This window comes from Cellulophaga sp. RHA_52 (assembly GCF_007827205.1).
GTDB lineage: Bacteria > Bacteroidota > Bacteroidia > Flavobacteriales > Flavobacteriaceae > Cellulophaga > Cellulophaga lytica.
Window position 1 is genome coordinate 1,973,528 of record NZ_VIRZ01000001.1, and the last position, 53,973, is coordinate 2,027,500.

53 protein-coding genes and 1 rRNA gene (2 of these 54 only partly in view) are annotated in these 53,973 nt (G+C 32.1%); 32 read left to right on the top strand and 22 right to left on the bottom strand.

The features are described 5' to 3' along the window. The 3 genes from map to JM80_RS08695 form a co-directional block, all read left to right on the top strand. Nucleotides 1–670 carry the 3' portion of a type I methionyl aminopeptidase gene (map, locus tag JM80_RS08685; protein ID WP_034646318.1) on the top strand. Its footprint begins 95 nt before the window's first position, so 670 of the gene's 765 nt are visible here — the last part of the coding sequence; its start codon lies off the left edge, out of view; it ends in the stop codon at nt 668–670. A 178-nt stretch (nt 671–848) separates the two neighbouring features. Then, nucleotides 849–1,745, top strand: coding sequence for an energy transducer TonB (locus JM80_RS08690; RefSeq protein ID WP_255436734.1), 897 nt, complete (start codon nt 849–851; stop codon nt 1,743–1,745). Nucleotides 1,746–1,936: 191 nt separating this feature from the next. Continuing rightward, complete coding sequence (locus JM80_RS08695; RefSeq protein ID WP_144709748.1) at nt 1,937–2,395, top strand: hypothetical protein; 459 nt, start codon at nt 1,937–1,939, stop codon at nt 2,393–2,395. Between the two features lie 114 nt (nt 2,396–2,509). Here JM80_RS08695 and purU read toward each other — a convergent pair whose 3' ends face one another. Further along, a complete protein-coding gene (gene purU, locus JM80_RS08700; protein ID WP_144709750.1) occupies nt 2,510–3,355 on the bottom strand; it encodes a formyltetrahydrofolate deformylase in 846 nt (281 codons plus the stop codon). Between the two features lie 144 nt (nt 3,356–3,499). On the opposite strand from purU, the gene JM80_RS08705 reads away from it, so the two are divergent. Beyond that, a complete protein-coding gene (locus tag JM80_RS08705; protein WP_144709752.1) occupies nt 3,500–6,949 on the top strand; it encodes a methylmalonyl-CoA mutase family protein in 3,450 nt (1,149 codons plus the stop codon). 81 nt (nt 6,950–7,030) lie between these two features. On the opposite strand, the gene JM80_RS08710 is transcribed toward JM80_RS08705, so the two are convergent. Next, nucleotides 7,031–7,420, bottom strand: a complete 390-nt coding sequence (locus JM80_RS08710) for a hypothetical protein (RefSeq protein ID WP_034646324.1) — start codon at nt 7,418–7,420, stop codon at nt 7,031–7,033. Nucleotides 7,421–7,534: 114 nt separating this feature from the next. Here JM80_RS08710 and JM80_RS08715 point away from each other — a divergent pair, with 114 nt between their 5' ends. The 3 genes from JM80_RS08715 to JM80_RS08725 all read left to right on the top strand — a co-directional run bounded on the left by JM80_RS08715 (nt 7,535) and on the right by JM80_RS08725 (nt 10,418). Beyond that, complete coding sequence (locus JM80_RS08715) at nt 7,535–7,987, top strand: Lrp/AsnC family transcriptional regulator (protein ID WP_034646326.1); 453 nt, start codon at nt 7,535–7,537, stop codon at nt 7,985–7,987. A 71-nt stretch (nt 7,988–8,058) separates the two neighbouring features. Further along, complete coding sequence (locus JM80_RS08720) at nt 8,059–8,892, top strand: mechanosensitive ion channel family protein (protein WP_013619933.1); 834 nt, start codon at nt 8,059–8,061, stop codon at nt 8,890–8,892. Between the two features lie 116 nt (nt 8,893–9,008). Beyond that, nucleotides 9,009–10,418, top strand: a complete 1,410-nt coding sequence (locus tag JM80_RS08725) for a hypothetical protein (RefSeq protein ID WP_034646328.1) — start codon at nt 9,009–9,011, stop codon at nt 10,416–10,418. Here the strand turns inward: JM80_RS08725 and JM80_RS08730 are convergent. Together JM80_RS08730 and JM80_RS08735 are read right to left on the bottom strand one after the other, a co-directional pair. Further along, complete coding sequence (locus tag JM80_RS08730) at nt 10,408–11,169, bottom strand: DJ-1/PfpI family protein (RefSeq protein ID WP_013619931.1); 762 nt, start codon at nt 11,167–11,169, stop codon at nt 10,408–10,410. The genes JM80_RS08725 and JM80_RS08730 overlap by 11 nt on opposite strands. Beyond that, nucleotides 11,166–12,368, bottom strand: a complete 1,203-nt coding sequence (locus JM80_RS08735) for an MFS transporter (RefSeq protein ID WP_144709754.1) — start codon at nt 12,366–12,368, stop codon at nt 11,166–11,168. Before JM80_RS08735 ends, JM80_RS08730 begins: the two co-directional genes overlap by 4 nt. A 224-nt stretch (nt 12,369–12,592) precedes the next feature. Between JM80_RS08735 and JM80_RS08740 the strand changes: the two genes are divergently transcribed. Then, nucleotides 12,593–13,243, top strand: coding sequence for a DUF1684 domain-containing protein (locus JM80_RS08740; protein WP_013619929.1), 651 nt, complete (start codon nt 12,593–12,595; stop codon nt 13,241–13,243). Nucleotides 13,244–13,313: 70 nt separating this feature from the next. Here JM80_RS08740 and JM80_RS08745 read toward each other — a convergent pair whose 3' ends face one another. The 5 genes from JM80_RS08745 to JM80_RS08765 form a co-directional block, all read right to left on the bottom strand. Further along, entirely contained in the window at nt 13,314–14,330 is a 1,017-nt protein-coding gene (locus JM80_RS08745; protein WP_186439763.1) for an outer membrane beta-barrel protein, read from the bottom strand. Nucleotides 14,331–14,446: 116 nt separating this feature from the next. Beyond that, nucleotides 14,447–15,727: an ammonium transporter gene (locus JM80_RS08750; protein ID WP_013619927.1), complete on the bottom strand. Its 1,281-nt coding sequence runs from the start codon at nt 15,725–15,727 to the stop codon at nt 14,447–14,449. Nucleotides 15,728–15,759: 32 nt separating this feature from the next. Beyond that, complete coding sequence (locus JM80_RS08755; protein WP_013619926.1) at nt 15,760–16,098, bottom strand: P-II family nitrogen regulator; 339 nt, start codon at nt 16,096–16,098, stop codon at nt 15,760–15,762. A gap of 253 nt (nt 16,099–16,351) precedes the next feature. After that, complete coding sequence (crcB, locus tag JM80_RS08760) at nt 16,352–16,723, bottom strand: fluoride efflux transporter CrcB (RefSeq protein WP_144709756.1); 372 nt, start codon at nt 16,721–16,723, stop codon at nt 16,352–16,354. Nucleotides 16,724–16,742: 19 nt separating this feature from the next. Then, a complete protein-coding gene (locus tag JM80_RS08765) occupies nt 16,743–16,922 on the bottom strand; it encodes a hypothetical protein (protein ID WP_013619923.1) in 180 nt (59 codons plus the stop codon). A gap of 344 nt (nt 16,923–17,266) precedes the next feature. On the opposite strand from JM80_RS08765, the gene JM80_RS08775 reads away from it, so the two are divergent. Further along, complete coding sequence (locus tag JM80_RS08775; RefSeq protein ID WP_034646333.1) at nt 17,267–17,653, top strand: nucleoside triphosphate pyrophosphohydrolase family protein; 387 nt, start codon at nt 17,267–17,269, stop codon at nt 17,651–17,653. A gap of 52 nt (nt 17,654–17,705) precedes the next feature. On the opposite strand, the gene JM80_RS08780 is transcribed toward JM80_RS08775, so the two are convergent. Beyond that, the gene (locus JM80_RS08780; protein WP_013619920.1) at nt 17,706–18,776 is read right to left on the bottom strand and encodes a branched-chain amino acid aminotransferase; all 1,071 of its coding nucleotides are present in this window, start codon (nt 18,774–18,776) and stop codon (nt 17,706–17,708) included. A gap of 107 nt (nt 18,777–18,883) precedes the next feature. Here JM80_RS08780 and JM80_RS08785 point away from each other — a divergent pair, with 107 nt between their 5' ends. The 9 genes from JM80_RS08785 (at nt 18,884) to JM80_RS08825 (ending at nt 27,153) form a co-directional block, all read left to right on the top strand. Beyond that, nucleotides 18,884–19,387: a DUF4920 domain-containing protein gene (locus JM80_RS08785; RefSeq protein WP_013619919.1), complete on the top strand. Its 504-nt coding sequence runs from the start codon at nt 18,884–18,886 to the stop codon at nt 19,385–19,387. Between the two features lie 4 nt (nt 19,388–19,391). Then, nucleotides 19,392–20,054, top strand: coding sequence for a tRNA (5-methylaminomethyl-2-thiouridine)(34)-methyltransferase MnmD (mnmD, locus tag JM80_RS08790; protein ID WP_144709758.1), 663 nt, complete (start codon nt 19,392–19,394; stop codon nt 20,052–20,054). Nucleotides 20,055–20,152: 98 nt separating this feature from the next. Next, the gene (locus JM80_RS08795; protein ID WP_038504541.1) at nt 20,153–20,713 is read left to right on the top strand and encodes a nucleotide exchange factor GrpE; all 561 of its coding nucleotides are present in this window, start codon (nt 20,153–20,155) and stop codon (nt 20,711–20,713) included. A 9-nt stretch (nt 20,714–20,722) separates the two neighbouring features. Further along, nucleotides 20,723–21,844, top strand: coding sequence for a molecular chaperone DnaJ (dnaJ, locus tag JM80_RS08800; RefSeq protein ID WP_013619916.1), 1,122 nt, complete (start codon nt 20,723–20,725; stop codon nt 21,842–21,844). Nucleotides 21,845–21,965: 121 nt separating this feature from the next. Beyond that, the gene (locus tag JM80_RS08805; RefSeq protein ID WP_144709760.1) at nt 21,966–22,895 is read left to right on the top strand and encodes an ABC transporter ATP-binding protein; all 930 of its coding nucleotides are present in this window, start codon (nt 21,966–21,968) and stop codon (nt 22,893–22,895) included. Then, the gene (locus JM80_RS08810) at nt 22,895–24,232 is read left to right on the top strand and encodes an ABC transporter permease (RefSeq protein ID WP_144709762.1); all 1,338 of its coding nucleotides are present in this window, start codon (nt 22,895–22,897) and stop codon (nt 24,230–24,232) included. The genes JM80_RS08805 and JM80_RS08810 overlap by 1 nt, the downstream gene beginning before the upstream one ends. 1 nt (nt 24,233) lies before the next feature. Further along, nucleotides 24,234–25,079, top strand: coding sequence for a mechanosensitive ion channel family protein (locus JM80_RS08815; protein ID WP_013619913.1), 846 nt, complete (start codon nt 24,234–24,236; stop codon nt 25,077–25,079). A gap of 34 nt (nt 25,080–25,113) precedes the next feature. Then, a complete protein-coding gene (locus tag JM80_RS08820) occupies nt 25,114–25,980 on the top strand; it encodes a DUF6268 family outer membrane beta-barrel protein (protein WP_144709764.1) in 867 nt (288 codons plus the stop codon). Nucleotides 25,981–25,989: 9 nt separating this feature from the next. Continuing rightward, nucleotides 25,990–27,153 (top strand): sigma-54 dependent transcriptional regulator, encoded by a 1,164-nt coding sequence (locus JM80_RS08825; RefSeq protein WP_144709766.1) that lies wholly within the window; start codon nt 25,990–25,992, stop codon nt 27,151–27,153. Nucleotides 27,154–27,226: 73 nt separating this feature from the next. Here the strand turns inward: JM80_RS08825 and JM80_RS08830 are convergent, their stop codons facing one another. From JM80_RS08830 to JM80_RS08855, 6 genes are all read right to left on the bottom strand, one after another. After that, nucleotides 27,227–27,604 carry a PH domain-containing protein gene (locus JM80_RS08830; RefSeq protein ID WP_013619910.1) on the bottom strand — a complete coding sequence of 126 codons (378 nt, stop codon included), beginning with the start codon at nt 27,602–27,604 and terminating at the stop codon, nt 27,227–27,229. Between the two features lie 15 nt (nt 27,605–27,619). Then, nucleotides 27,620–27,973, bottom strand: coding sequence for a hypothetical protein (locus JM80_RS08835; protein ID WP_034646338.1), 354 nt, complete (start codon nt 27,971–27,973; stop codon nt 27,620–27,622). 46 nt (nt 27,974–28,019) lie between these two features. Next, nucleotides 28,020–28,799 carry a carboxypeptidase-like regulatory domain-containing protein gene (locus JM80_RS08840; RefSeq protein WP_013619908.1) on the bottom strand — a complete coding sequence of 260 codons (780 nt, stop codon included), beginning with the start codon at nt 28,797–28,799 and terminating at the stop codon, nt 28,020–28,022. A gap of 158 nt (nt 28,800–28,957) precedes the next feature. Then, a complete protein-coding gene (locus JM80_RS08845; protein ID WP_075694286.1) occupies nt 28,958–30,766 on the bottom strand; it encodes a DEAD/DEAH box helicase in 1,809 nt (602 codons plus the stop codon). Between the two features lie 155 nt (nt 30,767–30,921). Then, nucleotides 30,922–31,551, bottom strand: a complete 630-nt coding sequence (locus tag JM80_RS08850; protein WP_013619906.1) for a DUF4337 domain-containing protein — start codon at nt 31,549–31,551, stop codon at nt 30,922–30,924. Continuing rightward, nucleotides 31,544–32,128: a non-canonical purine NTP diphosphatase gene (locus JM80_RS08855; protein WP_144709768.1), complete on the bottom strand. Its 585-nt coding sequence runs from the start codon at nt 32,126–32,128 to the stop codon at nt 31,544–31,546. Before JM80_RS08855 ends, JM80_RS08850 begins: the two co-directional genes overlap by 8 nt. 94 nt (nt 32,129–32,222) lie before the next feature. Here JM80_RS08855 and JM80_RS08860 point away from each other — a divergent pair, with 94 nt between their 5' ends. Together JM80_RS08860 and serA are read left to right on the top strand one after the other, a co-directional pair. Then, a complete protein-coding gene (locus JM80_RS08860) occupies nt 32,223–32,675 on the top strand; it encodes an isoprenylcysteine carboxylmethyltransferase family protein (protein WP_013619904.1) in 453 nt (150 codons plus the stop codon). 147 nt (nt 32,676–32,822) lie between these two features. Continuing rightward, nucleotides 32,823–34,715, top strand: coding sequence for a phosphoglycerate dehydrogenase (serA, locus tag JM80_RS08865; protein ID WP_034646343.1), 1,893 nt, complete (start codon nt 32,823–32,825; stop codon nt 34,713–34,715). Between the two features lie 64 nt (nt 34,716–34,779). Here the strand turns inward: serA and JM80_RS08870 are convergent, their stop codons facing one another. From JM80_RS08870 to rlmH, 3 genes are all read right to left on the bottom strand, one after another. Next, nucleotides 34,780–35,256, bottom strand: a complete 477-nt coding sequence (locus JM80_RS08870; protein ID WP_144709770.1) for a hypothetical protein — start codon at nt 35,254–35,256, stop codon at nt 34,780–34,782. Between the two features lie 79 nt (nt 35,257–35,335). Then, nucleotides 35,336–36,886, bottom strand: coding sequence for a thioredoxin-like domain-containing protein (locus tag JM80_RS08875; protein ID WP_144709772.1), 1,551 nt, complete (start codon nt 36,884–36,886; stop codon nt 35,336–35,338). An 86-nt stretch (nt 36,887–36,972) separates the two neighbouring features. Next, nucleotides 36,973–37,446, bottom strand: a complete 474-nt coding sequence (gene rlmH, locus JM80_RS08880; RefSeq protein WP_089119350.1) for a 23S rRNA (pseudouridine(1915)-N(3))-methyltransferase RlmH — start codon at nt 37,444–37,446, stop codon at nt 36,973–36,975. A gap of 124 nt (nt 37,447–37,570) precedes the next feature. Here rlmH and nadC point away from each other — a divergent pair, with 124 nt between their 5' ends. The 4 genes from nadC to priA are packed head-to-tail and all read left to right on the top strand — an operon-like array spanning nt 37,571 to nt 42,306. After that, nucleotides 37,571–38,428, top strand: a complete 858-nt coding sequence (gene nadC / locus JM80_RS08885; RefSeq protein WP_144709774.1) for a carboxylating nicotinate-nucleotide diphosphorylase — start codon at nt 37,571–37,573, stop codon at nt 38,426–38,428. Then, the gene (locus tag JM80_RS08890) at nt 38,428–39,414 is read left to right on the top strand and encodes a YihY/virulence factor BrkB family protein (RefSeq protein ID WP_013619898.1); all 987 of its coding nucleotides are present in this window, start codon (nt 38,428–38,430) and stop codon (nt 39,412–39,414) included. Before nadC ends, JM80_RS08890 begins: the two co-directional genes overlap by 1 nt. Next, nucleotides 39,401–39,841, top strand: coding sequence for a DUF2147 domain-containing protein (locus JM80_RS08895; RefSeq protein ID WP_013619897.1), 441 nt, complete (start codon nt 39,401–39,403; stop codon nt 39,839–39,841). Before JM80_RS08890 ends, JM80_RS08895 begins: the two co-directional genes overlap by 14 nt. Nucleotides 39,842–39,849: 8 nt before the next feature. Beyond that, a complete protein-coding gene (gene priA / locus JM80_RS08900; protein ID WP_089119353.1) occupies nt 39,850–42,306 on the top strand; it encodes a primosomal protein N' in 2,457 nt (818 codons plus the stop codon). Between the two features lie 57 nt (nt 42,307–42,363). On the opposite strand, the gene JM80_RS08905 is transcribed toward priA, so the two are convergent. Next, nucleotides 42,364–43,056: a LytTR family DNA-binding domain-containing protein gene (locus JM80_RS08905; RefSeq protein WP_034646356.1), complete on the bottom strand. Its 693-nt coding sequence runs from the start codon at nt 43,054–43,056 to the stop codon at nt 42,364–42,366. Between the two features lie 251 nt (nt 43,057–43,307). On the opposite strand from JM80_RS08905, the gene rpsF reads away from it, so the two are divergent. From rpsF to hisS, 6 genes are all read left to right on the top strand, one after another. After that, nucleotides 43,308–43,646, top strand: coding sequence for a 30S ribosomal protein S6 (gene rpsF, locus JM80_RS08910; protein ID WP_013619894.1), 339 nt, complete (start codon nt 43,308–43,310; stop codon nt 43,644–43,646). 2 nt (nt 43,647–43,648) lie between these two features. After that, entirely contained in the window at nt 43,649–43,948 is a 300-nt protein-coding gene (rpsR, locus tag JM80_RS08915) for a 30S ribosomal protein S18 (protein ID WP_170854752.1), read from the top strand. Nucleotides 43,949–43,961: 13 nt separating this feature from the next. Then, nucleotides 43,962–44,414 carry a 50S ribosomal protein L9 gene (rplI, locus tag JM80_RS08920; protein WP_013619892.1) on the top strand — a complete coding sequence of 151 codons (453 nt, stop codon included), beginning with the start codon at nt 43,962–43,964 and terminating at the stop codon, nt 44,412–44,414. Nucleotides 44,415–44,514: 100 nt separating this feature from the next. Further along, nucleotides 44,515–47,670: a carboxypeptidase regulatory-like domain-containing protein gene (locus JM80_RS08925; protein WP_144709777.1), complete on the top strand. Its 3,156-nt coding sequence runs from the start codon at nt 44,515–44,517 to the stop codon at nt 47,668–47,670. A gap of 67 nt (nt 47,671–47,737) precedes the next feature. Continuing rightward, complete coding sequence (locus JM80_RS08930) at nt 47,738–48,208, top strand: DUF6495 family protein (protein WP_144709779.1); 471 nt, start codon at nt 47,738–47,740, stop codon at nt 48,206–48,208. Between the two features lie 87 nt (nt 48,209–48,295). Beyond that, a complete protein-coding gene (gene hisS, locus JM80_RS08935) occupies nt 48,296–49,672 on the top strand; it encodes a histidine--tRNA ligase (RefSeq protein ID WP_144709781.1) in 1,377 nt (458 codons plus the stop codon). 134 nt (nt 49,673–49,806) lie between these two features. Here hisS and JM80_RS08940 read toward each other — a convergent pair whose 3' ends face one another. Then, entirely contained in the window at nt 49,807–50,355 is a 549-nt protein-coding gene (locus tag JM80_RS08940; protein ID WP_144709783.1) for an NUDIX domain-containing protein, read from the bottom strand. A 55-nt stretch (nt 50,356–50,410) separates the two neighbouring features. Further along, nucleotides 50,411–51,499 carry a M42 family metallopeptidase gene (locus JM80_RS08945; protein ID WP_144709785.1) on the bottom strand — a complete coding sequence of 363 codons (1,089 nt, stop codon included), beginning with the start codon at nt 51,497–51,499 and terminating at the stop codon, nt 50,411–50,413. Between the two features lie 96 nt (nt 51,500–51,595). On the opposite strand from JM80_RS08945, the gene JM80_RS08950 reads away from it, so the two are divergent. Both JM80_RS08950 and JM80_RS08955 read left to right on the top strand, forming a co-directional pair. Beyond that, complete coding sequence (locus tag JM80_RS08950; RefSeq protein ID WP_144709787.1) at nt 51,596–52,279, top strand: DUF4294 domain-containing protein; 684 nt, start codon at nt 51,596–51,598, stop codon at nt 52,277–52,279. A gap of 712 nt (nt 52,280–52,991) precedes the next feature. Continuing rightward, nucleotides 52,992–53,973 (top strand): 16S ribosomal RNA (locus JM80_RS08955) (it continues 538 nt past the right edge of the window).

Here is a 53,973-nt window from a genome sequence, read left to right on the forward strand (position 1 = left end):
TGGTATGTCTACCAAAGAACTAGATGCATATGGAGGAGAAATATTAAAAAGTTTCGGCGCTAAGTCTGCTCCTTATGAAACCTATGGTTTTCCTGGTTATGCTTGTATAAGTGTTAATAAAGAAGCTGCTCACGGTATACCATCTAAAAATAAAATACTTAAAGATGGTGATTTAATAAATATTGATGTTTCTGCTGAGTTAAATGGATTTTGGTCAGACAATGGAGGTTCTTTTGTTCTTGGTGAGGATATTCATAATCATCAACCTCTTGTTGATGCTTCTAAAAACATCTTAAAAAAAGCTATTATCAACATAAAAGGTGGTGTAAAAATAGCAGACATTGGACACTTAATAGAGTCCGAGGCTAAGAAATCTGGTTTTAAAGTAATTAAAAATTTAGCAGGTCATGGAGTTGGTAGAAGTTTGCATGAAGAACCTGAAAATATTTTAAATTACAGAGTTAGAACAAATAGAGAACGATTTAAAAAAAATACTACAGTTGCAATAGAGACTTTTATTTCTACAAAATCTACCGTTGCTGTAGAGTTAAAAGATGGCTGGACTTTGGTTGGCAATAAAGGAGGATACGTAACACAGCATGAGCAAACAATACTAATTACAGATAACACTCCAATAATTTTAACAGAATCTAATGGTATGTGGAACTAAAACTGATTACAAGATTGTTAATATAAAAGCTTAACAAAAAAAGGATATTTTTATTTACCTCTCCTAAATATATTTTTAATATCGAATATAAATTAAAAGCCAACAAATATGTGTTGTTACATACATTAGTCTTTAAAATTTTTAATATTTGAATTGTTAACTATACAATAAAACCATTATGAAATTTGAATTAAAAACAACCTACCTTACTTTTTTTACCATTTTTAGCTTTGTATTTTTATTAAGTGCCCAAGACTACCAAGTAGATGGTCAGGAAATAACATCTTACAGACCTTTTGAAGTGGCTACTGATTATGCCAACTTTAGCAAATGTATAATGCCTGGTGCAGGAGCACAAAATGCTTGTTTTACAGACAATTTACAAGAGCTTTTTAATGAGAACTTAAAGATGCCTAAAGATTCTATTTCTCAAAACTTTAATGGAAAAGTATATTTTAACTTTTTTACAGATGATAAAGGAGAACTAGAGTCTACAGAGATTTTTAGTAGGCCGGAAACTAAATTTATTGAAGAAAAAATAGATTTGGTCTTAAAAAAGCTCCCTACACTAAAAGTGGTTCAATTAAAAGATACGGCTGTTAGCACAGGTTATGTGTTGTATGCCAAATTTAACCCAGGAAAAAGTGTTCGTTTAAAGGTTGTAGATATTAAGGTAAGTAAAGAGAACTTAAAAAAAGAAGAAAAAAAAGAAGCAGGTGAAGGCGATTTTAGCTTTCAAATAGTAGATGATGTACCCGTATTTCCTGGTTGCGAAGAAGTAGCCAAAAGTAGTAGAAGATCTTGTTTTCAAAAAAAAATAGGTAAACACATTGTTAAAAATTTTAGGTACCCAGAAGAAGCTCAAGAATTGGGAATAGAGGGTAGAGTAAACATTATGTTTGTTATTGATAAAGATGGATCTGTAAAAAATATTAAAACCAGAGGGCCACACCCTTTATTTGAATTGGAAGGGCGAAGAATTTTTGCAAAACTTCCTCAGATGACTCCTGGTAAAGTAAAAGGAAAACCTGTAAGAGTACCATTTAGTATACCTATGACATTTAGACTTAACTAATTACAAAAAACTTAATATTTTAGTACTACTTTATACTTAAAGATTGTTAATTGCCATTACGCATTAGCAATCTATGAATAGCTAATTCATTAAGGATAAATACTTAAGGTCTTTGTGTTGTAGAATATTTACTACATTTGGTAGGTTTTATTTATATAATAAAATGTATAAATACTACTAAATTATTTAAAGTGAATTTTATGAAGATGAATAAACAGCTTGGGAAAAGTATTCTTGTATCCTACCTGTTAGGAGCTCCTATTGGGATACTTACAATAATGGCAACTATTTTAATACCTGTTCTTTATATGGGTAAAGGTTTAAGTTCAATGTCTGTAGTTTTTGGTAGCGGTTTTGAAACAATTGGGCTTGTTGTAGCTTTTTTAATAGCACTTTGGATAGGAGCAAAACTAGCTTTTTTAAATATAAAAAATGGAAAATCATTAATTTCAACTTCAATTAAATATTCAACATTAGTGAATTTGATGATTTGGATTATTTTTTGTTTAATTGTTGGCAGGTCTACGGGTAATTATTATTTTTTATTTACGCTTCCTGCAATTACAGCTTTTTTTGTAAGTACAACAATTACAACATTTACAATTGGACTTCTTATTTCTTACCTCATAAAAAAAATAAATAACTTGTAAAAAAACACATTCTTTTTAATTTATTAAATAATGTCATTGGTGTAGCTAAATGGCTAAAAATGTTACAGCTATAAAAACTTTATAATAAGATTTTGTATTCTAGAACACATCAACCTATATAAAAACAATAGTCTTATTATTAAATACCATTGTTTTGCGTTCTATATGTAATTTTACACCTCTTGCAAGTACAATTTTTTCTAAGTCTCTACCTTTTGCAATTAAATCTTTAATGCTGTGTGTATGAGATACCGTGGTAACATCTTGTTCAATGATTGGTCCTTCGTCTAAATCTGCTGTTACATAGTGGCTAGTTGCACCAATAATTTTAACACCTCTTTTATAGGCTGCGTGGTACGGTTTTGCACCTGCAAATGCTGGTAAAAATGAGTGGTGTATGTTTATTATTTTATTAGGATATTGGTCTATTACAGTCTGGCTCACAATTTGCATATACCTCGCTAGAACAATAAAATCTACCTTGTATTCTGCCAATAATGCTAATTGTTTTTCTTCGGCTTCTATTTTAGTTGCTTTGGTTACTGGTATGTGGTAAAAAGGAATATTAAATTGCGCAGCAATACTTTGTGCTTTATCGTGGTTGCTAATAATTAAAGGAATGTCTACATCTAGTTCACCAGAGCTATATCTGCTTAATAAATCATACAAACAATGATCATACTTGCTAACAAAAATTGCCATTTTAGGTACGGTAACTTCTTTGTGTACCTCCCATTTCATTTGGTAAGTAGGCGCTAAAGTTTTAAAACCACTATTAAACTCATTAAGGGTAAGTGCATTACTAAATTCACTCTCTAACCGCATAAAAAAAGTAGCACTTTCTTTATCAACATATTGGTCTATATATACAATATTACCGCCTTTAGTATGTATAAAATTAGTTACTGTGCTTATAATACCAGCTTGGTCTGGGCAATTAATAAGTATGGTTAGCTTCATAAATAATAAAATTAAGCTAACTAATTTAGGGTATTATCAAATAAGCACCCTAGCTTTCTTATATTTTTATAATATTGAATGTTTTTGGTGTAGATTTTTGCAATTTTCGTAAATTGCAAGTCTAAAATTAGCTATTTAATACGAATGGAACAACAGAAACCATATACACCAAAACATAAAATAAGAATTGTTACAGCAGCAGCTTTGTTTGATGGGCATGATGCAGCAATTAATATTATGCGCCGTATTATACAATCTACAGGCGTAGAGGTAATTCACTTAGGTCATGACCGTAGTGTTGCAGAAGTAGTAGATTGTGCTATACAAGAAGATGTAAATGCAATTGCAATAACATCTTACCAAGGTGGTCATAATGAGTATTTTAAATATATGTATGATTTGCTTCAAGAACGTGGAGCTACACATATTAAAATATTTGGCGGCGGTGGCGGCGTAATTCTACCGGAAGAAATAAAAGAATTAATGGACCACGGTATTACTAAAATTTATGCGCCAGACGATGGCCGTAAATTAGGGTTACAGGGTATGATTAATGATTTGGTAGAAAAGAGCGATTTTCCTGTGCCAGCTTTAAAATTACCAGAAAGCACAACGGTTTCTGATTCTTTAAAAAATAAAGATATAAACACCATTGCACGTTTAATAAGCTTAGCAGAGAACAGACATGAAGAGTTTGTAGAATACTTTTCTAAGGTAGAAAAATCTGCAAAAAATGTGCCAGTACTTGGTATAACTGGTACTGGTGGGGCTGGTAAATCTAGTTTAGTAGATGAGTTGGTTAGGCGTTTTCTTTTAGATTTCCCTGACAAAAAAATAGGGCTAGTTTCTGTAGATCCGTCTAAAAGAAAAACTGGTGGTGCACTTTTAGGAGATCGTATTCGTATGAATGCTATTAATAATGAGCGTGTATATATGCGCTCTTTAGCAACAAGGCAGTCTAACCTTGCACTGTCTAAATATGTAGAGGAAGCTGTAGAGGTATTAAAAGCTGCTGAGTACGATTTAATTGTGTTAGAAACATCTGGTATTGGACAGTCTGATACAGAAATTATAGAACACAGTAACGTATCTCTTTATGTAATGACACCAGAATTTGGTGCCGCTACACAATTAGAAAAGATTGATATGTTAGACTTTGCAGATTTAGTAGCTATTAATAAGTTTGATAAACGTGGTGCTTTAGATGCAATTAGAGATGTAAAAAAACAATACATGCGTAACCATAATTTATGGGATACGCCACAAGAAGATATGCCAATTTTTGGTACAATGGCAAGTCAGTTTAATGACCCTGGAATGAACAGGTTATACACCAAAATAATGGAAACATTGGTTACAAAAGCTAATGCAGACCTAAATTCTACTTTTAAATTTGGTAACGAAATAGAAGAAAAGGTGTTTGTTATACCACCTGCTCGTACACGTTATTTATCAGAAATTGCAGAAAATAATAGAGGGTATGATGCTACTGTTGCTGTGCAAACTAAAGTTGCTCAGCGTTTGTATGGTGTTTACCAAACAATATTATCGGTTTCTAATACGCCAAAAACAGCGGCAGATCTGCTGCTTAAAAATGGCTTAGATACAGCTGCAATTTTAGAAGGGGTAAAAGAAGATGCAGATAAAGACTTTTTAAACTTGTTATTTAAGGAGTTTGATAGGGTTAAAATGGATTTAGATCCTTACAACTGGGAAGTTATTACTACTTGGGATGCCAAAGTAAATAAGTATAAACAGCCTGTTTATAGTTTTAAAGTAAGAGATAAAGAAATTAATATAAATACACATACAGAGTCGTTATCTCATTCACAAATACCAAAAGTAGCTTTGCCTAAGTACCAAGCTTGGGGAGATATTTTAGGTTGGTGTTTGCAAGAAAATGTACCAGGAGAGTTTCCTTATGCATCAGGTTTATATCCGTTTAAAAGAACAGGTGAAGATCCTACTCGTATGTTTGCTGGTGAAGGTGGTCCAGAGCGTACCAACAGACGTTTTCACTATGTTAGTTTAGGTATGCCAGCAAAAAGGCTTTCTACTGCTTTTGATTCTGTTACTTTGTATGGTAATGATCCAGATCATAGGCCAGATATTTACGGAAAAATTGGTAATGCAGGGGTTTCAATTTGTTGTTTAGATGATGCAAAAAAATTATATTCTGGTTTTGATCTAAGTCATCCAATGACATCGGTTTCTATGACTATTAATGGTCCGGCTCCTATGTTATTAGGTTTCTTTATGAATGCTGCCATAGATCAAAATTGTGAAAAGTACATTAAAGAAAATGGCTTAGAGGCACAGGTTGAAGCTAAGTTTAAAGAAGTGTATGATGATAAAGGTTTAGAAAGACCTAAATACAATGGAGATTTACCAGAGGGTAATGATGGGTTAGGGTTAATGTTACTTGGCTTAACAGGTGATATGGTTTTACCTGAAGATGTATACGCAAAAATAAAAGCAAATACATTGGCACAAGTACGTGGTACAGTACAAGCAGATATTTTAAAGGAAGATCAGGCACAAAATACGTGTATATTTTCAACAGAATTTGCATTACGCTTAATGGGTGATGTACAGGAATATTTTATAGAAAAACAGGTTAGGAATTTTTATTCGGTTTCTATTTCTGGCTATCATATTGCAGAAGCTGGAGCAAATCCAATAACACAACTGGCTTTTACACTGGCTAATGGTTTTACTTACGTAGAGTATTATTTAAGCAGAGGAATGGACATTAATAAGTTTGGTCCAAACTTATCGTTCTTCTTTTCTAATGGTATAGATCCAGAATATGCAGTAATTGGTAGAGTTGCACGTAAAATTTGGGCAAAAGCACTAAAGTTAAAGTATGGTGCAGATCCAAGAGCACAAATGCTAAAGTACCACATACAAACATCTGGACGTAGTTTACACGCACAAGAGATAGATTTTAATGATATTAGAACAACTTTACAAGCATTGTACGCTATAAATGACAACTGTAACTCTTTACATACCAATGCGTATGATGAGGCTATTACCACACCAACAGAAGAGTCTGTTAGACGCGCAATGGCAATACAGTTAATAATAAACAAAGAGCTAGGACTTGCTAAAAACGAGAATCCAATACAAGGGGCTTTTATTATAGAAGAGTTAACAGAACTTGTAGAGGAAGCTGTTTTAAAAGAGTTTGATAGGATTACTGAACGTGGTGGCGTTTTAGGTGCAATGGAAACTATGTACCAGCGCTCTAAAATACAAGAAGAAAGCTTGTATTATGAAACCCTAAAACATACAGGGGAGTTTCCTATTATAGGTGTAAATACGTTTTTAAGCTCTAAAGGATCACCTACAGTATTACCTGCAGAAGTAATACGAGCAACAGAGGAAGAAAAACTTGCGCAAATAGATACATTAAAAAGTGTGCAAGCCAGAACAGAGGATGCAGATAAATTGTTGGAAGATTTACAACAAGCAGCCGTTAAAAATGAAAACATTTTTGAGAAGTTAATGGAGGTTTCTAAAGTCTGTACATTAGGGCAAATAACGAGTGCACTATTTCAGGTAGGTGGTCAATACCGTAGAAATATGTAATATTATTAAAGTTCATAAATAAAAAATCACCTAACGTAATGTTAGGTGATTTTTTTATGTTTTAAATAAACAAGCTGTAAGCTAGCGTAAAGACTTGCGCCAGTTTTTATATGACTTTCTAAAGCTTGTAATTTCTGTACGTAAAAGATTTAAGTATTCTTTTTCCTTAACACCGTGGTGCTCTAAGCCATTGCAATAACTTAATATGTTTCTGGTAATAGTATTAATAAATTTAATGCTATGCAATTTAGTATGTTTACAGTCGCTACGTTCTGCTTGTTCTATTTGTATAGGTAACAAAATAGCATCTGTTAGTATAGAGTTGGCCATTATGTCTCTAAGGCTACTAGACTTGTATAACTGCAATAAATCCTTATTATAGCTAAAATAAGATGCTAGCTCTCTACTAGTATGGCAAAGCGATAATGCTTTTTTATAAACTGGTACTGTACTAAGATTTCTGTATGGCATTGTGTTTACTATTATACTATAAAATTACATCCTTATTGCTATTGGTTTAATTATGATTGTAAAGTGATTTTTTATTTTTACTTTTGATTCTAAAAATTTTAAACAATAAAGGCTTTGAATAACAAGATAGATGCTATTAGCTGGAAAATTTTAAACTATTTACAAAAAAACGCAAGAGAATCCTTTGCACATATTGGTAGGCAAGTGGGCTTATCTGCACCGGCAGTGGCAGAGCGCGTTAAAAAAATGGAAGATTTAGGTATTATTACAGGCTACAATGCAATGGTGTCACATACAGAAACGGGTTACCAATTAAAGGCAATTATTACATTACGTGCTTTTATGGGAAAATTAAAACCTTTTTTAGAGTTAGTTGGTACTTTTGATGAGGTTATAAATTGCTACAGAATTACTGGTAATGAAAATATTATAATGGAAGTAGTTCTTAGAAATCAGTTTCATTTAGAGCAATTTATAGATAGGTTAATACAATATGGTGAGGCACGTACGCATATAATTTTATCAGATGTAGTCTCTAATGCGCCCATTAAAAAAATAGAAGGCTAAAACATAGGTTTTAGGAGTAAATTTGTAATTTGCGCTTTTAAATAAAAATATCATTTTTTAGTATCGTTAAAATGCAAGCAGAAGATTTAGACACTATTGGAAAATACATACAAATAGCTACAGATAAGGCAGTATTTTTTCTGCCTCGTATTATTGGTGCTGGTTTAGTAATTTGGATAGGCTTTAAACTGGTAAAAAGGGTACTAAAAATGGTTGGTGTTGCCTTAGAAAAAACAGGCATATCTAAAACTCTACGCCCATTTGTTTCATCCTTAGTAGGAGTAGTTTTAAAGGGGGCAGCTTTATTTATAGCAGCATCTATTGTAGGTGCAGATTTAACAGGGTTAATGGCTATTTTAGCAGCTGTTGGCTTTGCTGTTGGTATGGCTTTGCAGGGTAGTTTAGGTAACTTTGCTTCAGGTATTTTAATTTTAACGTTAAAGCCATATAAAATTGATGACTGGATTCAGTTAGAAGATAAATTTGGTAGAGTTTCTGAAATAGGAATTTTTAGTACAGATATTATAACACCAGGTAACAAAGTATTAATAATACCAAACTCTAAAATTACAGACTCTGTTGTTACTAATTTTTCAGAAAAAGGAATGATTAGGTTAGAGTTATTGGTAACAATGCCATACTCAGAGAGTTTTCCTAAGGTAGAAAAAATTATTATAGATGCTTTGTTAGAGCTTCCAAATGTATTAAAAGATCCAATTCCTGATATTGGTATACAAACTTTTGATACGCATAGTATACAACTATTAGTTAGGCCTTTTGTTCAGCCAGATGATTATTGGCCAGTTACATTTCAGGCTAATAAAGCCATAAAAAATGCATTTAGCAAACACGGTATACAAGTAGCTTACTCAGAAGGGGTAGAAATGGGTGCTATTGGTGATTAACTCTTGATTCACTTTTTTTGGCTAGGTTTTTGATGCTTTAATAAGAGTTAAAAACAAATATTAATAGTAATTTAGTTTATAACTATACCTAACTAAAAAACCAAAAGACAACACTTGTGAAAAAATTAGTACTTCTACTGTTAGCATTTTTAAGTTTGCAGCTTTCTGCGCAAGAATTAAAATTAAAAAAAGGAGCTGTTGTAGACAATATAAAGGTAGGGGACTCTTTGCCGTATAGTTTCTCTCTTTTACTTCCATCAAACTTTACAGTTAATAAAAAATGGCCTGTTGTATTTATTGTAGACTATAACAATAGAGAAAAACAAGTAATACGCTTAATGGCTAGTATTGCAGAGGAAAAAGGCTATATTTTGGCGGCATCAAACAATTTAAACGATACCATTTCAATCTCTAAAAATATTTTAGCATTTACAAAAACATTTAATTCTGTGGTAGGAATGTTACCTATTGATGAAAATCAAATTTATACAACTGGCTTTAATAGAGCTGGTAGGTTAGCATCTACAATTCCTGCATTTATTTCTAATATAGATGGTGTGCTGTCTTACAGCTCTACTGTTGGTAATATTGAAATTATTAACGTTAAAAAGCCTTATCAGTACATTGGTATAGTTAGTGGTTATAATTTTAATTATACAGAAATGCTAGCTAATAAAGAGTTGTTAAATAAGTTGAAAATTCCAAACCAGTTATTAATAGAAGAATCTAGAAACAATTGGCCCTCTACAAATAACTTGGCTACAGCATTAGATTTATTTAAAATGTCTGCTATGGCTAAAGGTAATTTAGCTGTAGATAGTTTATTTATAAATAATAATTACAATACTACGCTTACTACAATTAATAAATTGGTTGCAGCAAATAAACTTAAAAAAGCAAAAAACTTAATAGACCAGACTATAATGGTTTATAAGCCTTTTAAAAAAATAGATTCTCTAAAGGATAAAAGCAATGCATTACGTAAAAACAAAATATACAAGTCGTTAAAAAGGGCAGAAAATAATGTGTGGTTTAAGGAGCAATCTTTAAAAAACGATTTTGCATATTATGTAGAAGAAGATGCTTACACACACAATTTTAATAACCTTGGTTGGTGGGCACACCAAACAAAAGAAATAGATAAGTTTAAAAATAGCACCAACCAAGAGCAACAAAAGATGGGATATAGGTTAGAAGGATACTTGGTTGCGCTAACAAATGACTATATTGATACTGTTTTAGCAGAAAAAAATACAGATTATGATGCTCTTAGCTTTTTGTATATGCTAAAAACAATAATTGCACCTAAAGACTATGATCCTTACCTAAAAATAATATCTTTAAGTGCAAAAAATAATGATTTTGGAACCTCTATTTTTTATTTAGAAGAGCTGCTTAAAAATGGATATACAGATGCAGATAAACTTTATAATTTAGAGTCTACTACATTATTAAAACTTACACCAGAATACAACGCTTTAATTGAAAAATATCTTAAGAAAGGACGTTATATCCTTAAGGAATAATAAGGTGTGGTACCTTAGTTACGTCCCAATCTATAACTAAGCCACCAGCTAAAGATTTAGCAACTTCTTTACCATATAAATATTCACACAAGTAGAGAGCCGCCTCAAAACTCTTAGCGCCTCCTGCAGAGGTAATGTATTTTTTGTCATGCACAAATAATACGTTATCTGCTACCTTTAAATTAGGAAATGTTTTTTTGTATAAATCTATATCACTAGGGAAAGTGGTAGATGTAACAGTGTTTAAAACTCCTGCTTTTGCAAGTACAAATGCACCATCACAGTGCGATGTAATAAATAACGCATCTTTATTTACTTTTTTCACAAAATTTAGCATTGTAGTATCTTTTAAATCGGAATCTAAATGATGCTCTGCACTAGGTACAACCAATATGTCTATTTTAGGAAGTTCATCTTCAATATAATTGTAGTCTGGTAAAATACGCACACCTTCAAACGTAGTTATAGGTTTTAGTGTATTAGCAACCGTAAATACATTCATCGCTTTAATATTTTTTCTAAACTTTGTATGCTGAAAAATATCAAAAGGAGCAGTAAATTCGGTATTAAAAGTACCATCCATAATTAAAAACGCTACGTTATATCTTGTAGAATCTAATTCAGGATAAAAACGTTCTTTAGTTTCTACATTATTAAGGACTTCAGTTTTTACAGTTTCTTTTTTCTTGTCTGTACAGGCTAAAGCTAAAGTTAGTAGTATGCCTAAAATTATATTATTTATTTTTTTCATTTGTTTGCAATTGTAATTCGTTTTAAAATAAAGAGTAGTGCTATACCTATTACGGCTATAACGGTAATGCTATTCCATGTAAATATATAACCATTATTTGCAATAGAGTGCATACCGTAATTGTGAGCAAAAATGTGTGATATTGAAAAAGCTATACTATACAGTGCCATATATTCTCCTTGTTTGCCACGTTTAGAACGCTCCATAGCAATTGCGTTAGAAAACGGAAAGGCAATCATTTCGCCAATAGTCATTAGTAACATTCCAACAACTAAAATTCCAACCCATGAAAAAATATTTAGCAATGCAAAGCTTAAACCAACTAATATTAGCCCAAAAATTACATAAGTAACTTTGGAGTGGTTAAGTTTTTCTAGGTATTTAATTAATGGCATTTCAAAAGCAAAAATTAAAAAACCATTCATAGCAAGTAAAAGTCCTATTTTAAATTCGCTAAGTTTATAGGCATCACTGTAATATACTGGTACGGTAGAAAAATACTGTACAAAGCAAAATCCAAAAAGTACCATAGCAGCAATAAATACCCAGTAGTAACCGTCTGTGTATGCAGATTTTGGACTTTCGTTTTTGGAACTATCCATAACTCGTGCTTTTTTAGGATTTAAAACAATAAGCAATAAAATACTGGCCAATACGCAGGTTATTCCGTCTACCCAAAAAAGACCAATATAGCCTAAAGATGTAATTATAATACCGCCCAAAGCCGGACCAGCAGAAAAACCAAGGTTAATGGCAAGTCTAATTAGTGTAACAGACCTAGTTTTATTTTCTGGTTTACTATAAGCAATTAAGGCAACAAAAGCACCGGGTCTAAAACAATCTGCAACAATCATAAGTATAAAAATGCCTGCGCAAATACTATAATAATCGTGTAAAAATTGAAGACCAATAAATAATATACCACTCGTAAATAAACTAAAGAGCATTACTTTGTAGTAGCCAAATTTATCAGTTAATGTACCTCCAAGCCAAGAGCCAATTAATGAGCCAGCTCCAAAGCAAGACATTACAACACCAACATTTTCAAAAGTTAGTCCAACATCGTTTTTTAAATAAAGCGATAAAAAAGGAATAACCATTGTGCCTGCTCTGTTTATAAGGGTAATGAGTGATAGCCACCATACTTCTTTAGATAGCCCCTTAAATGAGTCTATATAGTTTGTGTAAAGTTTTTTCATTTTGGTTGGTATATAAAAAAAGCCTGGCGAAAAAATCGCCAGGCTTAGTATTAGTATAATATATCTATTTCAATATTAAATACAGCAGCGCTGGCACCTTTTTAAGGTACAGATAACCACAGATTTATACATTGAAAGTCTTTGCATTTTTCTTTTATTGTAAAACAAAGCTAAGTAAAAAAGTAATAAGTTGTATTTTTACTGTATTAATTTAATGTAATATAATGAGGTATACAGTATTTTTATTTGTAATGATGTTGTTAAGTTGTAATGGGCAAAAGAAGTATCATACAAATGAGGTTGAAGAAAAAATAGCAGCAACAAAATCTGACAAGCTAAAAGGTATTCTAGAGTATCATAAAAAGTTAAATGATGAGTATAAAGATGCAAAAACCTCTCCGTTGCCTAATAAGTACAGAAAAGATTTTGAAGGACTAGATTTTTTTGAGCCAGATACAAATTATGTGGTAAAAGCAAGGTTAGAGTTGGCTTTAGGTGCAACTCCATTTTTAATGCCAACTACAACAAACCAAAATCAAGAATATAAATTATACGGTAGATTGTTTTTTAAATTAAATGGTAAAGATTTACAACTAGAAGTATATCAAAACCAACAATTAATAAAGCAAGAAAAATATAAAGATCATTTGTTTTTGCCTTTTTTAGATAATACAAATGGTAAAGAAACGTATGGAGGAGGAAGATATATAGAGTTATCTGAGCCAGATGAAGATTTTATTATGGTAGATTTTAATAGGGCATACAATCCTTATTGTGCTTATAGTAAAAAGTATTCTTGCCCAGTAGTACCACTTGTAAATACATTAGACACAGAGGTTAGAGCAGGGGTAAAAGCCTTTAACAAAGAGCACTAAAAAAGAAGAAAGCCTAGCGCACAAACTAGACTTTCTTCAACAACCAAACTATAAACTAAACTTAATTTTTTTAAAAAGAATAAACTGCTGCAATTAAAAAGGTAGATAAGCTTTTTGAAGGATCTCCGTCGTTATTAAAAAACGGTTCGTTATTACTCCAAGCATCTAATCTAACCTCTGGTTTAATTGTTAAATCTTCAACAGTGAAACTACCAGTTAAAGTAGTTGCAAATACGCTAGGCTCATCATCTAAACCATCAACAATTTGTGTAAAATACTCACCTCTTAATCCAAAAGAAGTAGTTTCTGATGCCTTAATTTGTGGGTATAATGCAACGCCAGCAAAACCATTACCATCATTATCAGCGTAAGCACCATTTATACCTAGATAAAAACTATCAGATAAATCAAAACCACCTGTATAGTCAATCTCAAAACCTAGGTTTGCTTTATCGTCATAATAAAGATTTAAATATTGACCAGCATAACCTAATTGTGCTCCAAGAGCATATTGGCTAGTTAAATTATTATCTACATCTGTAACATTCATTACAGCAAGCATTAAGCTAAAATCATCAGATAATGTAAAATCTGCTTTTAAACCAGTATGAGAAAAAGGCCCGCTAGAGAATAAGTGAGACGTGCTGTAGTTAAAATTACCTACAGGAGAAATAACCTCATATCCTAAATACGTATTAAAACGTCCCATTGTTAACTTTGTTCCTTCGCTTACATTCCAGTATGCATACAATTGATTAACATTTAAACCGGTAATAGCTTGTTCTCCTCTTGGTCCAAAAACAAGATCTGCTACTGCTCCAGTTTTTTCACCTTCATAACTAGCAATAATGTTTGCCATACCAAGTGCAAAACCAGTTTCATTAGCAAAAGAAGTTAGAGGGCTTATTAATCCGTTAGCTTCTGCATTATCATCTGCGCTTAAATTTGTTCTAAAGTAAGCATCAACAGACCCGCTAATTTCTAATTTTTTTTCTTCTTCTTCCTGAGCAAATATTAATGCAGAGGATAACATCATTATTGAAAATGATAATTTTTTTAAGTAATTTGTTGTCGTATTCAATTTCATATCAAATAAATTGTAAACCCTTTATTATAAGGGGTTTGTTAGTGATTTTATTTTTTGTTGTTGAAACATTTTGTGACGGAGCGTTCTGCAAAACGCTCCGTTTTTGTTTCTTGTGTTTATTTTTCTGTAGTTGTAAACTCTGGATAAACTTCTATATCATGTTCATGCACATCTAAACCTTCTAATTCTTCTTGTTTAGAAACTCTTAATCCAATAGTTTTCTTTAATATAAATAAGACGATAAATGTTGTAATAACAGCCCATAATATGTAAGCTAAAGAACCGTAAGTTTGTACTAGTAATAAGCTAGCGCCACCACCATTTATTAGTCCGCCATCTATAGCAAATACACCTACTAACACGGTACCTATAAATCCGCATACTCCATGCACAGATATAGCTCCTACTGGATCATCAATTTTTAATTTTTTATCTATGCCTTCTATAGAAAGTACTACGGCTATACCGCAAACTAAGCCTATTGCAAGTGCGCCCCAAGCGTTAACAGCTCCACAGCCAGCAGTAATACCAACTAAACCAGCTAGTGCGCCATTTAGTGTCATAGAAATATCTGGTTTACCGTATTTAATCCAAGTAAAAAATAAGGCTGCAACAGCACCAATAGCAGCCGCTAAGTTTGTGTTTATAATTACACTACCAGTAGCAACAGTATCAGATCCACCCCATGCAAGTTGAGATCCGCCATTAAAGCCAAACCAACCCAACCATAGGATAAATACACCTAATGCACCAAGAATCATATTATGTCCTGGAATTACGTTTACTTTACCATCTGTATATTTGCCAATACGTGGGCCAACCATAATTGCAGCAACTAAAGCTGCGCCACCACCAACTGCGTGTACTACAGAAGAACCAGCAAAGTCTACAAAACCAGCAACATTTAACCATGCATCATCATCAAATGGCCAGTACCAGCTACCAGAAATAGGGTATATAATTGTTGTTAATATGGCAGAATATATAAGGTAAGTAGAGAATTTAGTACGCCCTGCTATAGCTCCAGATACAATTGTAGCTGCAGTTGCGCAAAATACTGTTTGAAAAAATAAGTTGTACCAATCGTCTGCAGAAAAGAAGAAATACCCTTGTTCTGCTGGGCTTAATCTAAAAAATCCGCCTAAAACAGTATCGCTACCATACATAATTCCGTAACCTACAGCCCAGAACATTAAGGAACCTACGCAAAGGTCCATAATGTTTTTCATTATTATGTTACCAGAGTTTTTACTGCGTGTAAAGCCAACTTCTACTAATGTAAAACCAGCTTGCATAAAAAATACTAAAATGGCAGCTATTGTTATCCATAATGCACCCATATCACTGTTGATACTTTCAACAGCTTTACTTAGTGCTTCTTGTTGTTCGTTAATCATAATTCTAATTTTTTAATAGTGTCTTGGTTTGGTTAGTTTATTCCTGCGTGACCGTTTTCTTTGGTTCTAATGCGGTATGCATCTATAATTTCAGATACAAATATTTTTCCGTCACCTACATTGCCTGTGTAAGCAGATTCTAAAATTGTATTTACAGTTTTTTCTAAAAACTCATCTGAAACTATAATAGATAGGTATCTTCTTTGAATATCAGTTGTGCTGTAAGATATTCCTCTGTATACGTGTCCTTGTTTTTCATTTCCTACTCCAGTTACATCCCAGTAACTAAAAAAATTCACTTCAATTTGGTGTAATGCTTTTTTTACATCATCAAATTGAGATTTTCTAATAATTGCTTCAATTTTTTTCATATCGTTTAGTTAATTACAGGGTAAATGTATTTAATAATGAATTATACCCCATATTTTTTATGGGTGCTTATTTAATTTTTATGATATAAATAAAATAACCCCCATTTTAAATAGGGGTATTGTAATTATATTTTAATTTTTTGTTAAAATGATATTTGATAAATGAAAAAAAATAGGATATGACGGGGTATTACAGCAAAAAAGATTGCTATTTACGTGTATTGTTGAATAAAAAAAGATTTTTTATGAAATATTATATGGATTTAGAAATCCATAAACCGACTATTACGGCAAAAATACCAATAGAGATACTTAATAAGGTATAAAAAGTAAAATGCAAAAGATCGCCATTTTTTAATAGAGATTGGTTTTCTAATGCAAAAGTAGAAAATGTAGTAAAGCCTCCACAAAATCCAGTAGCTAATAATAATGCTTGGTTTTCTGTAAGGTAATTACCTTTTAAAGTTAGTCCTATTATAAAGCCAATAAGTAAACTGCCTAATATATTAACTAAAAAGGTTCCTAAAAAGTAGGGTTGAAATGAACTATTTAGTGTTTTGCTAATAAGAAAACGCAAAACACTACCTACACCTCCTCCTAAAAAAACAAGTAACAACTGTTTCATACCTTACAAAGGTAAAAAACTATATTGCTTTTTTGTATTTTGTAGAGATAATATTAAGTGGGTATACTTTAGCTGTTGTTTCTGCTGTAGGTTTGTTAACAGATTTTTTTGCTTTAGCATTGTTACGGTTAACGCTAAACACTAAAAGTAAGGCATTTACAGCCACTAAAATAAATAAAATGTTAAGAAAAATTGTCATTAAACAGAATTTGTTATCAATACAACGCAAAAATACGGTTTTTCTTACACTATAACGAAGAAAGCCTAGTTTTTGTTGTGTGTTGCTTGATTTTTGTGGTGAACGATAAAAATTCGTTAATTTTTTAGAAAATGCTTAATAATAAACAATGAAATTATGAAGATAATAAAGGTAATGGCTACCCATTTTACACCAGAATAATTTTTTAAATGTAATTTTTTGTCTCTTTTATATGTAATTACAATAATAATAGTAAAAACAATAACAAAAAGAGCGGCAAATATATATTGTCCGGTGGTAAACATATTTCTATTTTTGTGCAAAACTAACGTAAAATTATACAAATGAAAAATAAACTTAAAGCGGTAGAGTTATTTCATAAATCTTTTGGAGCTGGGGTTTCTGAAGAATTAAAAGCAGATTTAGGACAGCAAAAAAATTTATTGCGCTTTAACCTTATGGATGAAGAAAATAAGGAGTACTTAGAAGCGGCTAATAATAATGATATGGTTGAAGTAGCAGATGCTTTAGGTGATATGCTGTATATTTTATGTGGTACTATATTAGAACATGGTATGCAGTATAAAATTGAAGAGGTTTTTGATGAAATACAACGTAGTAATATGAGTAAGCTAGGTGCAGATGGTAAACCAGTTTACAGAGAAGACGGTAAAATATTAAAAGGGCCTAACTACTTTAGGCCAAGTATAGAAGCTATTCTTAAAAAATAAAAAAAGTGCCTAATAGGGCACTTTTTTATTATATTATATAGGTAACATAAGGTTATTCAACCTTAAAACGCCATCCAAATTTATCTTCAGCTTTATTGTATTGTATGCTAGTAATACGGTCTTTTAATAAAGTAGCGTAACTGTTTTCTAGGTTAGTAGGTAACATATAGTCATTATCTCTAAAACCAAAACCTGCAATAGGAGAAATTACAGCAGCAGTACCTGCACCAAACATTTCTTTTAAACTACCATCTTTAGCAGCGTCTACTAATTCTTGTACTTTTATTTTACGTACTTCGGTTTTAATACCTTCGTCTTCAGCAATTTTTAAAATACTTTTACGTGTAATACCATCTAGTATGCGGTCACTAGTTGGGCACGTTAAAAGAGTATCATTAATACGTACAAAAACATTCATAGCACCAGCTTCTTCAATGTACTCATGCGTATTGTCATCTGTCCAAATTACTTGTTGGTATCCTTTGTCCTGTGCAAGTTTAGTTGGGTAAAATTGTCCAGCATAGTTACCACCTGCTTTAGCAAAACCAACACCACCATTTGCAGATCTAGAGTAAGTTTCTTCAATAAGTACTTTTACTTCGCCAGAAAAATAAGATCCAGAAGGGGCGCCACAAATAACAAACTTGTATTCATCTGCAGGAGATGCGTGGAAGCCTAATCCGGTAGCAAAAATAAAAGGTCTAATGTATAAAGAGCTTCCTGGAGATTGAGGAATCCAATCACTATCTGTCTTTAATAAAGCCTTAAGGCCTTCCATAAAGTAGTTTTCAGGAATTTCTGGGATAGCTAATCTTTTAGCAGATAAGTTTAAACGTTTATGGTTGTCTAGAGGACGAAACATCCAAATGGTGTCTTGCTCATCCTTGTAAGCTTTCATTCCTTCGAAAATAGATTGCCCGTAGTGAAAAATTTTAGCAGAAGGGTCTAAAGAAATTGGCTGATAAGGCACAACTTTAGGAGCTTCCCAAGCGCCATTTTTGTAATCACAGACCAACATATGATCCATATAAATACTTCCAAACGAAAGATTATTAAAATCAACATCGTTAATTTTAGTGTTTTTTGTTTTTTCTACACTAATTTGGTTTGTAGTAACATCCATAGTATTCAGAATTTAAGTTCATAAAATTAATCAATTATCAGTACTAGTGCTTCTTTTTTAGATTAAAAATGTTCAAATTTGCAATCTATCACTAAATTTTATCAGATATGAAAAGTTTTAACATTTTGCTTGTAGTAATTTTATTGTTTATGTCTTGCAAAGAGGCAAAAAAAGAAACCGTAGTTCAGGAACCTGAGCAAAAAACAGAAGAATTAGCATCTTTTGGTGAAAAAATCACAAAAGATAATGCTAAAGTTACTAAAGAAATGGCATCTGTATACCATAATTTAGCAGTTGCAGATACGGTAACAACAAAATTTACAGGTAAGGTATTAGATGTTTGTCAGTCTAAAGGCTGTTGGATGAAGTTAGATTTAGGAGATGGTGAGCAAGCTATGGTAAAATTTAAAGACTATGGCTTTTTTATGCCAAAAGATATAACTGGTAAGGAAGTTGTAGTAAACGGAAAAGCTTTTATTGAGCAAATGTCTGTAGATGAACAACAACACTATGCAGAAGATGGTGGAGCAACTAAAGAAGAAATAGCACAAATTACAACTCCTAAAAAAACATATAGGTTTGAGGCAGACGGAGTGCTTTTAAAAGAGTAAATATTTGAAACGTAAAATAATAACAACAGGTGATGGTTCTAAAACCATACAAATAGAGGATTGGAACGAACAGTACCACTCTATACACGGGGCAGTACAAGAAGCTTATCACGTATTTATAAAACACGGCTTATCTTTATTTAAGGATGAGCCTGTTTCTATTTTAGAAATTGGTTTTGGAACTGGACTAAATGCTATAATTACGGCAATTGAGGCACCAAAAAGCAATTTAAATATAGATTATACAGGGGTAGAGGCATATCCTGTAGAAGCAGAAGAAGTTGCAGAGCTCAATTATATAGCGCAATTAAATGCTTCTAATTTTGAAGATGTATTTAATAAAATGCACAATGTAAGTTGGGAGGTTAAAACAGAGATATTACCAAATTTTAACCTGCTAAAAAGAGAGCAAAATTTTTTAGACATCATAGATGAAGAAGCATACAACCTTATATATTTTGATGCTTTTGGGGCAAGGGTACAGCCAGAACTTTGGACAGAAAACATTTTTGGTATTATGTATAACGCATTGCAAACTAATGGGGTGTTGGTAACTTATGCGGCTAAAGGTAGTGTTAGGCGTGCAATGTTGGCAGTTGGTTTTAAAGTAGAACGCTTGCCAGGACCTCCAGGAAAAAGAGAAATGCTTAGAGCAACCAAGCTATAATATTATTTTTAATAAAGTTTAGTGACATTTTGACATTTTTAAAGAAATGGCAGTACTTTTGCCATCTTAATTTTCAAGATATTAAACATTAGCATATAATGAGTAAAAAAGATAAAGCTGAAGAAGTAGCACAAGAAGAAAAAATAAATAAAGCTGCTGAAGAAGTTAAGGAAAATACAGAAACTACTGAAGAAGAAACGGTAGAGTTGTCTGTTGAAGAACAATTGCAACAAGACTTAGCTAAAGAAAAAGATAAGTTTTTACGTTTGTTTGCTGAGTTTGAAAACTATAAAAAAAGAACATCTAAAGAACGTATGGACTTGTTTAAAACAGCAGGTCAAGAAGTTATAGTGTCTATGCTTCCGGTTATGGATGATTTTGACAGAGCTATGAAAGAAATTTCTAAGTCTGAAGATAAAGAGCTAGTTACCGGTGTAGAGCTTATACAAAATAAATTTAAAGAGACTTTAAAAGGAAAAGGATTATTAGAAATAGAAGTTGTACAAGGTGACGCGTTTGATGCTGACGTACACGAAGCTATTACGCAAATACCTGCCCCTGATGAAAAGTTAAAAGGGAAAATTATAGACGTAATAGAAAAAGGATTTACGTTAGGAGATAAAATTATTCGTCACCCAAAAGTTGTTGTTGGGAACTAAAAATAAAAAATGAAAGAAGATTTTTACAGCATATTAGGCATTACTAAAAATGCAACTGCAGCAGAAATAAAAAAAGCATACCGTAAAAAGGCTATAGAATTTCATCCAGATAAAAACCCTGGTGATGCTAAAGCAGAGGAGATGTTTAAAAAAGCAGCAGAAGCATATGAAATTTTAAGTGATCCTGATAAAAAAGCAAGATATGATCAATACGGTCACGCAGCCTTTGAAGGTGGTGCTGGCGGTGGCGGTGGCGGCTTCGGCGGTATGAATATGGATGATATCTTTAGTCAGTTTGGAGATATCTTTGGCGGAGGCGGCTTTAGTGGTGGCTTTGGCGGTTTTGGCGGAGGCGGCCAACGTAGAGTTAAAGGTTCTAATTTAAGAATTAGAGTTAAGTTAACTTTAGAAGAAGTGGCTAATGGCGTAGAAAAAAAGGTTAAAGTTAAACGCAAGGTACAAGCAGATGGTGTTACGTATAACACGTGTACTACGTGTAACGGCTCTGGTCAGGTTACTAAAATTGCAAATACCATTTTAGGAAGAATGCAAACTTCAGCTACTTGTAGCACTTGTGGTGGTAGTGGTCAAATTATAGATAAAAAACCAGCTGGTGCAGATGCACAAGGTTTAATTGCAAAAGAAGAAACGGTATCTATTAAAATACCTGGTGGTGTAGAAGATGGTATGCAGTTAAAAGTACCTGGTAAAGGTAATAGTGCTCCTGGTAACGGTGTAAACGGAGACCTTATTGTACTTATAGAGACTGAAGAACACAGCACTTTAAAAAGAGAAGGAGATAACTTGCATTATGATTTATACATAAGTATTCCTGAAGCAGTTTTGGGTACTTCTAAAGAGATTGATGCTGTTGGTGGTAAAGTGCGTATAAAGCTAGAAGAAGGTATACAATCTGGTAAAATTTTACGTTTAAGAGGTAAGGGTATTACAAGTCTAAATGGCTATGGTAGCGGAGACCTTTTAGTACACGTAAATGTTTGGACACCAAAAGGGTTAAATAAAGAGCAAAGAGAGTTTTTTGAGCGTATGAGAGATAGTGAAAACTTTACTCCTCAGCCTGAAAAATCAGACAAATCTTTTTTTGAGAAAGTAAAAGATATGTTCTCTTAAGCATATTTAAAATACTGGGCAGTACTTGTTGCTGCTCATTTTTTTTCCCATCCTTATGTAAATAAGGGTGGGTTTTATTTTTATATGCTACCATTTATCTATCTTTGAAAAAATTGTGAAAATGAATACTATTTTGGCGGCAAAAGGTGTTTCTAAAAAATTTGGAGATCATATAGCCCTAAACAATGTTTCCTTAGAAATTCCTAAGAATTGTATATATGGTCTGCTAGGGCCAAATGGCGCAGGAAAAACTACGCTAATACGTATTATAAATCAGATTACCTTTCCAGATACGGGAGCTGTTTTTTTTGATGGTGAACCTTTAAAACCTGAACATATTGCTACTATTGGTTATTTGCCAGAAGAAAGAGGTTTGTATAAAAGTATGAAGGTTGGTGAGCAAGCTTTGTATTTGGCTCAGTTAAAAGGCTTATCTAAAGCAGAGGCAACAAAACGACTTAAATATTGGTTTGATAGGTTGGATATAGGAGATTGGTGGAATAAAAAAGTGCAAGAATTATCTAAAGGTATGGCGCAAAAAATACAGTTTGTAGTAACTGTACTTCATCAACCAAAATTATTAATTTTTGATGAACCTTTTAGTGGTTTTGATCCTATTAACGCTAACATTATTAAAGATGAAATTCTTTATTTAAAAGAACAAGGTGCTTCTATTATATTTTCTACTCACCGTATGGAGTCTGTAGAGGAATTGTGTGAGTATATAGCACTTATACATCAGTCAGAAAAAATATTAGACGGCAAATTATCAGACATTAAAAATGAATATAAAAACAATATTTTTAATGTAGGTCTGCAAGTGACTAATGAAAATGATGTTTTAAAAAAGTTAGAAGAAAAACATAAAATCTGGACACCATCTTACAACGTACAAGATGAACAGTTAAATTTTAAAATACAACTGCCTTCTAATGATACTGGTGCGTTATTAGGGTATTTATCAGAAAAAGGAAAAGTAAACCACTTTGTAGAAACTATACCGTCTGCAAACGATATTTTTATACAAACCGTAAAAAGCAAAACAAAGTAGTGGGTAAATTAGGCTTAATTATAAAAAGAGAGTATTTAGCTAAAGTAAAAAATAAGTCGTTTATAATAATGACTTTTTTAAGTCCTATTTTAATGTTAGGTATGGTTGCTTTGGTATTGTATTTGGCTATGCTAAATGACAGTGATAAAAGAGTAATTACAGTTTTAAACGAAAGTAGCTTTTTTACTGAAGATTTTAACAACACAGAAAGTACATCTGTTGTACGTTTAAAAAATCTAAGTTTAGAACAAGCAAAAGACTCTACAGAGCAACTTGGGTATTATGGTTTGGTGTTTATACCAAATGGCAATACGTTAGAAGAGGTTGCTAATGCAGCTTACTTTTTTTCTAAAGAGTCTCCTACAGATGGTTTTTTAGATGATTTAGAAGATATTTTTCAGTACCGACTTAAACAAAAAAGATTAGAGCAATTAGGGGTTTCGCAAGAGCAATATAGTGCTATTAGTAAAAACTTTTCTATACACACGGCTACTTTTCAAGGTAAAGAAAACTTAAAAGGGTTAAATGAGCTTAACGCTATAATTGGTGGTGGCTTTGGGTATTTAATAATGATGTTTATTATTATATACGGTAGTTTTGTAATGCGTAGTGTTATTGAAGAAAAGACAAGTAGAGTAATAGAGGTTATTATTTCATCGGTTAAACCTTTTCAGTTAATGATGGGTAAAATAATAGGAACCTCTTTAGCAGGTGTAACTCAGTTTATAATTTGGGTGGTGTCTGGTTCACTATTGTTTTTAATTGTTTTTTTAGTGTTTGATTTAGATGTTGGTGCTTTGCAAAACGGAGGTGCTAATTTGCCACAGGCTCAGGCTATGCAAATGGCAAACAGTAGTATGCCAAATGATATGCAAAAATATGCAGATATGTTTGTGCAAATACCTTGGGTTTCTTTATTTAGTTTTTTCTTGGTATATTTTGTTTTAGGATATTTAATATACAGTTCTATATATGCTGCAATTGGTGCTGCTGTAGATAATGAAACAGACACACAGCAGTTTATGTTACCAGTAATATCTCCGCTAATGCTAGCAATTTATGTTGGTTTTATATCGGTGTTTAGTAATCCTCACGGCCCAGTGGCAGTAGGTTTTTCTTTATTTCCGTTAACGTCGCCAATAGTAATGCTAATGCGTTTGTCTTCTGGTATAGGAGAAGGTGGTGTGCCAATATGGCAATTGGTAGTTTCTATAGCTTTGTTAATAGTAACATTTTTGTCTATAGTTTGGTTAGCTGCTAAAATTTATAGAATAGGGATATTAATGTATGGTAAAAAACCAAGCTACAAAGACTTGTACAAGTGGTTAAAATATTAGTATGAAAGATTTAAAAGATATATTTAAGTACATAATGGATTTTATGTCTTATAAATTGGTAGATAGTGATAAAGTAGACATCACTATTGGGACATTATTTATTATAATAATTGTACTTGTTGTTGTTACCTATCTTTTAAAATTAATACATAAAATTGTAATTGCTAAGCTCCCGCAAGATGATAAAAATAAGTTTTTAAGCATATTTAGTTTCTTAAAGTACTTTTTATACATATTAGCGGTAATTACAGTGTTGCATTCTTCTGGGGTAGATTTAACAGTGTTGTTAACAGCTTCTGCAGCTTTATTTGTTGGTTTAGGTTTTGCTTTACAATATCTTTTTCAGGATATAATTTCTGGAATATTAATTATTTTAGACCAAAGTTTACATATAGGAGATATTATAGAAGTAGAAGGTAAAGTGGGGAGAGTTTTTGAAACCAGATTAAGAACCACAAGAGCTTTAACCAGAGATGATAAGGTTATTGTAATACCAAACCATAAATTTTTAACAGATAGTATTTATAACTATACACAAAACCATAAAACTACAAGAGAAAATGTAAAAGTTGGTGTTGCTTATGGTAGTGATGTAGAGTTGGTTTCTAAATTATTATTAGAAATTATAGATACTAAAAAAGGGATTTTAAAAAATCCAAAACCATTTGTGTTGTTTGAGGACTTTGGAGATTCGGCACTTATGTTTTCTATAAATTATTATACAAATGATAGCTACGGAGACCCTAGAATTAAAAGTGATCTGCGTTTTTTAATAGATGCAGCTTTTAGAGAAAACAATATATCTATTCCTTTCCCTCAAAGAGATATTCATATTATTAGTAAATAATTTAGTTAAGAATTACGCATATATTTGTTTGCATATGAAAAAACTTTTAGGAGTTTGTTTTTTTCTAATGGTACAATTTGTTTGGTCTCAAAGTTCAGACATTGTTAGAATAGAGTACACTACGTTGCCAAAAAAAAAGTCATCTAGGAGTATATCTAGATTTCGTTTTTTGGCAAATTTACCTATCAAATTAAATGATAAAAATTATATAATAGCTGGTGTAGAGTATGGTATTATAGACTTTGCAAACGATAGTATTTATGAATTTGATGATAATGAACTTGAAAAATTAAGAATTGTAGATCTTAATTTAGGATACGCGCATATGCTTAATGATAAGTGGACTTTTGTAGGATTGCTTACACCAAGGTTGGCATCAAACTTTATTGATGGAGTACAAAAGGAAGATTTTAATTTAAATTATTCTGTTTTAACTATTAAGGCAGATATGAAAAAAGAAAAACCTACAAGATTAATATTGGGGTTGTCTTATAACAATGCCACTGGGTTTGATGTTCCTTTACCTATAATAAGTTATTACAAAAAGTTTCATCCTAACTGGTCATATATGATTGGTGTACCCAGAATGGAGTTTAAATACCACTTAAAACAGCACCATACTTTTAAAACGGCATTATTATTGGATGGTTATTTTGTAAATGTACAAAATGATATTGCTTTGCCAGATAATGATTTAGGATCTGGTTTATCTTTATCTGTTGTTGTAGGTGCTTTTGGTTATCAGTATAACATTAATAAAAATATATCTTTTTATGCATTGGCAGGGCACACCTTATCACAAAGAGGTTTGTTAAGAGATGAAGAAAGAAAAAGCGTATATTCGTTATATGACGATGGAAATGTATATTTTAAAACAGGATTTAAAATAGGAATTTTTTAAAACACGTATATGTCAAAAATATTAGTAATAGAAGATGAAGCTGCAATACGCAGGGTTTTGGTAAAAATTTTATCAGAAGAAAGTGATACTTATAATGTTAAAGAGGCAGAAGACGGTTTAAAAGGTATAGATGCTATTAAAAAAAACGATTACGATTTAGTTTTGTGTGATATTAAAATGCCAAAAATGGATGGCGTAGAGGTATTAGAAGCTGCGCGTAAATTAAAACCAGAATTGGCTTTTATAATGATTTCTGGTCACGGAGATTTAGATACTGCAGTAAACACAATGCGTTTAGGTGCTTTTGATTATATATCTAAACCGCCAGACTTAAATAGGTTGCTAACAACAGTACGTAATGCATTAGATCGTAAAAATTTAGTTGTAGAAAATACTAAACTTAAGAAAAAGGTTAGTAAAAATTACCAAATGATAGGGGAGAGTGAGGGTATATCTTTAATTAAAGATATGATAGAAAAAGTAGCTCCTACAGATGCACGTGTTTTAATTACGGGGTCTAATGGTACCGGTAAAGAGCTAGTTGCGCATTGGTTGCATGAAAAAAGTCCGCGTAGCAAAGCACCATTTATAGAGGTAAACTGTGCAGCAATACCGTCAGAGTTGATAGAGAGTGAACTTTTTGGTCATGTTAAAGGTGCTTTTACATCTGCAGTTAAAGATAGAGCAGGTAAGTTTGAAGCGGCTAATAAAGGAACTATTTTTTTAGATGAAATAGGTGATATGAGTTTGTCTGCGCAAGCAAAAGTATTACGTGCTTTACAAGAAAGTAAAATATCTAGAGTTGGTACAGATAAAGATATAAAAGTAGATGTTAGAGTAGTAGCAGCTACTAACAAAGACCTAAAAAAGGAAATAGCAGAGGGTAATTTTAGAGAAGATTTATACCATAGACTAGCTGTTATACTTATAAAAGTACCTGCTTTAAATGACAGAAGAGAAGATATTCCTTTGTTAATAACATATTTTGCAGATAAAATAAGTAAAGAGCAAGGAACGGCTAAAAAAGTATTTTCTGATAAAGCGGTTTCATTGTTAAAAAGTTATGATTGGACAGGAAACATTAGAGAGCTACGCAATGTTGTAGAACGATTAATTATTTTAGGCGGACAAGAAGTTACAGAAGAAGATGTAAAACTATTTGCAAGTAAATAATACGTAGTTTATTAAAAACAAAAAAAGCCTATATTTTTAAAATATAGGCTTTTTTTTATAGGCTGTAAAGTTGTTACATTACTTTGCTTGCCAAATATTTTTGTACTTCGTAAACATCTATACTTTTGTTAAACTTTTTGCTTACAGATGGTAAGTTTTCACTAGAAATCCAAATTTTTAATTCGGCATCTAAATCAAAAGTACCTGCAGTTTCTAAAGAGAATCTAGAGATGCTTTTGTATGGCATAGATCTGTACTCTGCTTTGTTGCCAGTTAGGCCTTGTACATCTATTAATATTAAACGCTTATTGGTAAACATAAACGTATCTCTAAACAATTTAAATCCTAGTTCTACTTGTTCATTATCTGTTAGAAGTCTTCCGTATTTTTCATTTAATTTTTCTACAGATACTTCACTTGCGTTACCAAGTATTTTATTAAATAACCCCATTATTTGTATTAAAATTTAGTTTGCTTCGTTGGTATTGTTTTCATCTTTGTTTAGCAACTTGGCTGATACTTTATAATCTGCATTATATATCATTTTTGGTGTAGCTTTTTTTAAATCAAAATAAGCTCTTTTATACCATTTAGCATCTGTTGCTTTTTTTCTGTAATCCTCATTGGTTTTAGTAGTGCCAAATTCTTCATTTATATATGGTTTAATAGCGTGTATGCCAATACCAAAGTATTCAATACGTTCTAAAACCATTGCAAAATCTAGCTCAGAAAAGTAAAAGTTGTCGTCAGCATCAAATCCTGTATTTAAGTTTTGAAGATCTGTAAAAACATTCTTTTGTAAAAATTCTAATTTAGTCATAGGTAGTGTTAAGGTGTGTATTTATAAGTAGTAGTTAATTGTACTCTTATTTTTTTCTGTTTAAAACCTTGTACTCTTCATAACAGCCGCTAATGGCATCTAAAATTTGCAAGTCATTAGCTGTTTGTATAAAAGATTTAGAGTAATTACAGTTGTTTAATATGTCTTCAATATCTACTTTTTCTAGTTGTAGTAATTCTGTTAGTGTTTCCCTGTCAAACTTTGCGGCTAGTAAATCTCTAATACGATCATCTTCTTTTATTTGACGAAGTTTACGCATTTGCGCAGGTTTTTTACCAAATAAATTACGGAGTAAATCTGCAGGGTTTAGTATTGCACCAAGTACTTTTGTAACAGCACTTGGGTTTTTGTTACCTGCTTCATAACCTGTATTTAGTCCAGAAATTGCATACTGGTAAGAGTCGTTTAAACTTACGTTTTTGGCATCTATTTCTAAAAAACCTGTTAATTGGTATGGTTTTACAACAACTTCTTCTAGGGCAAAAGCAAGTTCTGTTAAGGTAATTTTAGTGTCTTTAAACTTAAGCATATCATTAGTAATCTTAATTTTTTGAGATTTAAAACCAAGGTATGTTAGGTAAAGTGTATCGTTGGCAACTGCAGGTATTGTAAACTTACCTTCTTGATCTGTAATTGTACCTTTTACTTGGTTAAGGTTTACAATGTGTACGCTAGGCATAGGTTCATCAGTTTGTGCATTTATAATGGTTGCAGTAAACTCATTTTCTTTTTCTTTTGTTTTTTTATCCTGTGAAAATCCACAGAATGTAATTAAGCTAAAAACAAGTAGGATGTATTTATTCATAAAAAAAGTGGTGTCGTTTATCTTCTACTAAAAACTCTAAGATATTAAAGTTTATCTCTTTAGGTGCGGAATATGGGTTAATTTTTTGATTAGAGGTGGTAAATAAACAAAAAAAAATACGCCGAAGCGTATTTTTAATATTCTATTAACTTAAAAGCTTAGTATCTTCTTTTGCTTCTTTTGTTTCCGTAGCTTCCACCACTATCGCGGCTTCCTCTGTTATCTCTGTTACGAGAACGACCTCTGTCTCCGCCACTTCTGTTATCTCTTCCTCCACGAGAAGAAGAAGAACGGCCTCTGTCTCCGCGACCTCTACCGCCTCTTCCACGGCCACCACCGCCTCCAGGATTGTTAGAGATTTCAACATTAACAAATCTGCCATCTACCTTAAACTCAGTAAAAGTACTTAATACTTTTTCAGAATGTTCTGCATCTGTGTTAAAGAAAGAGAAACTCTCTTTTACATCTACTTTAAAAACATCTTCTTTACCAAGACCAACAGTATCTCTTAAGAAATCTTTTAATGTCATCCAATCGTAATCATCACGCTCACCAACATTAATAAAGTAACGTACAGAACCACTTGTAGGTATTTCTGCTTTGTTTTTACCACGCTCCTCACGATCTCCTCTTTCTCCACGGTCAGAGCCATTTAAGTCTCTAGTTTTGTTGTAGTAATCAAAGAAACGAGTAAACTCTACAGATACAATCTTTTTAATAAGATCTTCTTTGTCTACACCTTCTAATATTTCATTAATAGCAGGTAAGTAGCTTTCTACTTCATCATTAATCTCTGTATCTTTAATTTTATTAGCTAAATGGTGCAATTGAATTTCACAAATTTCCATTCCGGTTGGAATCTTTTTTGATAAAAATTCAGTTTGTAGCTTTCTCTCTAAGGCTTTTATTTTACGTAACTCACTACGAGTTACAATTACCATAGATACACCAGATTTACCAGCTCTACCAGTACGTCCACTACGGTGTGTGTATGTTTCTATTTCATCAGGTAATTGGTAGTTTATTACGTGCGTAATATCATCTACATCTATACCACGTGCAGCAACATCTGTTGCAACAAGCATTTGTATTTGTTTTTTACGGAAGGCGTTCATTACCAAATCTCTTTGGTTTTGACTTAAATCCCCGTGTAAAGCACCAGCATTGTAACCGTCTTCAATTAATTTTTCGGCAACCCTTTGTGTATCTCTTTTGGTTCTACAAAAAACAACAGAGAAAATATCAGGGTTAGTATCTGCTAATCTTTTTAATGCAGGATATCTATCTCTACCACCAACAACATAATACTCATGTTGTACTGTAGTTGCACCAGCGTTTTTAGATCCCACAGTAATTTCTTGTGGGTTGTGCATGAATTTTTTAGCAATGGTAGATACTTCTCTTGGCATAGTTGCAGAGAATAACCAAGTAAATTTTTCATCTGGAGTGTTAGATAAAATGTCTTTAATGTCTTCATAGAAGCCCATATTTAACATTTCATCTGCTTCATCCAATACGCAGTAATCTAATTTAGAAATGTTAACCATACCACGGCTAATCATATCTTTTATTCTACCAGGAGTAGCAACAACTATTTGTGCTCCTCTTCTAATTTGGTTTGCTTGGTCTGTAATACTAGCACCACCGTAAATTGCAACTACGTTAAGACCTTTTTCGTATTTAGAATACGCTTTAAGCTCGTTTGTAATTTGTAAACAAAGTTCACGTGTTGGTGAAAGTATTAATCCTTGAGTAGTTCTGCTGCTAGAATCAATTTTCTGAATTAACGGAAAACCAAAAGCTGCAGTTTTACCAGTACCTGTTTGCGCTAATGCAACTAGGTCTGTGTCTTCATTTAAAAGGATTGGAATTGCTTTTTCTTGTACTTCTGAAGGTGATTCAAACCCAAGATCTACAATAGCATCAAGTAGGGACTTGTCTAGCCCTAATGCTTCAAATTTTGTCATAATATGTTATTCTTAATCGCAAATATGTATGTTACATAGAGCGTTTATCATATTATAACTCAGAGTAACACATGCTATACCAGCGGCGTTTTTAATAAAGTGCAAAAGTACTCTAAATATTTTGAATAACCATACAACATAGGTAATACTTGTTTTTAAGGGGCAAGACTATAACCATATACAGACATAATAACACCAATAACACCAAAAATTATCATTAATGCAACTAATGATTTTTGTAGCTTAGGATTGTCGTAAATAATAATACAAACAGCACCTAAAACTATACTAATTTGAAAAAAAAGTACGCCAAAATCAAACTTACGTGTAGCAATATCATATTTACGGGCAAGCACTTTCCACTCGTTAATGCCAGTTATTACGCCCATTTGGCCATCTAAATCTTGTACCCAATCTTTTTTATCAATGTTTTTAGAGCCAACTAAAATTTCATGCTTTTCTGCTTTGTACTTTTCTATTTTAGCTTTTGTTTTTTCAATTTTAGTGTAAACAAAATCTCTTTTTTCTTCAGCTATAGCATTTGTATAAAGTAGTGCTTCAAGATTGTCTAACTCACTTTCTTTTAAACTCTCTTTTATGCTTTTAGACTGATACCAACTCGAATAATTGACCAATTTATTGTGTGCAATCATCATTTCTTCCTCTAATTCTCCGTTAACTAACTGAGAAATAGCCATAAGTGCGGCAAAAAAAGCAATAAGTACACCACCATATGCTTCGGCACGTTCAGATGCTACAGAAACCTCTACTGTTTGCTTAGCCATTGTTGTATTGTTTTAAAAAAGAAATTAACTGTTGTGTAGCTTTTGCTCTGTGACTAATTTTATTTTTTGTATTTAATGGTAATTGTGCAAATGTTTGGCTGTAACCTTCAGGAGTAAAAATTGGGTCGTACCCAAAACCATCTGTACCCTGTTTACCTTTGGTAATAACACCATTAACAACACCCGTAAAAATATGTTGCTCTCCGTTAATGTGTAGAGCAATAACTGTTTTAAAATGTGCTTCTCTGTTTGGGTTGTCTCCTAACTTATGTAAAAGTTTAGCCATATTATCTTCTGCACTTTTTTGTTCACCAGCGTAGCGTGCAGCATAAATACCAGGTTCTCCGTTTAGAGCATTTACTAAAAGGCCTGTGTCATCAGAAAAACAAGGTAAGTTGTATTTTTCTGTAACATAGCTAGCTTTTTGTATAGCATTACCTTGTATGGTGTCTGCGGTTTCTGGAATATCATCAAAACAACCAATATCTGTTAAAGAAACAAGCGTAATAGTAGTAGGTACTAATGCTTTTACCTCTTTAAATTTATTAGTGTTGTGAGTAGCAAATACTATTTTCATTATCTGTAATTAGGAGCGTTTTTATAAAACTTTACATTAAAAAGTAAAAAAAACAATTGCAAAAGTAGTAATTTTATTTTCTTAAATATTTAGTATGACTTTAAAGTTCCCGCCAGTAGTAGTAGTTTTTATATTTGGTTTGTTAATGTATGTTTTAGCAAGGTTTTTACCTTTTGGTATATTTGATTTTTTTGGTAGAACAATGTTATTAAAAGGATTGTTAGTTGCTATGTTTTTAATTTTAACAACATCTACTTATAAATTTTTTAAGGCTAAAACCACTGTAGATCCTAAGAACATAGAAAAAACAAATGCTTTAGTAACCACAGGTATTTACAAGTTTACTAGAAATCCAATGTACTTAGCAATGCTTTTACTATTAATTGCTTGGGGCTTATTTTTAAGTAATGCTTTTAATATGCTTTTGGCTGCTGCATTTGTGTCTTATATGAACGCTTACCAAATAGAACCAGAAGAAAAAATGCTTGCTCAAAAATTTGGTAAGGAATATACTTCTTACACAAAAAAAGTACGTCGTTGGTTTTAATTTTATTATCATATTCTTAATTAAAGGGCTTTTAAAAAACAATTTTTATAGCATATGTGATGATACACCTTTTTTGCTTTAATTTTATTTTGATTTAACAGCATACACACTAATATTTTTTACTTTTACTACTTAAATTTTTTTAAAATGGTAGACCAAGGGAGAAAATATGTTTTTGATTTTGATAGTACTTTAACCAGAGTTGAAGCATTAGATGTTTTAGCAGAAATTACATTACAAGGTAATGCTAACAAAGATGAAATTATTAAAGAAATACAAGAAATCACCAATCTAGGTATAGATGGGGATATTTCCTTTACAGAGTCCTTAGAAAAACGCATAAAACTGCTTAATGCACATAAAAGCCATTTAACGCAATTGGTAGCAGAACTTAGAGATAAAATATCTAAGTCTATAGAAACTAATAAAGAGTTTTTTCATAATTATTCTGATGATATTTATGTAATTTCTTGCGGATTTAAAGAGTTTATAGATCCTATTGTTGAAGAATACAACATACCATCTAGTAAGGTATATGCAAACACGTTTAAGTTTGATGAGGATGGTAATATAATTGGTTTTGATGAAGCTAATGTATTGGCATCTCACAACGGAAAAATTGAATGCCTTAAAAATTTAGATTTAGATGGTGAGGTACAAGTAATAGGAGATGGGTATAGTGATTATGTAATGCGTGAAGCAGGTATTGCAGATAAGTTTTTTGCTTACACAGAAAATGTGAGTAGAGATAAGGCCACAACAAATGCAGACCACGTTACGCCAAATATGGATGAATTTTTGTTTGTAAATGATTTGCCAAGGAAAATATCATATCCAAAAAACAGAATTAAAATATTGTTGCTAGAAAATGTGCATCCGGCAGCATTTCATAATTTATCTGAAGACGGTTTTTCTGTAGAACTTGTAAAACACAGTCTACCAGAAGAAGAATTAATAGAAAAATTAAAAGGAGTACACGTTTTAGGTATTCGTTCTAAAACACAAGTAACCAAAAAAGTATTAGAGGCAGCAGATAAACTTTTGGTAGTTGGTGCATTTTGTATTGGTACTACGCAAATAGACTTAGAGAGTGCTAAAAAAAGAGGTGTAGTTGTGTTTAATGCACCTTATAGTAATACACGCTCTGTTGTAGAATTGGCAATAGGAGAAATTATTACCTTAATGCGTAATGTGTTTCCAAGAAGTCAGGAAATTCACAGTGGACAATGGAATAAAACAGCAGTTAACTCTAGAGAAGTACGTGGTAAAAACCTAGGTATTGTTGGTTATGGTAATATAGGTAAGCAATTATCTGTACTAGCAGAAGCAATTGGTATGCGTGTATATTATTATGATGTTAATGACCAATTAGCACTTGGTAACGCTACAAAGTGTAATACTTTAGAAGATTTACTAAATGTTTCTGATGTGGTTACATTACATATTGATGATAATAAAGCAAACAAGAATTTTATTGGTGAGCGTGAAATTAAGCAGATGAAAAATGGTGCTATGCTTATTAATTTATCTCGTGGTTTTGTAGTAGATATACAAGCATTAGTAGCTGCATTAAAAAGCGGAAAAATTGGCGGAGCAGCAGTAGATGTTTACCCAGAAGAGCCGCGTAGTAACGGTGAGTTTTTTACAGAGCTACAAGGTTTAGAAAACGTAATATTAACACCGCATGTTGGTGGTAGTACAGAAGAAGCTCAACGAGATATTGCAGATTTTGTACCTAATAAAATTATGGAATATATAAACTCTGGTAATACAGTAGATGCTGTAAATTTCCCAAGTATACGATTACCTAGACAAACAAATGCACACCGTTTTTTACATATACATAAAAACGTACCAGGTATTATGGCTAAAATAAATAAGGTTTTAGCAGAATATGAAATGAATATTAACGGTCAGTATTTATCTACAGACAGTGAGGTTGGGTATGTAATTACAGACTTAGATAAAAAATACAACAAGGAAGTTATTAAAGCTCTAAAAAAAGTTGAAAACACTATTAAGTTTAGAGTGCTTTATTAGTAGTATATATGTTACAAGTAAATAAAAGGACTGTACTTAAAAGTGCGGTCTTTTTTATTACACATTATTCTAGAAAATTTTTAACCTTAGTTTTTATAAAAAATATGTTCTTTTTCCTTTTTAGTTTGTAACTAATAATATTTCCTAGTTTTGTTTTTAGTTGCTCTATTTCTGTGTTGCTTAAATCTTTAACAAGAGTGTTATTAATTTCTAATATTTGATTGTTTAAAGAAACTTCTGAGGTATTAGTTTTATTGGTAAAAGTGGTGCTAACAAATGCTTTTTTACCTCTTTTTTTAATTTTAAAGCCATCAGTGATTAATTCAGACGCTATCTTTACTTTATCTCTAAATTGTTCTAGTATTAGCTTATTCTGGCTACTATAAATGGTAAAATGCTTTAGTATTCCGCCTCCAATAAAACCAATACCATTATTAGAACAGTCAGAGTGTCCACCTAAAACAGATTTCAATTCATCACGTTGAAGCATTTCATTAGCTTCTAATTTAAAATTAATTTTTCTTTGGTCTATTAAAGACACCCAAGGCTTGTGTCCATTCTTCGCGAAAGAATATTTTTATATTATTGTAATACCTCTTTTAAGTTTTCGATTGAGTGTTTTAGTTTAATTTATTTATAATTCGTTTAAAATTTATACTGTCTGATGGTCTTGGAGCGTTCTCTAAAATAACTTCATTGTTTTTGTTTAAAATAGAATATCTAGGAATTGTTTCTATTCTTAAATATTTTATAAGTTTAGAGCTTTTACTGTTTAATAATAAATACTGTTGTTTGCTCTCTAATTTAGACTCTAATGCTTTGGATTTTTGTAACCACTGTTTCTTATTTTTATCAATAGAAATGTAAATCCAGCTAACATTTTGCTCTTTAGATAAATTATTTTTAAAACTAAAGCTCTTTTTAATTTCAGTAATGCAAGGGCCACACCAACTAGCCCAAAAATCTATAATCTTGGTTTTACCTTCACTTTGCTTTAAAATATATTTTAACTGTATGGTGTCGCCTTTAATAGTTAATAATTTTTCATCTAAAACAATACTAGGGAGTTCTAAATTTAAAAGCTTTGTTTTTTCTTGAATAGCAGTTAATTCATTTACGTAAGATGCATTTTTTAGTAAAGGCTTATACTCATTAATAACCTTATTAAGTATATCTACATTGGTTTTGCTGTTTCCAAATCCTTTTTTATAATAATCATAAATAAGTCTGCTTATGGCAAAATGCTTTAATTCTCCGTCTAGGTTTTTCTCAATAAAATCTTTTTCTTTTGCAAAGGTTTTTTCTGAATAGTCTAAATAATCATAAGTAACAAAATAGTGCCTAATAAAATCTGTAAGGCTTCTTTTAAAATAGTCATTATTAATTAATTCTGGTTTTTTAAAATCAGCTATGGTAACATTGTTAAAGTACTCTTTTGGATTAAAAATTTCTTCAGAATTTAATTTTTCGGGTTTATTTACTGTAGAAAAAACACTTTCTGTATTATTAAAATAACTTACTGTGCATTCCGATTTTATATTTCTAGGAGCTATTAAGTTGTATAAATATTCATATTCTATTTCTTGGCTAACAAGACTTTTAAAGTTGTTAGAAACTACATTGTTTTTAATATAAGATTCATAGAATAGTTTTTTTGCGTTATAAACATAAGAGCAACTGTCTTTGTATAGCTTAATGTTGTTTTTAAACGTAGGCCATTTTAACTGTAAAGAATCTAAAGCGGTATAGAAATTATAATGAGAAGCATTTTTACCTGAAAATTGTAATTGCCCTTTTTTAGTGGTAAACGTTATGCTATCACCAGGAGAAACTAAAACACGAGTATTGTAGAAATCATCTCCAAAACTCATTAATTCAATAATTTGTGGCTTTTCTATACTATCTAATACAGTATTGTAAACACTGTCATATAGCCTTTTATTTTGTCCCTTGTGGTTTGTTCCGTATAGGTAAGAGTAATTTAGTATATTAAAAAATTCGATAGCTTTTTTGTCCTTAGATGTTCCGCTAATAACAATAGGTTTATAAGTTTTAGTAGTATTTGTCTGTTTAGTGTTAACGGAGGTGGTTGTTTTGTTTTTTTTACAGGCAAACAATAAACTAAATAATAGTAAAAGTGTTGTAATGTACAATAGTTTATTGTGCTTCATATTAAAAACTAATTTCTTAGTTCTAAAGTATGACTTTATATAATATAAATAAGAATAAGACTGTTAAAAATTAGTTAAAGCTAGTTTTACCTATGGTGATAAGGCTCGTTACGTAAAATAGTAAACCCTCTATAAATTTGTTCAACCACAAATAAACGTACCATTTGGTGAGAAAATGTCATTTTAGAAAGACTAATTTTTCCTTTAGCAGTAGCGTAAATTGTATCACTAAAGCCATAAGGACCTCCAATAACAAAAACCAATTGTTTTATACCTGCATTCATTTTCTTTTGTAAGTAATCAGAAAAATCTACAGAGGTAAATTGTTTTCCGTTTTCATCTAAAAGTATAAGCACGTCAGTAGGACTCAATTTTTTTAAAATAAGCTCGCCTTCCTTTTCTTTCTGTTGTGCTTCAGATAGGTTTTTTACATTCTTTATATCAGGTATAATGTCTAAATTAAACTTAATATAATGTCCTAATCGCTTTTCATATTCAGCAATTAAAGCTTGTAAGTTTTTATTATCGGTTTTGCCAATGGCAAGGAGCTTAATAGTCATACCACAAATATACTGTCAATTTTTAAAAATTATTAGATAACAACTGCATTATGTAGATAATCAAAAAAACAGTTAAAGTTTAATAAAACAATTTAGTAAATTAGCACAAAACAAAAACAAATTAATGATTTCAGAAGAGCAGTTTCAGAAAGAAATAGACCAAATTATTAGTAATGCAATACGTGAAGATGTTGGTGATGGTGACCATAGTTCTTTAGCGTGTATACCAGAAACAGCAACCGGAAAAGCAAAATTATTGGTTAAAGATAATGGTATAATTGCTGGCGTAGATTTTGCTAAACAAGTTTTTGCCTATGTAGATAAAAATTTACAAGTAGAAACTCTTATTAATGATGGTGAAACTGTAAAGCACGGAGATATTGTTTTTTACGTAACTGGTAGCTCACAAAGTATTTTAAAAGCAGAACGCTTGGTGTTAAATGCTATGCAACGTATGAGTGCTATTGCTACTAAAACCAACTTTTTTGTGAAATTATTAGAGGGTACAAATACTAAAATATTAGACACGCGTAAAACTACACCTGGTTTACGTGCAGCAGAAAAATGGGCTGTAAAAATAGGAGGTGGAGAAAACCACAGGTTTGCTTTGTATGATATGATTATGTTAAAAGATAACCATATAGATTTTGCAGGTGGTGTAACTAAAGCTATTGAAAAAACTAAAGAATACTTAAAAGCAACTAACAGAGATTTAAAAATTATAGTTGAAGCTAGAAACCTTGATGAAATTAAAGAAATTTTAAAGACAGATGGTGTGTACCGTATTCTTATAGACAACTTTAATTATAAAGACACAAGAACTGCTGTTGCGTTAATTGGAGACAAATGTTTAACAGAATCTAGTGGTGGTATTAATGAAGATACTATTAGAGAATATGCAGAATGCGGTGTAAATTACATTTCTTCTGGCGCACTTACACACTCTGTTTATAATATGGATTTAAGTCTTAAAGCAGTTTAATGTCGGTGGAAATTGAAGAAAAACTAGCAAAAATACCAGTAATAAACTGGATAGTAGCACTATTAAAAAAAGTGACTTTACCTGCCTTCGTAGGTTTGTCTTTGTATGATTTATTAGAGCTTTATCTTAACGGAATACTAAAAGGAACCTTATCTACACGTGCCAGTGCCATTGCCTTTAGCTTGTTTATGGCATTGTTTCCGTTATTAATTTTTTTGGTAACACTAATACCGTTTTTAATACCTTATGTAGATTCTGGTAATCCAGACACCAATTTAAATACAGAGTTTATTGCGTATTTAGAGTATGTATTGCCAAATGCTATAAACGACTATTTTTTTGATCAGATTTACGATGAAATAATGAGCCAGAAACGAGGTGGTTTACTATCATCTACATTTGTACTGTCTATATTTTTAATAGCTAATGGTGTAAATGCTATTTTTAGTGGGTTTGAAAACTCGTACCACGTAAGTTTAAATCGTCATTTTTTAAGACAATATTTGTATGCTTTAATGGTAGGTTTACTACTGTCTATACTAATAATAGTTAGTGCTATAGTTTATATGTATTTTGAGATTTATGTAATAGAAAACATATCAGACACCACCCAAGTTTATTTTGGCACAGGTCTTGAAGAAACAGACATATGGACAACCGAGATTGCTAAAGTCGTTTACTTTACATTTTTATCATACTTATCCATCTCAATTTTATATTATTTTGGTACAGCAGAAGGTAAAAAAACAAAGTTCTTTTCATCGGGGTCATTAATGACTACAATTTTATTTGTGCTAACCTCTTACCTGTTTGGAGTTTACGTAGATAAATTTGCAAGGTATAATGAATTGTATGGGGCTTTAGGAGGATTATTAATTTTGATGGTTTATATTTGGTTAAATGCTAACATCCTTTTGCTAGGGTTTGAGCTAAACGCAACATTAAATTCATTAAAGAAAAAAATTATAAAAAATGAAGAAGAATAAAACACTATTTACCATTGCAATCCTTTTTTTTGTAGCTCACATTAGTGTAGCTCAATCTGTTTTTGGAAAATGGAAAACCATTGATGATAGAAACGGAAAAGAAAAAGCGATAATTAATGTTTACGAGAAAAACGGAAAAATGTATGGGAAAATAGTAAAAATTGTTGACCCAAAGCGTAGAGATGCTGTTTGTGAAAAGTGTGAAGGTGATTTAAAAAATGCACCTATTTTAGGTTTGCATATTATTAAAGACGCAGAAAAAACAGACAAGAATGAATATAAAGGAAAGCATCTTTTTGACCCAGAACAAGCAATGACTTTTAGGTGTAAAATTTGGTTAGATCCAGATGACTCAGACAAACTAAAAGTTCGTGGTTACTTAGCATTTATATACAGAACTCAAACTTGGATACGTGTTAAGGAGTAACATACTTTATGCAGCATTTTATAAATGTAATATTACCAATTCCCTTAGAGAAACTATTTACGTATAGTGTAACAAGGGCAGAAGCCAATTTTTTAAAAGTGGGTATGCGCGTAGCGGTACCCTTTGGCAAATCTAAAATACATACAGCACTAGTTGCAGAAATACATACAACAGCTCCTACTTTATACGACGCAAAAGATATTCATCAAATATTAGATGATGAACCTATAGTTACAGAGTTGCAAATTAAGCATTGGTCTTGGGTTGCAAAATATTATATGTGTTCTGTAGGCGAGGTGTTTAGAAGTGCAGTACCTGGTGCGTTTTTATTAGAAAGTGAAACGTTAATTCTTAAAAATTCTGAGGCCACTGTAGATGAAAATACACTAACAGATGAAGAGTTTTTAGTGTTTGAAGCATTAGAACGCCAGTCTATGTTAAAGGTACAAGAAATTGCGGCCATAGTAGATAAAAAAAACGTGCTACCTATTTTAAAACGTCTGTTAGATAAAAATGTAATTTTAACTAAGGAAGAAGTTTACCAACAATACAAGCCAAAGTTAGTAAGGTATGTAAAGTTAGGAGAAAAATACCAGACAGAAGAAGAGTTAAGTGCTTTGCTAGATTCGCTTTCTAGAGCACCAAAACAAAGTAATGTTATTTTATCACTGTTTCAGTTACAAGGAACAAATCAAAAAAAAATAACAGTAAAAGAGTTAGAAAAAAAAAGTAAATCCTCTGCATCTATAATTAAAACACTTATAGATAAAGATATTTTAGAGGAGTTTTATGTACGAACAGACAGAGTTGTTTTTGATGCTACAAAAAAAACAAAACAATTAAAAGAGCTTAACCAGTACCAAACAGAAGCTATACAAGAAATAAAAGCAAGTTTTATAGAAAATAAAGTAACCTTGCTACACGGTGTAACCTCTTCAGGAAAAACTGAGGTTTATGTACAGCTTATTGCAGAGTGTTTAGCAGAGGGAAAACAAGCGTTGTATTTGTTGCCAGAAATTGCTTTAACCACACAATTAATAGCTAGACTCCAAAATTATTTTGGAGAATATGTAGCTGTTTTTCATTCAAAATATACCGTAAATGAAAGAGTTGAGGTTTGGAACAATGTTTTAGCTAACAAGTCTAAGGCTCAAATTGTAATAGGAGCTAGGTCAGCGTTGTTTTTACCATTTTCTAACCTGGGGTTAATAATTGTAGATGAAGAGCATGAGGCGTCTTTTAAGCAGTATGATCCGGCACCAAGATACCACGCAAGAGACAGTGCAATTGTTTTAGCAAGCTTTAGTAATTGTAATATTCTTTTAGGTTCTGCAACGCCAAGCATAGAAACGTATTACAATGTTAAGCAGCAAAAATATGGTTATGCACAAATAACGCGTAGGTATGGCAATGTACTAATGCCAGAGGTAGAGTTGGTAGATATAAAAGAGCTAACTCGTAAAAAACGTATGAAAGGTCATTTTTCAGAACGGTTATTACTTGGTATTACAGAAGCAGTACAAGAGGGAGAACAAGTAATATTGTTTCAAAATCGTAGAGGGTATGCGCCAATTGTAGAGTGCACAACTTGTGGGCACTCTCCCCAATGTCCTAATTGTGATGTTAGTTTAACCTACCATCAATACAAAAAGCAAATGCGTTGCCATTATTGTAGTTACCACATGGCTTTGCAAAAAAGTTGTTTGGCTTGTGGCATGTCAACCTTAAACACCAAAGGTTTTGGTACTGAACAAGTAGAGCAAGAACTGCAAGAGCTAATGCCAAACCTTAGAATTGGCCGTATGGATTTAGATACCACTAGAGGTAAACATGCGTACGAGAAAATAATTACTTCTTTTGAAAAACACGAGTTAGATGTTTTAGTAGGTACACAAATGCTTACCAAAGGTTTGGATTTTGGTAATGTGAGTTTGGTAGGTATTATGAATGCAGACAACTTATTAAATTTTCCAGATTTTAGAGCGCATGAACGCAGTTACCAACTTTTAGCGCAAGTATCTGGTAGAGCAGGTAGGGCACAAAAGAGAGGAAAAGTTTTAATACAAACATATAATCCATATCACCAAATTTTACAGCAGGTATCTACAAATGATTATGAGGCAATGTATACAGACCAAATTAATGAACGTAGGTTATTTAAGTATCCGCCTTTACACAGAATTTTAAAAATAACATTTAAGCATAGAGACTATGGTAAGGTAGAAGATGCCTCTGCTTGGTTTGCTAAATCTTTACGAGTTTCTTTTAAAGATGATGTGTTGGGTCCTGAGTTTCCTGCTGTGGCAAGAATAAGAAATCAGTATTTAAAAAATGTGGTTTTAAAAATAAAGAAAGACCAACCCTTAGGTAAAACAAAAGATTACATTAAAAAAATTGAAAAATCATTTAATTCAATTGGGCAATTTAAGGGGGTAAGAGTAATTTATAATGTAGATTATATCTAAAAAATAAGCATAAAAAAAGCTGACGTTAGTCAGCTTTTTTTATTTGGTGTATAATTGTTAGACGTTACTTAATGCTTCAGCAAGCTCGGTCTTTTTATTTCTACTTAAAGGTATTTGTCTTCCATCAACTTCTACATTTTTACTATTAAATTTTTCAACCTTTTCTAAGTTTACAATATAAGATTTGTGTATTCTTAAAAACTTATCTTCTGGTAATTGTTTTTCAAAAGATTTCATTGTAGATAAAATTACAATATTAGCCTCGTCTGTAACAAGTTTAATATAATCGCCTAAGGCTTCTATCCATTTAATATCATTTAAAATAACCTTACGTTTTTTAAGGTTGCTTTTTACAAATATATGTTCTTCGTCTTCCTGTACTCTGTGCATTTGCTCATATTTACCTACGGCTCTTTTTACAGAGGCATCAAACCTACTCATTGTAATTGGTTTGTGTAAGTAATCTGTTACGTCATAATCAAAGGCTTTTAATGCGTAATCAGGTTTTCCAGTTATAAGTATAACTTGTGGCGGATTTTCTAAAGACTCTAATAAGTCAAATCCGTTAATGATTGGCATTTCTACGTCTAGGAAAATAAGATCAACTTCGTTGTTCTTAAGTCCGTTCTTGGCTTCAATAGCATTGCTGTACTCAGCAACCATTGCTAGGTTTGGATGATTGTTAACCAACTTTGCAACGGCCATACGCTGCATAGAAGAATCATCTACAATTATACATCTTAGTTTCATAAATAAGTTGATTTGTGGGGTTAAATCTCGGCTAAAGTACTAAAAATGTCAGATGAATTGCAAGAAAAGATGTGAACATGCACTAATCTGTTGTGTAATTAGCATTAAACGAGTTATGGATTGCATTTAGCTTTGGTTAGATATTTGGGGTTTGTTAATAACTATTTTAATGTATAACGAAGATTTTAGTGTTTTCTTGTGAGAATAGAAAAAAATAATTACTTTTGCGGACTGAAAAAAATATATATAATATGAATCATTACGAAACTGTTTTCATTCTGAATCCCGTTCTATCTGATGTACAGATAGAGGAAACAGTTAAGAAATTTGAGGATTTCTTAATTAAAAAAGGTTCCAAAATGGTTGCCAAAGAAAATTGGGGACTTAAAAAATTGGCCTATCCTATTCAACACAAAAAAAGTGGTTTTTACCATTTGTTTGAATTTACTGCACCTGGTGATGTAATCAATGGTTACGAGCTAGAATTTAGAAGAGATGAACGTGTTATGCGTTTCTTAACTGTAAAGCTAGACAAGCACGCTATTTCTTGGGCAGAGAGAAGAAGAACAAAATTAAAAACTAAAGCTTAAGGATTATGTCAGCTATTGAACAACAAGCAAAAGGAAAAAAAGACGGAGAAATTAGATATTTAACTCCGTTAAACATTGAGACTAACAAACAGAAAAAATACTGTAGATTTAAAAAATCAGGTATTAAGTATGTAGATTATAAAGATCCAGATTTCTTAATTAAGTTAGTTAATGAGCAAGGTAAATTACTTCCAAGAAGACTTACTGGAACTTCATTAAAGTATCAAAGAAAAGTGGCTGTTGCTGTAAAAAGAGCACGTCATTTAGCATTAATGCCATATGTTGGCGATTTATTAAAATAAAAAAAGCTAAACAATGGAACTTATATTAAAACAAGACGTACAGAATTTAGGTTTTAAGGATGACGTAGTAGAAGTAAAAAACGGCTACGGAAGAAACTTTCTTATTCCTCAAGGATTAGCTGCTCTTGCTACACCGTCTGCAAAGAAGGTTTTAGCAGAGAACTTAAAGCAAAGAGCTCATAAAGAGAAGAAAATTGTTGATGAAGCTAACAAAACTGCAGAAGCATTAAAGCAATTAGAAATTAAAATACCTGCTAAAGTTGGTGTTGGAACTAAATTGTTTGGATCTATATCTAATATAGATTTAGCTGCAGCTATAGAAAAAGCTGGTCAGTCAATAGACAAAAAATACATTTCTATTAAAGGTGGTGCCGTTAAAAGAACTGGGCCTTACAACGCTCAGATTAGATTACACAGAGAGGTTATTGTAGAATTTCCTTTTGAAGTTGTAGCGGAAGCTAAATAAATAGTTAATATAATGTTAATAGAAAAAAGAGTTATGCATGCATAACTCTTTTTTTTTGTTCTAAATTTAGCGTATCTAAAAATAACTAACTTAGAACAATATGAAAAACTATTTATTTTTTTGCTTATCGTTTTTGTTTGTTTCCCTTTCGGTTAATGCCCAGGTAACAACCTCAAACATTAAAGGTTTAGTGGTAGACGATCAAGCGGCACCTCTTATTGGGGCAAATGTTATTGCTGTACATACCCCAACGGGTACTAAATACGGTGGTATAACTAATGATGAAGGTAGGTATAACCTACTTAATATGAGGGTTGGTGGCCCTTATGTAATTACTGTTTCTTACGTAGGTTTTGAAAATCAAGTTAAAAATGATGTTTACTTAACACTGGGGAAAACTTTTAATTTTAACGTTACACTTACTGAGTCTAGTCAAATGCTAGATGAAATTATTTTAGTGCAAGACCAAAGTGGTACTTTTGGTAGTGGGCGTACAGGTGCAGAAACAAGTGTTGGTAGTAGAGAGCTTACTAAATTACCAACAATTTCTAGATCAGCTTCAGATTTTACTAGATTAGAGCCAACAGCAAGTGGCGATTCTTTTGGAGGTCGTAATGATCAGTTTAATAATTTCTCTTTAGATGGTGCAATTTTTAATAATCCTTTTGGTTTAGATTCTCCAACACCAGGTGGGCAAACAGGTTCACAGCCAATTTCTTTAGATGCTATAGAGCAAATACAAGTAAGTACTGCTCCTTATGATGTTACTTTGTCTGGTTTTACTGGAGCTTCTGTTAATGCTGTTACAAAAAGTGGTACTAATGAATTTCATGGTACTGTTTATGGCTTTTTTAGAAATGAAGATTTAACAGGTGGTAAAGTTAAAGGTGAAGATGTAATTAAGCCTAAATTAACGCAAAACCAATATGGTGTAAGTATTGGTGGGCCAATTGTTAAAAATAAATTATTCTTCTTTGCTAATTTTGAAAAAGAAGAAAGAGATGATTTAGGTACAAACGGATGGATTCCTAATACTGGTTCTGGTAATATTGGTGAGTCTAGAGTTTTAGAGAGCGATTTAATGGCAGTGCAGTCTGCCCTAGCAGGTATTGGTTATGACACTGGTCGTTATGAAGGGTTTACTTATGGTGGCGAGTCTACTAAAGGTATCTTTAAGTTAGATTGGAATATTAATGATAATAACAGATTAGCTGTTATTTACAACTTTTTAAATTCTTCTAAAGAAAAGCCAGCTCACCCTACAGCTATTAGACAAAGAGGACCAAATTTTACAACTTTACAGTTTGAGAATTCTGGTTATGAAATTAATAACAACTTAAAGTCTTTTCAGATAGAATTAAATTCTACATTGTCTGAAACTATGACAAATAAATTGCAAGTAGGGTATTCTCATTTTGATGATTTTAGAGATGCTTTATCTTCTCCAATTCCTGCAATGACTATTCAAGATGGTAATGGGTCTAATTATATTGTAGTAGGTCATGAGCCTTTTTCAATTAATAATACATTAGATCAAAAGGTTTTTCAGTTTTCAAACAATACAAATATATTTAAAGGAGATCATACGTATACTATAGGTTTTTCTTTTGAGAAATTCGATTTTAAAAACTCATTTAATCTTGGAGCATATGGTTATGCTGATGATAGAGGTTATGTAGGTGCTTTTGGTGCATTTGGTAGTTTAGCAGATTTTCAAACAGCAATAGATAATGGATTAATTTCTGATGCTATTACAAATGCTGAAGGTATTAATGCAGCAAACAATGCTAATGATACTTGGAGCTTGGCAGAAACTAGTGTAGGTCAAATGGCATTTTATGTGCAAGATGAGTGGAATGCTACTGAGGATTTTAAATTGACTTACGGAGTTCGTTTTGATAAGCCTTTATTTTTTGATACAGCAGATAAAATACGTGAAAATATAGCAAGAAAAGGTACATATGTGCCAAGTATACCTTACTACAATCCAGAGACAGGAGAAGAGGTGTTTATAGATTCTGAAGAATTACCAAGTAACCAATGGTTAATTTCTCCAAGAGTTGGTTTTAATTGGGATGCTAAAGGAGATAATTCTTTACAAGTACGTGGTGGTACTGGTTTATTTACTGGTAGATTGCCATTTGTATGGTTGGGTAACCAAGTGCAAGGTGTAGATGTTTTTTACTACCAAACTGTAGATCCAGATTTTAAATTTCCACAGGTTTGGAGAACTAATTTAGGTTTAGATAAAAAGTTTGAAAATGGTGTTATTGGTACTTTAGATGTTTCTTATACTAAAGATTTAAACGCTGCTCATGTTCAAAACTGGGGATTAAGAGAACCAACAGGTACGTTAGTTGGTCCTGGTGGAGATAGACCTGTTTATTTACCTGGTGATACAGGTAATAATGCATATGTATTTACAAATTCTGATAAAGGTAGAGTGTTTAATGTTTCGTTAAAGGGGCAAAAAACGTTTGATAATGGTTTGTATGCAATGGCTGCTTATAGTTATTTAAATGCGCAAGATGTAAACTCTATTGAAGCAGAAATTACAGGTGATGCTTTTGAGTTTAATCCTAATGCAGGTAATGCTAACTCAGATGTGTTAAGTCATTCTAAATATGGAGATACACACCGTTTTATTGGTGTTCTTTCTAAGAATTTTGAGTACGGACAAGGAAAATGGAATACAACAATTTCTACTTTCTTTGAGTATGCTAAAGGGGCAAGATATAACTATACGTATGCAGGTGATATTAATGGTGATGGTTCTGGTCAAAATAACGATTTATTATATATTCCTACTTCATCAGAGCTTAGTCAAATGCAATTTTCTGGTGCAGGACAAGCAGAAGCTTTTGAAGCGTATATTCAGCAAGATGATTACTTAAAAGATAACAGGGGAGAATTTATGGAGCGCTATGGTGCTTTAGCTCCTTGGAGAGGTCGTTGGGATCTTAAATTTTTGCAAGACTATAAATTTGCTAACAATAACAAAATACAGTTTAGTATAGATGTGCTTAATGTTGGTAACTTAATTAGTTCTGATTGGGGTATTGTACGTCAGCCAAATAATATTAGTCCGGTTGGAGTTAGTTTTCCAGATGCTAACCCAGATCCTAATATTTATGAAGCAGACCGCACACAAGCACCAACATATACTTTTGATCCTAGTTTAACAAATACTAATGGATATGATGCTAGTTTGTTGTCTAGATGGCAAGCACAATTTGGATTGCGCTTTATTTTTTAGTAAAAAATAAATAATTTTAATTATTAAAAGGTTATGCATATGCATAGCCTTTTTTTATTTTTGCAAAATGAAATATGCAAGACTAACAAAACAACAACTAGAAGAGTTACAACCAGAGTTTGTAAACTTTTTAGCATCACAAACAATTACTGCAGAAGAATGGGAAACCATAAAAAAGGAAAAACTAGATGTGGCAGAAGAAGAGTTAGATGTTTTTAGTGATTTAATTTGGGAAGGTGTATTAACTAAAGTTGAGTATTTAGAAAATGTATCTGCCCAGCAAATGCATTTGTTTCATTTAGAAGAAAAAGAAATGAAATTGCTTTCTGTTAAAGTAATGAATCCAGATGTAGACTTAACAACAAGTGTTGGGTTTGCTTGGTTTAAGAAAAACTGGCAGTCAGATTTTGTGGAGTATTTAACGGCGTCTAAAATTTATACAGAAGATAAAAATTTAGATAAATTTAATTTAATTAAGCAAGGAGCAGTTATTACTAAAGGAGATTTATACAAGTGGTTTGATAATGTAATTAGCTAACATTTGTAACAGCAACTAATACTATAAAATTAACAGTCTTAAAATAAGGCAGCAAGAATGTTATCATTCTATCATATTTAAAAATTTATGGCACAAAAACCATCAATACCAAAAGGGACAAGAGATTTTTCTCCGTCTGAAATAGCAAAAAGAAATTATATTTTTGACATTGTAAAAAAGCATTTTCAGACTTTTGGTTTTCAACCTATAGAAACACCTTCTTTTGAAAACTCACAAACTTTAATGGGTAAATATGGAGATGAGGGAGACCGACTTATTTTTAAGATTCTAAATTCCGGAGATTATTTAAATAAGGTTAATGATGAAGTATATCAACAAAAGGACTCTAGTTTATTAACGCCTAAAATCTCAGAAAAAGCATTACGTTATGATCTTACCGTGCCGTTTGCACGTTACGTAGTAATGCACCAGAATGAAATTGATTTCCCTTTTAAAAGATATCAAATTCAACCTGTGTGGAGAGCAGACAGACCGCAAAAAGGTAGGTTTAGAGAGTTTTTTCAGTGCGATGCTGATGTGGTTGGCTCAGATTCTTTATTACAAGAAATAGAATTGGTGCAATTGTATGATGCAGTTTTTACAAATCTAAAGCTTACCGGGGCAACAATTAAATTAAACAATCGTAAAATACTTGCAGGTATTGCAGAAGTTATAGGGGCAAAAGAACGCTTAATAGATTTTACTGTTGCCTTAGATAAGTTAGATAAAATTGGAGTAGAGGGAGTAACTAAAGAAATGCTAGAAAAAGGAATTTCTGAAGACGCAATACAAAAAGCAACGCCTCTATTTTCTTTGGCTGGAACTAATACAGAACAATTGAAAGTTTTAGCAGAATTGCTTAAAGACTCAGAAGAGGGTAAAAAAGGAGTAGAGGAGCTTACTTTTATTATAAAAGCTGTAGAAAAATTAGGATTACAATCTGCTAATTTAGCTATAGATGTTACTTTGGCACGTGGGTTAAATTATTATACAGGTGCTATTTTTGAGGTTGCTGCACCAAGCGGAGTAAAAATGGGTTCTATTGGTGGCGGTGGACGTTATGATGATTTAACAGGGATTTTTGGATTAAAAGATGTTAGTGGTGTAGGTATCTCTTTTGGGTTAGATAGAATTTATTTAGTGCTAGAAGAATTGAATCTTTTTCCTGAAGAAATAAATAAATCATTGGAAATACTTTGTGTTAATTTTGGAGATAATGAAGCTTTTGCGGCTTTAGAATTGGTTACAGAGTTACGGAAAAACGGAGTAAAAGCAGATGTGTATCCTTCAGCTGTAAAAATGCAAAAACAAATGAAATATGCTAATAAGCGCAATGTTCCTTATGTTGTTTTAATAGGGGAACAAGAGTTGCTTAATGGAGATTTTGTTGTGAAAAATATGGAAAAAGGAGATCAGCAAACTTATAAGTTGTCAAATGTATCAGAATTTATAGCCTCGTTATAAGTTATACATTAACTTTTTAGTAAAAAACTGCTGTGCAATAGTATTGTGTAGCGGTTTTTTTAATTCATTTCTTTTTATCAGAAAAAGAAGAATAATATCAATTGGTAGCGCAAGAAAATGCATCTGTTTAAAAATTAGAAAACTTTTTCTATTGCTGCTAAAACGGTATTGTAATACTTTTTACTGTGTGGAACATAAAGTTTCTTCGTTTCAATATTGCTTAATTCTATTTTAAAATCAGAAATAAGTTTAAGCTCTAAGTCTTCAACTTCATTATCTTGTTTTGTTAGAGAATTTAAATCTGTTTTTAATTTACATATAAATGTATGATGAAATTCACAGTCAATTAAGTAATCCGTATGTTTTTGGATAGATTTAAAGCATCCAATTTTTTGTAAATCTGTTTTTTGTATGGTAATTCCAATTTCTTCTTCAATTTCTCTTAAAGCAGAATTAATTATGTCTTCTCCTGCTCCAATATGTCCGGCAACAGAAACATCCCATAATAAAGGAAATATATCTTTGTTTTTTGAACGTTGTTGAAGTAGAATTTCTTTTTTTTTAGTGTAAAACCAAATATGTGTTGTTTGGTGAAACCAACCGTTTTTATGAGCTTCAGATTTTAAAGCGGTTTTGCCTGTTTTTTTTCCTTTAAAATCTAAAATATCTACAAGCTCATCCATATAGTAGTAAAAGTATTAAAAATAAAAACCCCTCATATGAGGGGTTTTGTAAAAGTTAATCAAAGTAACTAAAAGTTTCTCCTTCTTTAATATTTAAAAGTGTTTCATATATTAAACGTATAACGTTTTCAACGTCATCTCTGTGTACTGTTTCTACAGTTGTGTGCATATAGCGTAGAGGTAAAGAAATCAATGCAGAGGCAACTCCGCCATTACTATAAGCAAAAGCATCTGTGTCCGTACCGGTAGATCTAGATGCTGCCATACGCTGAAAAGGTATTTCTTTAGCTTCAGCAGTTTCAATAATGCGCTCTCTAAGTTTGTTTTGTACAGCAGGTGCATAAGAAATTACAGGTCCAGAGCCTATTTCGGTAAATCCTTGTACTTTTTGCTCAATCATAGGTGTGGTTGTATCGTGGCAAACATCAGTAACTATTGCAACATTAGGCTTAATAGTTTGTGTAATCATTTCTGCGCCTCGCAAACCAATTTCTTCTTGTACAGAGTTTGTAATGTATAAGCCAAAGGGTAATTTAACATTGTTCTCGTGTAATAGTCTGGCAACTTCTGCAATCATAAAGCCTCCAGCTCTATTATCTATAGCTCTACAAACAAATTTGTTTCCGTTTAAAACTTTAAAAGTGTCTGGGTAGGTGATAACACAACCTACGTGTACACCCATTTTCTCAACTTCAGCTTTATCTTTTGCGCCTATATCAATACATATATTGTCTAATTTAGGGGCTTCTTCTTTGCTTTTATTTCTTGTATGTATTGCTGGCCATCCAAAAACACCTTCAACAATACCGTTTTTTGTATGTATGTTAACCCATTTAGATGGTGCTATTTGGTGGTCACTTCCACCATTTCTTATAACATATAGTAAGCCATTGTCAGATATGTAATTTACATACCAAGAAATTTCATCAGAGTGTCCTTCAATAACAACCTTGTATTTAGCATCTGGATTAATTACGCCCACAGCGGTTCCGTAGGTGTCCGTAATAAAATTGTCTACATAAGGCTTTAGGTAGTCCATCCAAATTTTTTGACCTTCCCATTCATAACCTGTAGGGGATGCATTATTTAAGTATCGTTCAAAAAAATCAAGAGATTTTTCAGTAATAATTTTCTTTGCGCTCATAAACATATATATTTAAATACAAATTTAATAATATTCATTTTTAATTAATAATATCGTCACGTGTTTATCGTTAATAATACGAACTCTATATATTGTATGAAAAGTATAGCAAACATATCATTTATAATATTTATTCTTATTTATGGCTCTGTGTCAGCACAAGTAGAGGAGGTAAAAGACTCTGTAGATGTTGAGTTGTATAAGATAAAGGGAGATTCTGTTTATGATACATCCATAACTTTAAATGAAGTGTATGTATTTGCTCCATTAAAATTTGCTACCAAAGAAGAAAAATTACACTACTATATATTAAGGAGAAAAACATTAAAGGTATATCCTTATGCAAAAATGGCGGCAGAAAAGCTAGTTGTATTAAATGATAGTTTAAAAAAAATTAAAAAGAAATCAAAAAAACGAAAGTACACCAGGCAAGTTCATAAAGAAATTGAAGATCAGTTTTCAGAAAGATTAAAAAAATTAACCCGTACAGAAGGCCAAATACTTATAAAACTAATAAATAGGCAAACCGGAGATACAGCTTTTGGACTAGTAAAGGAGTTAAGAAATGGTTGGCGTGCCTTTTGGTACAACACATCTGCAAAGTTTTTTAAAATTAGCATAAAGGCAGAATATCATCCAGAAAGTGTACATGAGGACTATTTAATAGAGGATATTTTGCAGCGTGCCTTTGCTAAAGGGAGGTTAAAAGAGCAACCAACTGTTTTAAATTACAATTATACTACACTGACTAACAAGTGGATAACTAAAAAAAAGAAGTAATAATCGCTTGTTTAGTGTAAAATTTCGTTTTATATTTAATGCCCTTTTTAAATGTATTAGAATTCTTTAGCTCTACAATCGCCTTTGTGGTGGTAAAGTAATATTGTTTTAGGCTAGTTTTTAATGATAAGCTTAGGCTTGGTAAAAAATAGGTTAAAAGTGTGTTGTTTTAAGTGCTTGAAAAATAGGGTTCTAAAGCATAAAATAAAAATACTTTAAAAAAAGAATCAAAAAAGCCTTGTGGTGTTTAAAAATGGGAGTATATTTGCAGCCGCTAACGGAGAAACAAGCAGTTGTAAAGTTAGTAAAGTTCATTGATTCAGTTGTAAAATTAGTATAATATAAAGGTTAAAAAATAAGTGACTAAAAGCTTGTTTTGTAGCAATTAAAAATACTATTTTTGCATTCCTAATTTGCTAGGGTTGTTAAAGCGAAACTAACAGTAAAATAAATTAAATTTTTATTTTGTCAGTTTAAAAAAACGTTTTACATTTGCAACCGCTTTCAGAGAGGGTAAAGCGATAAGAAATTTTGGAATGATTTGTTATTAAAAATCAACTAGTTCGAGTCTAGTATTTCTACAAGAATTAAAAGTTCATTTGACATATTGAAGAGACAGCAAAATAATGCTACTTGTAGTATTATTGGATTAAAAAAAGAGAATGAGTTTAGTTTAGGACGATTTTAGGTTGTTAAGAATATTTACAAAACAACGATGAAGAGTTTGATCCTGGCTCAGGATGAACGCTAGCGGCAGGCTTAACACATGCAAGTCGAGGGGTAACAGGGGAGCTTGCTCTTGCTGACGACCGGCGCACGGGTGCGTAACGCGTATACAATCTGCCTTACACTAAGGGATAGCCCAGAGAAATTTGGATTAATACCTTATAGTTTATTTTTATGGCATCATTTAAATAATAAAGTTTACGGTGTAAGATGAGTATGCGTCCCATTAGTTTGTTGGTAAGGTAACGGCTTACCAAGACTACGATGGGTAGGGGCCCTGAGAGGGGGATCCCCCACACTGGTACTGAGACACGGACCAGACTCCTACGGGAGGCAGCAGTGAGGAATATTGGACAATGGAGGAGACTCTGATCCAGCCATGCCGCGTGCAGGAAGACGGTCCTATGGATTGTAAACTGCTTTTATACAGGAAGAATAAGGACTACGTGTAGTCTGGTGACGGTACTGTAAGAATAAGGACCGGCTAACTCCGTGCCAGCAGCCGCGGTAATACGGAGGGTCCGAGCGTTATCCGGAATTATTGGGTTTAAAGGGTCCGTAGGCGGGCTGTTAAGTCAGGGGTGAAAGTTTGCAGCTCAACTGTAGAATTGCCTTTGATACTGATGGTCTTGAATTATTGTGAAGTGGTTAGAATATGTAGTGTAGCGGTGAAATGCATAGATATTACATAGAATACCGATTGCGAAGGCAGATCACTAACAATTGATTGACGCTGATGGACGAAAGCGTGGGTAGCGAACAGGATTAGATACCCTGGTAGTCCACGCCGTAAACGATGGATACTAGCTGTTTGGATTTCGATCTGAGCGGCCAAGCGAAAGTGATAAGTATCCCACCTGGGGAGTACGTTCGCAAGAATGAAACTCAAAGGAATTGACGGGGGCCCGCACAAGCGGTGGAGCATGTGGTTTAATTCGATGATACGCGAGGAACCTTACCAGGGCTTA

Bases quoted from the DNA above. Each gene is read 5' to 3' on its own strand.
- JM80_RS08950 (WP_144709787.1), top strand. From the start codon at position 51,596: ATGAAAAGTATAGCAAACATATCATTTATAATATTTATTCTTATTTAT.
- JM80_RS08805 (WP_144709760.1), top strand. From the start codon at position 21,966: ATGAATACTATTTTGGCGGCAAAAGGTGTTTCTAAAAAATTTGGAGAT.
- rplI (WP_013619892.1), top strand. From the start codon at position 43,962: ATGGAACTTATATTAAAACAAGACGTACAGAATTTAGGTTTTAAGGAT.
- JM80_RS08940 (WP_144709783.1), bottom strand. From the start codon at position 50,355: ATGGATGAGCTTGTAGATATTTTAGATTTTAAAGGAAAAAAAACAGGC.
- nadC (WP_144709774.1), top strand. From the start codon at position 37,571: ATGATTTCAGAAGAGCAGTTTCAGAAAGAAATAGACCAAATTATTAGT.
- serA (WP_034646343.1), top strand. From the start codon at position 32,823: ATGGTAGACCAAGGGAGAAAATATGTTTTTGATTTTGATAGTACTTTA.
- JM80_RS08930 (WP_144709779.1), top strand. From the start codon at position 47,738: ATGAAATATGCAAGACTAACAAAACAACAACTAGAAGAGTTACAACCA.
- hisS (WP_144709781.1), top strand. From the start codon at position 48,296: ATGGCACAAAAACCATCAATACCAAAAGGGACAAGAGATTTTTCTCCG.
- rpsF (WP_013619894.1), top strand. From the start codon at position 43,308: ATGAATCATTACGAAACTGTTTTCATTCTGAATCCCGTTCTATCTGAT.
- JM80_RS08820 (WP_144709764.1), top strand. From the start codon at position 25,114: ATGAAAAAACTTTTAGGAGTTTGTTTTTTTCTAATGGTACAATTTGTT.
- JM80_RS08890 (WP_013619898.1), top strand. From the start codon at position 38,428: ATGTCGGTGGAAATTGAAGAAAAACTAGCAAAAATACCAGTAATAAAC.
- JM80_RS08765 (WP_013619923.1), bottom strand. From the start codon at position 16,922: ATGACAATTTTTCTTAACATTTTATTTATTTTAGTGGCTGTAAATGCC.
- JM80_RS08730 (WP_013619931.1), bottom strand. From the start codon at position 11,169: ATGAAAAAAATAAATAATATAATTTTAGGCATACTACTAACTTTAGCT.
- JM80_RS08720 (WP_013619933.1), top strand. From the start codon at position 8,059: ATGCAAGCAGAAGATTTAGACACTATTGGAAAATACATACAAATAGCT.
- JM80_RS08740 (WP_013619929.1), top strand. From the start codon at position 12,593: ATGAGGTATACAGTATTTTTATTTGTAATGATGTTGTTAAGTTGTAAT.
- JM80_RS08705 (WP_144709752.1), top strand. From the start codon at position 3,500: ATGGAACAACAGAAACCATATACACCAAAACATAAAATAAGAATTGTT.
- JM80_RS08825 (WP_144709766.1), top strand. From the start codon at position 25,990: ATGTCAAAAATATTAGTAATAGAAGATGAAGCTGCAATACGCAGGGTT.
- priA (WP_089119353.1), top strand. From the start codon at position 39,850: ATGCAGCATTTTATAAATGTAATATTACCAATTCCCTTAGAGAAACTA.
- JM80_RS08855 (WP_144709768.1), bottom strand. From the start codon at position 32,128: ATGAAAATAGTATTTGCTACTCACAACACTAATAAATTTAAAGAGGTA.
- JM80_RS08895 (WP_013619897.1), top strand. From the start codon at position 39,401: ATGAAGAAGAATAAAACACTATTTACCATTGCAATCCTTTTTTTTGTA.
- JM80_RS08875 (WP_144709772.1), bottom strand. From the start codon at position 36,886: ATGAAGCACAATAAACTATTGTACATTACAACACTTTTACTATTATTT.
- JM80_RS08735 (WP_144709754.1), bottom strand. From the start codon at position 12,368: ATGAAAAAACTTTACACAAACTATATAGACTCATTTAAGGGGCTATCT.
- JM80_RS08750 (WP_013619927.1), bottom strand. From the start codon at position 15,727: ATGATTAACGAACAACAAGAAGCACTAAGTAAAGCTGTTGAAAGTATC.
- JM80_RS08860 (WP_013619904.1), top strand. From the start codon at position 32,223: ATGACTTTAAAGTTCCCGCCAGTAGTAGTAGTTTTTATATTTGGTTTG.
- crcB (WP_144709756.1), bottom strand. From the start codon at position 16,723: ATGAAACAGTTGTTACTTGTTTTTTTAGGAGGAGGTGTAGGTAGTGTT.
- JM80_RS08755 (WP_013619926.1), bottom strand. From the start codon at position 16,098: ATGAAAAAAATTGAAGCAATTATTAGAAAATCTCAATTTGATGATGTA.
- JM80_RS08775 (WP_034646333.1), top strand. From the start codon at position 17,267: ATGAAAAATAAACTTAAAGCGGTAGAGTTATTTCATAAATCTTTTGGA.
- JM80_RS08840 (WP_013619908.1), bottom strand. From the start codon at position 28,799: ATGAATAAATACATCCTACTTGTTTTTAGCTTAATTACATTCTGTGGA.
- purU (WP_144709750.1), bottom strand. From the start codon at position 3,355: ATGAAGCTAACCATACTTATTAATTGCCCAGACCAAGCTGGTATTATA.
- JM80_RS08830 (WP_013619910.1), bottom strand. From the start codon at position 27,604: ATGGGGTTATTTAATAAAATACTTGGTAACGCAAGTGAAGTATCTGTA.
- JM80_RS08835 (WP_034646338.1), bottom strand. From the start codon at position 27,973: ATGACTAAATTAGAATTTTTACAAAAGAATGTTTTTACAGATCTTCAA.
- rlmH (WP_089119350.1), bottom strand. From the start codon at position 37,446: ATGACTATTAAGCTCCTTGCCATTGGCAAAACCGATAATAAAAACTTA.
- JM80_RS08905 (WP_034646356.1), bottom strand. From the start codon at position 43,056: ATGAAACTAAGATGTATAATTGTAGATGATTCTTCTATGCAGCGTATG.
- JM80_RS08785 (WP_013619919.1), top strand. From the start codon at position 18,884: ATGAAAAGTTTTAACATTTTGCTTGTAGTAATTTTATTGTTTATGTCT.
- JM80_RS08795 (WP_038504541.1), top strand. From the start codon at position 20,153: ATGAGTAAAAAAGATAAAGCTGAAGAAGTAGCACAAGAAGAAAAAATA.
- JM80_RS08690 (WP_255436734.1), top strand. From the start codon at position 849: ATGAAATTTGAATTAAAAACAACCTACCTTACTTTTTTTACCATTTTT.
- JM80_RS08850 (WP_013619906.1), bottom strand. From the start codon at position 31,551: ATGGCTAAGCAAACAGTAGAGGTTTCTGTAGCATCTGAACGTGCCGAA.
- JM80_RS08745 (WP_186439763.1), bottom strand. From the start codon at position 14,330: ATGAAATTGAATACGACAACAAATTACTTAAAAAAATTATCATTTTCA.
- JM80_RS08780 (WP_013619920.1), bottom strand. From the start codon at position 18,776: ATGGATGTTACTACAAACCAAATTAGTGTAGAAAAAACAAAAAACACT.
- dnaJ (WP_013619916.1), top strand. From the start codon at position 20,723: ATGAAAGAAGATTTTTACAGCATATTAGGCATTACTAAAAATGCAACT.
- JM80_RS08710 (WP_034646324.1), bottom strand. From the start codon at position 7,420: ATGCCATACAGAAATCTTAGTACAGTACCAGTTTATAAAAAAGCATTA.
- JM80_RS08845 (WP_075694286.1), bottom strand. From the start codon at position 30,766: ATGACAAAATTTGAAGCATTAGGGCTAGACAAGTCCCTACTTGATGCT.
- JM80_RS08945 (WP_144709785.1), bottom strand. From the start codon at position 51,499: ATGAGCGCAAAGAAAATTATTACTGAAAAATCTCTTGATTTTTTTGAA.
- JM80_RS08925 (WP_144709777.1), top strand. From the start codon at position 44,515: ATGAAAAACTATTTATTTTTTTGCTTATCGTTTTTGTTTGTTTCCCTT.
- JM80_RS08815 (WP_013619913.1), top strand. From the start codon at position 24,234: ATGAAAGATTTAAAAGATATATTTAAGTACATAATGGATTTTATGTCT.